Here is a 57,671-nt window from a genome sequence, read left to right on the forward strand (position 1 = left end):
CCATCTACGACGCCCTGCGGTTGTGCAAGGATTTCTAACGGCTTGCACATGATCCTGTGGGAGCGAGCTTGCTCGCGAAAGCGGTGGGTCAGTCAATGCAAATGTGACTGACAGAATGCAATCGCGAGCAAGCTCGCTCCCACAGGCACCGAGTAAGGCATCTCGACCTGCAAGACCCTGAGGTCTTTGGGAGCAACACTTATGTTGAACACCCTTCTTCCAATCCTGCTGTTCGCAGCCCTGGGCCTCGCTGCCCTCGCCTTGCGGCGGGTGAACATGTGGCGCCGGGGGCGGCCGGCCAAGGTCGATCTGATCGGCGGACTTTTTGCCATGCCCAAACGCTACATGGTGGATCTGCACCATGTGGTGGCGCGGGACAAATACATTGCCAACACCCACGTCGCCACGGCGGGTGGTGCGGTGGCGTCGATAGTGTTGGCGATCCTGGTCCATGGTTTTGGCCTGCACAACCGCATCCTCGGCTACGCCTTGCTGCTGATGTCGGCGGTGATGTTCGTGGGCGCGATCTTCATGTACCTGCGTCGGCGCAACCCGCCGGCGCGTTTGTCGAAAGGCCCGTGGATGCGCCTGCCGAAAAGCCTGCTGGCCTTCTCGGCGTCGTTCTTCCTGGTGACCCTGCCGGTGGCGGGCATCCTGCCGGAAAACTTCGGTGGTTGGCTGGTGGCAGCGATTCTGGGTGTCGGCGTGTTGTGGGGCGTGTCGGAGTTGTTCTTCGGCATGACCTGGGGCGGGCCGATGAAACACGCCTTCGCCGGTGCCCTGCACCTGGCCTGGCACCGCCGCGCCGAGCGCTTCGGTGGAGGCCGTTCCACCGGTCTCAAACCGTTGGACCTGAACGATCCTGCCGCACCGCTGGGCGTGGAAAAACCCAAGGACTTCACTTGGAACCAACTGCTGGGTTTTGACGCATGCGTGCAGTGCGGCAAGTGCGAAGCGGCTTGCCCGGCGTTCGCCGCCGGCCAGCCGTTGAACCCGAAGAAACTCATCCAGGACATGGTCGTCGGCCTGGCCGGCGGCACCGATGCGAAATTCGCCGGCAGCCCTTATCCAGGCAAACCGGTGGGCGAGCACGGCGGCAATCCGCATCAACCGATCGTCAACGGCCTGGTGGACGCCGAGACCCTGTGGTCCTGCACTACCTGCCGGGCGTGCGTCGAGGAATGCCCGATGATGATCGAGCACGTCGATGCCATCGTCGACATGCGCCGTCACCTGACCCTGGAAAAAGGCGCGACGCCGAACAAGGGCGCCGAGGTATTGGAAAACCTCATCGCCACCGATAACCCCGGCGGCTTCGCCCCGGGCGGGCGAATGAATTGGGCGGCGGACCTGAACCTCGACCTGCTCAGCGAGAAGAAATCCACCGACGTTCTGTTCTGGGTCGGCGACGGTGCCTTCGACATGCGCAACCAGCGGACCCTGCGCGCCTTCGTCAAAGTGCTCAAGGCGGCGAAAATCGACTTCGCCGTGCTCGGTCTCGAGGAGCGCGACAGCGGCGACGTGGCCCGGCGCCTGGGTGACGAAGCGACGTTCCAGCTGTTGGCCAAGCGCAATATCCAGACCCTGGCCAAATACAGCTTCAACCGCATCGTCACGTGCGACCCCCACAGCTTCCACGTGTTGAAAAACGAATACGGTGCCTTTGATGGCAATTACCTGGTGCAGCACCACAGCACCTATATGGCCGAGATCATCGACGCCGGCGCGCTGAATCTTGGCCAGCACAAGGGCGACAGCGTGACCTATCACGACCCTTGCTACCTGGGCCGCTACAACGGCGAATATGAAGCGCCGCGCCAAGTGCTGCGTGCGCTCGGTATCGAGGTGAAGGAAATGCAGCGTTCCGGTTTCCGTTCGCGTTGTTGCGGCGGTGGTGGCGGGGCGCCGATCACCGACATCCCGGGCAAGCAGCGCATCCCGGACATGCGCATGGAAGACATCCGTGAAACCGGCGCCGAGCTGGTGGCGGTGGGTTGTCCACAATGCACCGCGATGCTCGAAGGCGTGGTCGAACCTCGGCCGATGATCAAGGACATTGCCGAACTGGTGGCCGACGCGCTGCTTGAAGAAGCCGCGCCGCGCAAGCCTGTGGCGCCGGCCAAACGTGAACCTGCGGAGGTGCATTAATGAGCGACATCATCCGCCGCGACCCTCGCGCCGAGTGGATTGCCCGCAACCGCCTGCACCCGTTGCACACGGCGATGCAACCGGTGCAGCACAGCTGGATGGGGCCCAACGGCGTCATTCGCAAGAACGTCCATGGCGTCGGTTTCATCGGCCCCAACGGCATCAAACGCATCGACCGTAGCGGTGCCCAGCAGGGCGGTGCAACCAAACGCACTGCCGCGACGCAAGTGCAATTGCCACTGCATCAAGTCGTGCAACCGGCGTTCTACATCAGCGTTGTGCCGGATATGGTCGGCGGCCGCCTCAGCAGCCACGACCGCGATTTGCTGGGCCTGGCCCATCAGCTGGCCGGCAGTGACGGGGCGGTGCTGGCCGTGGTCTTCGGCGAGCACAAGGAGAACACCTTCGCCACGGCGGGCGTGGACCGCTTGCTGGTGCTCGATGGGGAGGAATTCAGCGGTTATGCACCGGAGCAACGGGTACAAGGGTTACGGGCTGTGGATAACCAGTTCAACCCACGCCACTGGCTGCTGCCCGACAGCCGCAGCGGTGGTGGCGAACTGGGTCGGCGCTTTGCCGCGGCCTTGGGCGAACGCCCGGCCACGCGGGTCTGGCAGGTCCAGGGCGAGGCCTGCATCGGCCGCGCCGGTGCGGGGCTGCAAGACCTCGCACGGCCATTGGCGCGGTTGATCCTAGTCGCCGCCGAATGCGCCGAGCCGGTCAGCGAAACCCGTCACGAAGCCCTGCCGGTGGAGTTATCCACAAGCGTGGCTCGCAGCCTGTCGCGCATTGAAGACCTCGGCGCGGTGGCGGTTGACCCGGGTGCGATTCCGATGGCCGAGGCCGAGTTCATTTTCTCCGGCGGCAACGGCGTCAAGGACTGGGCGCTTTTCCACAGGACAGCGGCGGCCTTGGGCGCGACCGAGGGTGCCTCGCGGGTAGCGGTGGACGACGGTTTCATGGCCCGGGATCGCCAGGTCGGTGCGTCCGGCACCTGGGTCACGGCGAGGGTCTACGTGGCCGTCGGGATTTCTGGGGCGATCCAGCACCTGCAAGGCATCGGCGCCTGCGACAAGGTGGTGGCGATCAACCTCGATCCGGGCTGCGACATGATCAAACGGGCGGACCTGTCGGTGATCGGTGACAGCGCGGCGATTCTCCAGGCCCTGATCGCGGCGGTAGAGGCTTACCGCAACGAAGCCAGGCGCGATGCGGCTTAAGCTAAGGAAACGTTCATGAGTACCCAAGTGATCAGCCTTGTCTCCATCGGCGCCCACCCGACCTCCGGTCGGCCACGGCGCGCCGAGCAAGACGCCCGTGCCGTGGAACTGGGCCTGCAGCTGGCCGGCAACGACCTGCAAGTGCTGCATGCCGGGGATGTGGCGGAACCGGCGTTGCGCGCTTATCTGGGCATGGGGCTGGATGAACTTCACGTCCTGGAAAACCCCGTCGGAGCCGACGCGCTGCCGGCCCTCACCGACTATCTGCGTGACGCCGGCGCCCAGGTGGTGCTGACCGGCAGCCAGGCGGAAACCGGCGAAGGTTCGGGCATGCTTCCATTTTTGCTGGCGGAGAGCCTCGGTTGGCCGCTGGTGGTGGGGCTGGCCCAGGTCGAATCCATCGAAAACGGCGCGGCCCTGGTGTTGCAAGCCTTGCCCCGTGGTCAGCGGCGGCGGCTCAAGGTGCGCCTGCCATTTCTCGCCACTGTGGATAACGCCGCGCCAAAACCCCGGCAAAGCGCCTACGGCCCGGCGCGGCGTGGGGCGTTGCATGCTGAAGAGGTCGAGGTCATTGACGATACGTTGTTGGCCGTGGCGACCCTGCAACCGGCCAAGCCAAGGCCCAAGCGCCTGAAAGTGATCAAGGCCAAGAGCGGCGCCGATCGCATGAAAGCCGCCACGGCCAAGGCCAGCGGCGGGGGCGGGCAGGTGCTCAAGGGCGTGAGCCCGGAGGCAGGGGCAGAGGCAATTCTCAAATTGTTGGTAGAGGAAGGGGTGGTTCGTTAAACCCAATTCAAAACAAAACCCTGTCGGAGCAAGCCTGCTTGCGAAGACATTCCGTCAGCCGCTGAAGGTATCCACCTATGCGCCGTCTTCGCGAACAGGCTCGCTCCCATAGTTTGTTCGGCGTTACTCACAATCCCTGTGTGCGCCTCTGTGGATAACCTGTTCGCCCCTCGCTACGGCCCACGCCAATCAGGCGCTGTAGCCCTTCGATCAAAAAACAGCCAACCTAACTTACGGTTTTCATTGGCTTTTCTCCGTGAATAAAACCCCGCTTCGAGCAAAACTTGCCCCCAATCTCTGTTGGCGCTTCTGTGGATAAGATGTTCGCTATGCCCTGTAGCCCTTTAAATCAAAGGCTCTCAGGGCGCTGATCAAAAAACAGTCACACCGTCAGGAAACCTGTTGCCGTTTGATAAGTCACGGATTTTATTCACATTGGCCCTCAGCAAATTGCCGGCGCGTGCACATTTGTCCCCATTTGCTGTGGGTGGTCTTGTGGATAACTTGTTCGCGGAACTCTATAAGCCACGGCCGGCTTAGTGCTAATCGCGATAGATCAAATTTCATACAGTTCTAAGGAACTGCCTTGACGTAGGGGTGTCGCCTGTCTTCACTCATGGCACAAGGACAGCGAACATTATCCATATCTGGTTCAGGGAGAACGCACGATGGATAGCAAGGCCCCCCAACCGTTTCCCGCTTCAGCCCCGACATGCATCCCTACGCCTGCCGTCTCGCCGCTTCGACGCACCCATCGTCGCGGGGCCAATCAGCGTGCACGCCTATAACACCTGAGCTTTTCCCCAGTCACCGTTGACTGCCGCTTCAACCCATACGGGATAGTGGCCAGGCGTTCCTGCGCCTGTGAATTTACAGGCAACCGCAGAGTTGCCCCTTCTGCCTGAGAGGACTTGAACATGACACGGATCTCGACCCCCATCAGTGAAATCAAGGAGCACTACGACGTTATCGTCATTGGTTCCGGCTACGGCGGCGGTATCGCCGCGTCACGCTTGTCCCGGACCGGGCGCAAGGTCTGTCTGCTGGAGCGCGGCCGGGAGATCCAGCCCGGCGAGTATCCCAATACCTTGCTCGCCGCCACCGAAGAATTGCAGGTGCATGACCCGGACGGCCACATCGGTTCGCGCACCGGGTTGTTCGACCTGCACGTCAACGCCCAGCAGAACGTGGTGGTCGGGTGTGGCCTGGGCGGTACCTCGCTGATCAACGCCAACGTTGCGCTGGAAGCCGAGCCCGGTGTCTTCGAGGACCCGCGCTGGCCCCTGGCGATGCGCGAGCACAGCGATACGTTGCTCAAGGACGGCTACGCCCGGGCCCGTGAAATGCTCAAGCCCAACCCTTATCCGGCGTCCTCGCCGAACCTGCCCAAGCTCGACGCCCACAAGAAGTCGGCGGACTACCTCAAGCAAGGCGCCCACTTCTACAAACCGCCGATCAACGTCACCTTCGACAAGCTGCCCAACAATCTCAATCACGTCGGCGTTGAGCAACTGCCGTGCAATGGCTGTGGCGACTGCGTCTCGGGCTGTAACAACAAGGCCAAGAACACCACGCTGATGAACTACCTGCCGGATGCCTGGAACCATGGCGCGGAGATTTTCTGCCAGGCCGAGGTGCGTCACCTGGAGCGCGAGGGTGACGGCTGGATCGTGCATTTCCAATACCTGGACAGCGGTCGCGAAATGTTTTCGGCGCCGACGCTCTTTGTGCGCGCGGACATCGTGGTGGTGTCCGCCGGCACCCTGGGTTCCACCGAAATCATGCTGCGCTCGCGGGACAAGGGCCTGTCGATGTCCGCCCAGTTGGGCGAAAACATGAGCGGCAACGGTGACATCCTCGGTTTCGGCCATAACTGCGATCAAGTGATCAACGGCATCGGCTTTGGCGCCCATTCGGCCAAGGAACTCGAGCCGGTGGGGCCATGCATTACGTCGGTCATCGACATGCGCACCGAGGGCGACTGGCGCAGCCGCATGGTGATCGAGGAAGGCTCGATCCCCGGCGCCCTCGGCCGAGCCATGGTGCCAAGCATGGCGGCGTTCGCCGAAACGATCGGCGTGCCCACCGACACCGGCTTCGGTGCCAGCCTCAAGTACAAGGGCCGCGAGGCCGAGAGTTTCCTGCGTGGGCCGTATTACGGCGCGCTGCACAACATGCAGACCTATTTGATCATGAGCCATGACAACGGCAAGGGCCGCATGGTGCTCGATAACAAGGACCAACTGCGCATCGACTGGCCCGGTGTCGGCGAGCAGGAAAACGTCACCCTTGGCAACGAGCGCCTGCACCAGAGCACCAAGGCCCTGGGCGGGATCTGGGTCGAGAATCCGATCTGGACCAAGTTGCTCAAGCACAGCATCGTTTCGGTTCATCCACTGGGCGGTTGCGTGATGGGCGAGGACGCGGTCCAGGGCGTGGTCAACCACAAGGGCCAGGTGTTCAGCGGCGCCAGCGGCACCGACGTCTACCCGGGCCTGTATGTGACGGACGGCTCGGTGATTCCGACCTCACTGGCGGTCAATCCCTTGCTGACGATTTCAGCAGTGAGTGAGCGCAACATGGGGCTGCTGGCGGCTGATCGCGGCTGGCTGATCGATTACACGCTACCGTCGGCGCCGCGCAAACCGGTGGCGGCGCCAACCCTCGGCGTGCAGTTCACCGAAACCATGAAGGGCTTCTTCTCCACGGCGTTTACCCAGCCCCAAGGCACCGACCTCAGCCTTTACGAAGCAGCGGCCAAGCGCGGCCAGGCCGATAACTCACCCATTGAGTTCACCCTGACCATCACCGCCGCCGACCTCAATCGCCTGATCAAGGAGCCGGAGCACGCCGCGACGCTGGTGGGCACCCTCGATGCGCCGCTGCTGTCGCCCAAGCCCCTGGTTGCCAGCAATGGCGTATTCAACCTGTTCGAGCAATACCAGGAACAGGTCGGCGTGCGGCACATGAACTACGACATGAAGCTGACCGCCGAAGACGGCAGCGATTATTACTTCAGCGCCTTCAAGACCGTGCCCGAGGACAACGGCGTGCTGAACATCTGGCACGACACCAGCACGCTGTACGTCACGCTTTATCGCGGGCCGGACAAGACCGGCGCGGTGCTCGGCTCCGGCGTCATGCACATTCTGCCGGCCGACTTCGCCAAGCAGATGACCACCATGAAAGTGCTCAACGCCCGCAATGAGCGCGAGCGCGTGGAGGCGTTGGCGCGGTTCGGCAAGTTCTTCGCGGGTATCTTGTGGGAGAGCTACGGCGGCGTCTTCGCCGGTGACGTCTACTTCAACCCGGACGCGCCGCCACGCTTGAAACGCCCCTTGGATGCGCCGGCCCCGGTGGTGCATTTCTTCCAGACCGAAGATAACGTCGAGCTTCGCCTGACCCGCTACCAAGCTGGCAGCAAGGGCCCCGTGATGTTGGTGCATGGCCTGGGCGTGGGCTCGAATATCTTCTCCACCGACACCATCCACACCAACCTGCTGGAGTACCTGTGCAAGCACGAATATGACGTCTGGCTACTGGACCTGCGCGTCAGCATCCTGCTGCCGGCCAGCAAGCATGAATGGAATGGCGACCAGGTGGCCCAGTACGACTTCAAGGCGGCCATCGAGCAGATCCAGCAGGCAACCCTGGCCCGCGACGTGCAATGCGTGGTGCATTGCTATGGCGCGACGACCTTCTTCATGTCGATGCTCGCCGGGTTGCAGGGCGTGCGTTCGGTGGTTTGCTCGCAGATCGCGGCCGACACGGTGGTCGCCACCGCCACGGGGCTCAAGGCCGGTCTGCACCTGCCGGGAGTGCTCGATGCCATCGGCATCAAATCCATGACGGCCTACGCCGACACCAAGGAAAGCTGGTTCAACAAACTCTACGACAAGGCCCTCAATGGCTACGCCCGGATCGAGGCTCAGGGTTATTGCACCAACCCGGTCTGCCATCGCATCACGTTCATGTACGCCTCGCTGTACCGCCACGACACCCTCAACGAAACCCTGCACGACAACCTGCACGAGTTGTTCGGCGAGTCGAACATCCAGACCTTCGAGCATCTGGCGTTGATCGTGCGCAAGGGGCATCTGGTGGACTTCAAGGGCAACGACGTCTATATGCCGCATTTCGATCGGTTGAGTTTGCCGATCTGCTTCATCAGCGGTGCCGACAACCAGTGCTACCTGCCGCAAAGCACCCTCAAGACCTACGAGCGGCTGTGCGACATGCATGGCCCGCAACTGTTCAGCCGCCACGAGATACCCGGCTACGGTCACATCGACTGCATGTTCGGCAAGGATGCGGTGGTGGATGTGTATCCGATCATTCTTGAGCACCTGGAAAAAACGGCGCTGGGCTAGCTGGCTGCCCTCGGTGGCGAGGGAGCTTGCTCCCGCTCGGCTGCGAAGCAGTCGTCGCTTTTGAAGTCTTGGGGGCCGCTACGCGGCCCAGCGGGAGCAAGCTCCCTCGCCACATGGGTTTTGTGGTGAGTCAAGAATAAGGAAAAGGATGCCATGAACGCTCACATCCGCTGGTTCCAACGCATCATCTGGATCGGCATCGTCATGAACATGGTCTTCGCGATCCCGGCGCTGTTCGCGCCGGCGTTGCTGACGTCCATGCTTGGCCTGCCGCCCGTGCTGTCCGATCCCTGGTTGGAGAACACCGGCATGTTGCTGGTGGGGATCAGCCTGTTCTACATGCCTTCGGGCTTCAACGCGCCGCGTTTCGTGGTGCATTCGTGGTTGTGCGTGCTGTCGCGGCTGGTAGCGGTGGTGTTCTGGATCTACCTGATCAACACCAACAACCAGGGCTCGTTGTTCGTGCCGATGTTGATGGGCGACCTGAGCATGTTCCTGATCCTGGGCGTGCTGCTTTACCTGGGCAGCCCGGTGGCCAACCGTCCGCTGGCCTTGCTCCAGGCCGGTTGGCGCGAGTGGCGCGCCGGTTGGGCGCTGCGCTGGCAGAGCCACGCGTTCAGGGTCGGCACGTTGGTGGTGGTCTTGTTGTTGGGTTTCATCGGCTACCAGACCTGGTACCAGATGATCCGGGAGGTGCCGCAACCGGACTTTGCATCCGATGAAGATCACTACAAATACGCCGCCATCGGCCTGGGCATCGAGGCGCGGATTCCCTATTACCTGTTCGCCGTGCTGCCGCAGATGTGTCCGGAAAAAATGCCCAAGCCAGGCGGCTACGAGGTGTTCGGTTTTCTCTATGAAAATGGCAACGACCTGCCCATCGGCATGGCCAAGCGGCAGCTCGGCTACCCCACCGTGGAGCCGAACTGCGCCCTGTGCCATACCGGTTCGTATCGGGCCAATGCCTCCGACGTCGCGGTGCCCGTCGCCGCCGCGCCGGCCAATACCCTGCAACTGCAAGCCTTCCAATGGTTCGCCTACGAGTGTGCCAGCGACCCGAAATTCACCCCCGACGCCGTCATGGCGGCGATCAACGGCAAGTTCCAGCTGGGCTTTTTCGAAAAGCTCTACAACCGCTACCTGATCATCCCAATGGCAAAAAGCGCGTTGCTCAAGCAGAAGCAGGCCTATGCCTGGCAGAAGCTGCGTCCGGCCCAGGGGCCAGGGCGGACCGACACCTTCAACCCGACCAAGATGGTGGTCTTTGGCTTCCCGGATGACTCCACCATCGGCACCGTGGACTTGCCCCAGGTGTGGAACCAGAAACCTCGCGAGTCCATGTACCTGCACTGGGACGGCAATAACAACAAGATCCACGAACGCAACTACGCCGCCGCCATGGCCGTGGGAGCGACGCCGGGATCGGTACTGCCGCCTAGTTTCAACCGCGTGACCAACTGGCTGCTTGGCCACAAGGCGCCGGCGTGGCCGTTCGCCCTGGACCAAGGAAAAGTTGCCCAGGGCAAGCCGATCTGGGATCAAAACTGCGCCGGTTGCCACGATTTCGGGCGCAGCGATACCGGGCAAGTCACCACCAATATCGACCAGTTGGGCACCGATCCCCATCGCCTGAACTCCTTTACCACCGGCCTGGTGAGCGCGTTCCACGGCTTCAAGAAACCACCGTTCGACTTTGGCGCCTACCGCAAGACCCAGAGCTACAGCAACACGCCCACCGACGGCATCTGGTTGCGTGCGCCGTACCTGCACAACGGTTCGGTGCCGACCTTGTGGGATTTGCTGCAAGCGCCGGAGCAGCGTCCGCAGGTCTTTTACACCGGCTCCGATATCTACGATCCGCAGAAGGTCGGCTTCATCACCAGCGGCGCGCAGATGAAGGCGTCGGCTGACTTCAAATACGACACCCGCCTGGAAGGCAATCACAACGGCGGTCACCTATATGGCACGCAACTGTCGGACGTCGACAAGCGGGCCCTGATCGAATTCATGAAGACCCTGTAGTCCAGGGCACAACGAAGGAGCGTCCACATGTCATTACTGCATCATTGGGAACATGAGTTCGACAAGGTCAAGGTCCGCCTGCATGGGTTGGTCACGCGGCTGGAAATGTCCTGGAAAAAACTCGTCAACGACCTGGAACCGGAGGAATTCCAGGCCATCGTCAAGCTGCTGCAGCGAGGCCATGACCAGGCCCGGCACGTCATCGATCACGGCGATCTGCCGGACGATGAGCCGGCCGTGCCCTGGGAGCTCGCTCATGGCTTGTCGATCCTGAAGATCGGCAACGCCAGCGCCTTGCCGCAAAGCGAAGACGAACTGCGCACCCGAGTACTCAAGGACGGCACCTTGCTGGGGTGCCGAAAATGGGAATTGCTGGACCTGCTGTGGAGCGAGGCGCTGCTCAAATGGATTGAAAACCTGCGCCACCACGCGACGTTCGCCACCACCCCGGCGCTGGTGAAAATGGACAACGACGTGGTGCTCGCCATCGCAGGCGACTGGGGCACCGGGCCGTTCGACAGTCACGCACCCGCGGTGGCCGTCGCCAACCAGATGCAACTGGCCCAGGCTGACTTCACCATCCACCTGGGCGATGTCTACTACGCCGGCACGCATTCCCAGGAAGATGTCGACATGGCCGGGTGGCCGCAGGGCAAGCATGGGTCGTTCACCCTCAACTCCAACCATGAGATGTACAGCGGCGCCCATGGCTACTTCAAGGAGCTGGCGTCGCGTTTTCCGGTGCAACAGGGCACCAGTTATTTCGCCTTGTACAACGACGACTGGCTGGTGGTCGGGCTCGACAGTGCCTACGCTTCGGACGCAATGAACCTGTACATGGACGGCACCCTCAACACCCAGCAGATCGAGTGGATGAAAACCCTGCCCAAGCGCAAGAAGCTCATGGTGCTCAGTCATCACCAAGGCTTCGACATTTCAGGGCACAACAAGACCGCGCTTTATCAACCGGTCTGCGACGCCCTGGGGCGCGAGCCGGATTATTGGTATTGGGGCCATTTGCACAATGGCATCTGTTACGCACCCCAAGGTGGGCTGCATGCGCGCTGCGCCGGGCACGGGGCGATTCCCTATGGCACCACCAGCGAGTTGAACGGGCATGCCCGGGTGCTATGGTCGGAAACTGAACTGGCGGGGGACGAGACGTATCCGGAGCGGGTGTTGAATGGGTATGTGAAGGTTCAGCTGAGGGGGGAGGAGATTGTCGAGACGTTTTATGGGGAGGATGGCAGTGTGCGGTGGTCGTCCAGGTAGTCGGTGAATGTCAGGCCGCTATCGCGAGCAGGCTCTCTCCCACAAGGGTTCTGTGTCGGTCACAGAACCTGTGGGAGCGAGCTTGCTCCGGGCGGCGATCCAACGATGCTTCTGACTTAGCCCTGGACCGGAACGCCCTTGAGGTACGGCGCAGGTTCGGCCCCCAGGTTGTTGAGCAGGCGCTCGCTGTACCAATCCACGAAATTCACCACGCCGAACTCGTAGGTCTTGGAGTACGGGCCCGGCTGGTAGGCGGTGGAGTTGATGCCGCGCTGGTTTTCCTCGGCCAGGCGACGGTCCTGGTCGTTGGTGGCGTCCCAGACCTGGCGCATGCGCTCTACGTCGTAGTCGACGCCTTCGACCGCGTCCTTGTGCACCAGCCACTTGGTGGTGACCATGGTTTCCTGGGCGCTGATCGGCCACACGGTGAACACGATGATGTGGTCGCCCATGCAGTGGTTCCACGAGTGCGGCAGGTGCAGGATGCGCATCGAGCCCAGGTCCGGGTTCTTGATGCGGCCCATCAGCTTGGCGCAGCCTTGCTTGCCGTCCATGGTCATCGACACGGTGCCCTTGAGCAGCGGCATGCGCACGATTCGGTTGCGCAGGCCGAAGCTGGCGTGGGCGTAAGGGATCTTCTCGGCTTCCCAGGCGGCGGCGGAAGCGGCCACGTGGTCCTTGAACGCCTGGTCGGCGCGTGGGTCGGTGACGTCGTCCCATTCCAGCAAGGTTTTTAGCAGTTCAGGGTGCGAGGCGTTGCAGTGGTAGCACTCGCGGTTGTTCTCCAGCACCAGTTTCCAGTTGGCCTTTTCCATCAAGGTGGTTTGCACCGCCACCTTGGTGTTCTCCATGTCGTAGGGTTCCATGTAGTGGTTCAGGGTCGACAGGAAATCATCGATGGCCGGTGGGTTCTCGGCCAGGCTGATGAAGATGTAGCCGCCGGCGGTCTTCACGTTCACCGGCTTGAGGCCGTACTGCTTCATGTCGAAGTCGGCACCCATCTCGGTGCCGGCGAACAGCAGGCGACCGTCCAGTTCGTAGGTCCACTGGTGGTAATGGCAGACCAGTTTGGCGACCTTGCCCTTGTCGCTGGTGCACAGCCGCGAACCACGGTGGCGGCAGACGTTATGGAAGGCATGCACCACGCCCTCGGCGCCGCGAATCACAATGATCGGGTTCTTGCCGATCTGCAGCGTCAGGTAGTTGCCCTTCGCCGGGATTTCGCAGGTCATGCCGGCGATCAACCATTCCTTCTGGAAAATTTCCTGCATGTCGATATCGAACAGGCGCTCATCGGAGTAGAACGGCTGCGGCAGCGAAAAGGTGCGCTCGCGCTCTTGCAGCATCTGCGCGGTGGCCTTGCGTGCGGGTTCCAGCGGATCGCCCAGGCTCAGGGTGGTGGTGACGTCCATCGTTTTGTCCTCATGGTCCTCTACGAGACCATCAAAAAAGTGGCTGATCGGTTGTGCTACGCAAGGCAGAAATTTGTGATTGTCTGTTGGGGCGAGTGTGGGGCCGCGCAGGGGCGCAACCTTATCCATGGGCGACATGGCCCAATCTGTTCCCGACGCGCAAGCCCCGGTAGTTGGGGGCTGGTCGCGATAAGTATGTGAATGTCGCAGATAGGTAAATGGCGGTACAGGCGCCTAAGCACAATCGCCATCATTAAGGCCGACAGTCGGCCGTGGAGATCAGCATGTCCAATAATTTCCTGAACCCGGTCACCACCCAGACCTGGGCCAATGGCCGACATATCGTTCGTTGCGTCAAAGTCATCCAGGAAACCTGGGATGTGCGCACATTCTGTTTCATGGCCGACCAGCCGATCATGTTCTTTTTCAAGCCCGGGCAATTTGTCACCCTGGAGCTGGAAATCGAAGGCCAGCCGATCATGCGTTCCTACACCATTTCCAGTTCGCCGTCGGTGCCCTACAGCTTCTCGGTGACCATCAAGCGCGTGCCGGGGGGCAAGGTTTCCAACTGGCTGCACGATACGCTGCACGAGGGCCAGGAACTGGCGGTGCACGGGCCGGTGGGGCTGTTCAACGCCATCGATTTCCCGAGTCCGAAAGTGCTTTACCTCAGCGGTGGCGTGGGAATTACGCCGTGCATGTCCATGGCGCGTTGGTTCTACGATACCAACGCTAACGTCGACATGACCTTCGTCCACAGCGCTCGCTCGCCCAAGGACATCATCTACCACCGCGAGCTGGAGCACATGGCGTCGCGGATCGACAACTTCAGCTTGCACCTGATCTGCGAAAAACATGGCCTGGGCGAGCCGTGGGCCGGGTACCGCGGATACTTGAATCACAAGATGCTGGAATTGATGGTGCCCGATTTCCTCGAGCGCGAAGTGTTCTGCTGCGGCCCGACGCCGTACATGAGTGCGGTCAAGCGCCTGCTGGAAGCCGCCGGCTATGACATGAAGCGTTATCACGAGGAATCCTTTGGCGCCACGCCACCGGAAGCCCGCGCCGATGCGGTGGAACAGGCCGAACAGGCCGCTGACGCACCGGAAGTTGACCAGGCGGACCTGCACCAGGTGGAATTCGTCGCCTCCGGCAAGAGCATCGGCGTAGCACCGGGCGAAACCGTCCACGCGGCCGCCGCCAAGCTCGGCCTGATGATCCCCAAGGCTTGTGGCATGGGCATCTGCGGCACTTGCAAGGTGTTGAAGCTAGGCGGGGAAGTGGACATGGAGCACAACGGCGGGATCACCGAGGACGACGAGGCCGAGGGTTATATCCTGTCGTGCTGCAGCGTGCCGAAGGGGGATGTGCGGATCGAGTTTTGATCCGTTCTTTCAGGCGCGCGATGAGCTCTTGTGGCGAGGGGATTTATCCCCGTTGGGCTGCGAAGCAGCCCTAAAGCAATCAACTCGATCAATCTGATACATCGCGTCCGCAGATTTCAGGGCCGCTTCGCGGCCCAGCGGGGATAAATCCCCTCGCCACAGGTGAACCTGCAATATTTCCTAGCCCGCCATCACTTCCCGAATATCCGCCGCCAATTCCCGCACCCGCGCCTCTTCTGTATCCCACGAGCACATGAAGCGTGCGCCGCCCTTGCCGATGAAGGTGTAGAAGCGCCAGCCCTTGGCCGTCAGCGCGGCGATAGCCGGCTCCGAGAGTTGCAGGAACACCCCGTTGGCCTGGACCGGGAACATCAGTTCCACGCCCTCGATGTCGCTGACCAGCTCCGCCAGCAATTGCGCGCAGCGGTTGGCGTGGCGGGCGTGCTTGAGCCAGGCGTCGTTTTGCAGCAGGCCGACCCAGGGCGCGGACAGGAAGCGCATTTTCGATGCCAGTTGCCCGGCCTGTTTGCAGCGGTAGTCGAAGTCTTCGGCCAGGTCGTGGTTGAAGAACAGAATTGCTTCGCCCACCGCCATGCCGTTTTTCGTCCCGCCGAAGCACAACACGTCCACGCCGGCCTTCCAGGTCAGGTCGGCCGGGGTGCAGCCGAGGAAGGCGCAGGCGTTGGAGAATCGCGCGCCGTCCATGTGCAGGTTCAGGCCCAGCTCCTTGCAGGTGACGCTGATGGCGCGGATTTCCTCCGGCGTGTAGACGCTGCCCACTTCCGTGGCCTGGGTCAGGGTCACGACGCGCGGCTTGGGGTAATGGATATCCTGGCGCTTTAGGGCGACCTCGCGGATCGAGTCGGGCGTCAGCTTGCCGTTCTCGGTGCGTGCCACCAGCAGCTTGGAGCCGTTGGAGAAGAATTCCGGCGCGCCACATTCGTCGGTCTCGACGTGGGCGGTTTCCGAGCAGATCACGCTGTGATAACTCTGGCACAGTGAGGACAGCGCCAAGGAGTTGGCCGCCGTGCCGTTGAACGCGAAGAACACTTCGCAGTCGGTTTCGAACAAGGCACGGAAATCATCCGCCGCGCGATGGGTCCACTCGTCGTCGCCGTAGGCGCGCTGGTGGCCCTGGTTGGCTTCTTCCATGGCCGCCCAGGCTTCAGGGCAGATGCCGGAATAGTTGTCGCTGGCAAATTGTTGACTCTTGTCGGTCATGGCCGTGCTCCTTGATTAGAGAGTCCTGGGTAAGAGATCCCTGGCGGAATTCCCGGATGGGGGTTCCTTGGTCCGGCGTGCTTGAGTGCGCAACGCCGTGGTCTATGTTGGTGCGCACTTTACCCAAGATTAGAGGGGGAACATACGGGATGTTTCTGTCAGAAAATCACAAAGCCCCAGGGCCGCGACGCACATGAGTCGACGCGACGGCGCCCTGGACCTGCTCAAGTGGCTGGCACTGTTGTCGATGGTCCTCGATCATCTGCGATATGTCGGTTTTTCCGTCGATTGGCTGTATGTGCCGGGGCGGTTGGCGTTTCCGTGGTTCTGCCTGGCGATGGCGGCAAACCTGGCGCGCAGCGGCGGCGCCGCCGGCACCGATGCGTGGCGCTACCTGGGCTGGCTGTTGCTGTTCAGCGCCGTCAGCGAAATTCCCTATCGCTTGTTCATTCCCGCCCCCGCCACCTTGAATGTCATGCCTACGTTGGTGCTTGGGTTATTGGTAGCGCGTTGTTGGCAGACGCCCACCTTGGAAGCGCGATGCCTGGCCGCGATGGCGTTGCTGCTGGCGGCGCTGTTTTCGTCGCGGTTGATGTTTGGCTTCTATGGGGTGCTGCTGCCACTGGCGACATTGCTGGCGTTCAAGCGCTCGCTGTTTCTGGCCTTGCTGCCGGGACTGGTGTGCGTGGCGGCCAATCAATGGCGGGTGCTGTATGGCGCCGCGTGGCTGGGGGATGCGGTGGCGTTGTGGGGGTTGGTGGCTTGCCTGATCGCGCCAGGGCTGGGCCTGGTGCTTTTGCGACACGCGAGTCGTTTTCATCCGGTGCCGATGCGACGTTGGGCCTATCTGCTCTATCCCGCGCACTTTCTGCTGTTGCTCGCGGTTCGCCAAGCCTTTGCATAACCCTTGTTCTCTCACCACAAGGGAAGGTGTTCGATTCCATTTGATCCCATGTCGTAAACGCACCTTTGCGTGGCGTCCATAGGCATTTGACCTGCCTGCGCCGGCCATACCATCGCATCCAAAGGGCACGACCGAAACGGTCCGTGCCTCACCGAGACGAAAGGCGCACCGCCGCCGCTGGGAGAGACGCGATGTTCAGCAAGCAAGACCAAATCCAAGGCTACGATGATGCACTGCTGGCGGCGATGAATGCCGAGGAGCAACGCCAGGAAGACCACATCGAACTGATCGCGTCCGAGAACTACACCAGCAAGCGTGTGATGCAGGCCCAGGGCAGCGGCTTGACCAACAAATACGCCGAAGGCTATCCGGGCAAGCGCTACTACGGTGGCTGCGAGCACGTCGACAAGGTCGAGGCCCTGGCCATCGAGCGCGCCAAGCAGTTGTTCGGCGCCGATTACGCCAACGTCCAGCCCCACTCCGGTTCGTCGGCCAACAGCGCCGTCTACCTGGCCCTGCTGCAAGCCGGTGACACCATCCTGGGCATGAGCCTGGCCCACGGCGGTCACCTGACTCACGGTGCGAAAGTGTCGTCCTCAGGCAAACTCTACAACGCGGTGCAATACGGTATCGATACCACCACCGGCCTGATCGACTACGACGAAGTCGAGCGCCTGGCGGTCGAGTGCAAGCCGAAGATGATCGTTGCCGGTTTCTCTGCCTACTCCAAGACCCTGGATTTTCCACGCTTCCGCCAGATCGCCGACAAGGTCGGTGCGCTGCTGTTCGTCGACATGGCCCACGTCGCTGGCCTGGTTGCCGCCGGCCTGTACCCAAACCCACTGCCGTACGCCGACGTGGTCACCACCACCACCCACAAGACCCTGCGCGGTCCCCGTGGCGGTCTGATCCTGGCCAAGTCCAACGAAGAAATCGAGAAGAAGCTCAACGCCGCGGTATTCCCCGGCGCCCAGGGCGGCCCGCTGATGCACGTGATCGCCGGCAAGGCCGTGTGCTTCAAGGAGGCCCTGGAACCAGGTTTCAAGGCCTATCAACAGCAAGTGATCGAAAACGCCCAGGCCATGGCTGGCGTGTTCATCAAGCGTGGCTACGATGTGGTATCCGGCGGCACCGATAATCACCTGTTCCTGGTCAGCCTGATTCGCCAGGGCCTGACGGGCAAGGACGCCGACGCCGCCCTGGGCCGCGCCCACATCACCGTCAACAAGAACGCCGTGCCGAACGACCCGCAATCGCCGTTCGTGACCTCGGGCCTGCGTATCGGTACCCCGGCGGTGACCACGCGCGGTTTCAAGGTCAGCCAGTGCGTCACGCTGGCCGGTTGGATCTGCGACATCCTCGACAACCTCGGCGATGCCGATGTCGAGGCCAATGTCGCGCAGCAAGTGGCGGCCCTGTGCGCGGACTTCCCGGTTTATCGCTGAGTCGGTTTTGGAGTAAATGACTATGCAACGCTATTCGGGCTTCGGCCTCTTCAAACACTCACTCAGCCACCATGAAAACTGGCAGCGGATGTGGCGCACGCCGACGCCGAAAAAGGTTTATGACGTGGTCATCGTCGGCGGTGGCGGGCATGGCCTGGCGACCGCCTATTACCTGGCCAAGGAACACGGCATCACCAACGTGGCCGTGGTCGAGAAGGGCTGGCTGGGCGGCGGTAACACCGCGCGCAACACCACCATCGTGCGCTCCAACTACCTGTGGGACGAGTCGGCCCACCTGTATGAACACGCGATGAAACTCTGGGAAGGCCTGTCCCAGGACCTGAACTACAACGTGATGTTTTCCCAGCGTGGCGTCTACAACCTGTGCCATACCCTGCAGGACATCCGTGATTCCGAGCGTCGCGTCAGCGCCAACCGCCTCAACGGCGTGGACGGCGAGCTGCTCAATGCCAAGCAAGTGGCCGACGAAATCCCATACCTGGATTGCTCGAAAAACACCCGCTACCCGGTGATGGGCGCCACCGTCCAGCGTCGCGGCGGCGTGGCCCGTCACGATGCCGTGGCCTGGGGCTTTGCCCGGGCGGCGGACGCGTTGGGCGTGGACCTGATCCAGCAGACCGAAGTGATCGGTTTCCGCAAGGAAAACGGCGTGTGCATCGGCGTTGAAACCAACAAGGGCTTCATCGGCGCCAAGCGTGTCGGCGTGGTGACCGCCGGTAACTCCGGGCACATGGCCAAGCTCGCGGGCTTCCGCCTGCCGGTTGAGTCCCATCCATTGCAAGCGTTGGTATCGGAGCCGATCAAGCCGATCATCGACAGCGTGATCATGTCCAACGCCGTACACGGCTACATCAGCCAGTCCGACAAGGGCGACCTGGTGATCGGCGCCGGTATCGACGGCTACAACGGCTACGGCCAGCGTGGTTCGTACCCGGTGATCGAGCACACCATCCAGGCCATCGTCGAAATGTTCCCGGTGCTCTCGCGGGTGCGCATGAACCGCCAGTGGGGCGGCATCGTCGACACCACCCCGGACGCCTGCCCGATCATCTCCAAGACCCCGGTGCCGAACATGTTCTTCAACTGCGGTTGGGGCACCGGTGGTTTCAAGGCCACACCTGGCTCGGGCAACGTGTTTGCCGCAAGCCTGGCCAAGGGTGAAATGCACCCGCTGGCCGCGCCGTTTTCCATCGACCGTTTCCACAACGGCGCACTCATTGACGAACACGGCGCTGCTGCCGTCGCCCACTAACAGGAGAAATCCCCATGTTGCACATCTTCTGTCCTCACTGCGGCGAACTGCGCTCCGAAGAGGAATTCCATGCATCCGGCCAGGCGCATATCCCGCGTCCACTGGACCCGAACGCCTGCACCGACGAGGAGTGGGGCGACTACATGTTCTTCCGCGACAACCCTCGCGGTCTGCATCACGAGTTGTGGATCCATGCCGCCGGTTGCCGCCAGTACTTCAACGCGACCCGTGACACCGTGACCTACGAAATTCTCGAAACCTACAAGATCGGTCAAAAGCCGCAATTCACCGACAAGGCTGACAGTCCGAAAGCGGCCGCGCAGGCTCTGGGAGAGAAGGTATGAGCCAGATCAATCGCCTGTCCAACGGCGGACGGATCGACCGTAACAAAGTGCTGAGCTTCACCTTCAACGGCCAGACCTACAAAGGCTTCGAGGGCGACTCCCTGGCCGCCGCGCTGCTGGCCAACGGTGTCGACATCATCGGTCGCAGCTTCAAGTATTCCCGTCCGCGCGGCATTTTCGCCGCCGGCGCCGAAGAGCCGAACGCGGTGCTGCAGATCGGTGCCACCGAAGCCACCCAGATTCCGAACGTACGGGCCACGCAACAAGCGCTGTACCAAGGCCTGGTCGCCACCAGCACCAACGGCTGGCCGAACGTGAACAACGACATGATGGGGATCCTCGGCAAGGTCGGCGGCAAGCTGATGCCGCCGGGCTTCTACTACAAAACCTTCATGTACCCGCAATCGTTCTGGATGACCTACGAAAAGTACATCCGCAAGGCCGCAGGGTTGGGTCGCTCGCCGACCGAGAACGATCCGGACACCTACGACTACATGAACCGTCACTGCGACGTGTTGATCGTCGGCGCCGGTCCTGCTGGTCTGGCCGCCGCACTGGCCGCGGCCCGCAGCGGTGCGCGCGTGATCCTGGCTGACGAGCAGGAAGAGTTCGGTGGCAGCCTGCTCGATTCCCGCGAGAGTCTGGACGGCAAGCCGGCGACCGAGTGGGTCGCTGCCGCGGTGGCTGAACTGCGCTCGATGCCGGAAGTGGTGTTGCTGCCTCGCGCCACGGTGAACGGCTACCACGACCATAACTTCCTGACCATCCATGAGCGCCTCACCGATCACCTGGGTGATCGCGCTCCGATCGGCCAGGTCCGCCAGCGCATCAACCGGGTCCGCGCCAAGCGCGTGGTGCTGGCGACCGGCGCCTGCGAGCGGCCATTGGTCTACGGCAACAACGACGTGCCGGGCAACATGCTGGCTGGCGCGGTTTCTACTTACATCCGCCGCTACGGCGTGGCGCCGGGCAAGAAACTGGTCCTGAGCACCAACAATGACCACGCCTATCGCGTGGCCCTGGACTGGTTCGACGCCGGCCTGCAAGTGGTAGCCGTCGCCGATGCCCGCAGCAACCCACGTGGCGCACTGGTGGAAGAAGCCCGTGCCAAGGGCATCCGCATCCTTACCGGCAGCGCCGTGATCGAAGCCCGTGGCAGCAAGCGCGTCACCGGGGCACGGGTTGCCGCGATCGATGTGCGCGCCCATACAGTCACCAGCCCCGGCGAATGGCTGGACTGCGACCTGGTGGCGAGCTCCGGCGGCTACAGCCCGGTGGTCCACCTGGCTTCGCACCTGGGCGGCAAGCCGATCTGGCGTGAAGACATCCTCGGTTTCGTACCGGGCGAAGCTCCGCAGAAACGGGTGTGCGTCGGCGGTGTAAATGGTGTGTACAGCCTCGGCGATAGCTTGGCCGACGGTTTCGAAGGCGGCGTGCGCGCGGCCAGCGAAGCGGGTTTCAAGGCAGTGGAGGGCGTGTTGCCCAAAGCCCTGAGCCGTCACGAAGAACCGACCCTGGCGCTGTTCCAGGTGCCCCACGAAAAAACCACCGCTCGGGCGCCGAAGCAATTCGTCGACCTGCAAAACGACGTCACCGCCGCCGCCATCGAACTCGCCACCCGTGAAGGCTTCGAGTCGGTGGAACACGTCAAGCGTTACACCGCCCTGGGCTTCGGCACTGACCAAGGCAAGCTGGGCAACGTCAACGGCCTGGCCATCGCGGCCCGTTCGCTGAACGTGAGCATCCCGCAGATGGGCACCACCATGTTCCGTCCGAACTACACGCCGGTGACTTTCGGCGCGGTGGCCGGCCGTCACTGCGGGCACATTTTCGAGCCGGTGCGCTTCACCGCGCTGCATGCCTGGCATGTAAAAAACGGTGCCGAGTTCGAAGACGTCGGCCAATGGAAGCGCCCTTGGTACTTCCCGAAGAACGGCGAAGACATGCACGCCGCAGTCAAGCGCGAATGCAAGGCGGTGCGCGACAGCGTCGGCCTGCTGGACGCCTCGACCCTGGGCAAGATCGATATCCAGGGCCCGGATGCCCGTGAGTTCCTCAACCGCATCTACACCAATGCCTGGACCAAGCTCGACGTGGGCAAGGCCCGCTACGGCCTGATGTGCAAGGAAGACGGCATGGTCTTCGACGACGGCGTGACAGCCTGTCTGGCGGACAACCATTTCCTGATGACCACCACCACTGGCGGCGCGGCTCGTGTGCTGCAATGGCTGGAGATCTACCAGCAGACCGAATGGCCGGACTTGAAGGTGTACTTCACCTCGGTCACCGACCACTGGGCAACCATGACCCTGTCGGGGCCCAACAGCCGCAAGCTGCTGAGCGAAGTCACCGACATCGACCTGGACAAGGACGGCTTCCCGTTCATGACCTGGAAGGAAGGCCTGGTGGGCGGCGTGCCGGCGCGGGTGTTCCGTATCTCGTTCACCGGTGAGCTGTCATACGAGATCAACGTGCAGGCCGACTACGCCATGGGTGTGCTCGAGCAGATCGTCGAGGCCGGCAAGAAATACAACCTGACCCCGTACGGCACCGAGACCATGCACGTCTTGCGGGCTGAGAAAGGCTTCATCATCGTCGGTCAGGACACCGACGGTTCGATGACCCCGGACGACCTGAACATGGGCTGGTGCGTCGGCCGCACCAAGCCGTTCTCTTGGATCGGCTGGCGCGGGATGAATCGCGAAGATTGCGTGCGCGAAAATCGCAAGCAACTGGTGGGGCTCAAGCCGATCGACCCGAATGTCTGGCTGCCGGAAGGCGCCCAGCTGGTGTTCAACCCCAAGCAGGCGATCCCGATGTCGATGGTCGGCCACGTCACCTCCAGCTATGCGCATAACTCTCTGGGTTATTCGTTTGCGATGGGTGTGGTCAAGGGTGGCTTGAAGCGCCTGGGCGAGCGGGTGTTCGCGCCATTGGCCGACGGCCGGGTGATCGAGGCAGAGATCGTTTCTTCGGTGTTCTTCGATCCGAAGGGGGATCGGCAGAACATCTGATTGGCTTGAGATCCTGTGGGGCGCAATCGCGAGCAAGCTCGCTCCCACAGTTGATCGCGTAACCCTTGTGGGAGCGAGCTTGCTCGCGATGACGGCCTGAAGGTCGCCACAAGGTTGGCTCAATAGTATTCAGACAGGTGCTCCATATGACCGCAGTCAACGTGTACCAACAACGCCCAACCACCGGGGCCAAGGCCGAGTCGTCGCTGCACCATGCCGACCTCGCAAGCCAGGTGGGCAAGGGTCGCAAGAACGCCGGCGTGACCGTGCGCGAGAAAAAACTCCTGGGCCACCTGACCATTCGTGGCGACGGCCATGACCCAGCGTTCGCCGCTGGCGTGCACAAGGCCCTGGGCCTGGAATTGCCGGCCGCGCTGACCGTCGTCATCAAGGGCGAAACCAGCCTGCAATGGCTCGGCCCGGATGAATGGCTGCTGGTGGTGCCCACCGGCGAGGAGTTCGCCGCCGAGCAAAAGCTGCGTGAAGCCCTCGGCGACCTGCACATCCAGATCGTCAATGTCAGTGGCGGCCAGCAGATCCTCGAACTGTCCGGCCCGAACGTGCGCGACGTGCTGATGAAATCCACCAGCTACGATGTACACCCAAGCAATTTCCCGGTGGGCAAAGCCGTGGGCACGGTGTTCGCCAAGTCGCAACTGGTGATCCGCCATACGGCTGAAGACACCTGGGAACTGGTGATCCGCCGCAGCTTCTCCGACTACTGGTGGCTGTGGTTGCAGGATGCCGCGGCGGAGTATGGGTTGAGCGTGCAGGCCTGATACACAGAGGCTAAAGCTGAACACTGTTGTGGCGAGGGGATTTATCCCCGCTGGGCTGCGAAGCAGCCCTAAAAGCTTGATGTGATCAACCTGACACTCTGAAGTAGCAGGTCTAGGGGCTGCTCCGCAGCCCAGCGGGGATAAATCCCCTCGCCACAGGGGTTCTGTGCTTAGCGGGGGATTTGTCCATAACAAACAGGAGTCACCGCAATGAGCCGCGCCCCAGACACATGGATCCTGACTGCCGATTGCCCCAGCGTGCTCGGCACGGTGGACGCGGTGACCCGCTTTCTGTTCGAGCAGGGCTGCTACGTCACCGAACACCACTCGTTCGACGACCGACTCTCGGCGCGCTTCTTCATTCGCGTGGAGTTTCGCCAACCTGACGGTTTCGATGAGCAGAGTTTCCGCGCCGGCCTGGCCGAGCGTGCCGAAGCCTTTGGCATGGTCTTCGAACTGACCCCGCCCAACTATCGACCCAAAGTGGTGATCATGGTCTCCAAAGCCGATCACTGCCTCAACGACTTGCTCTACCGCCAGCGCATCGGCCAGTTGTCGATGGACGTAGTGGCCGTGGTGTCCAACCACCCAGACCTCAAGCCGTTGGCCGACTGGCACCAGATTCCCTACTACCATTTCCCCCTTGACCCGAACGACAAACCGGCCCAGGAGCGGCAGGTGTGGCAGGTGATCGAAGACACCGGCGCCGAACTGGTGATCCTCGCCCGCTACATGCAAGTGCTGTCGCCAGAGTTGTGCCGCAAGCTTGATGGCAAGGCGATCAACATCCATCACTCGTTGCTGCCGGGGTTCAAGGGTGCCAAGCCGTATCACCAGGCCTACAACAAAGGCGTGAAGCTGGTGGGCGCCACGGCGCATTACATCAACAACGATCTGGACGAAGGGCCGATCATTGCCCAAGGCGTGGAAGTGGTGGACCACAGCCACTACCCCGAAGATTTGATTGCCAAGGGCAGGGATATCGAAGGGCTCACCTTGGCCCGGGCGGTGGGGTATCACATTGAGCGGCGGGTGTTCTTGAACGCCAATCGCACGGTTGTTCTTTAGACCGTCATCGCGAGCAAGCTCGCTCCCACAGGATCTGTGTAGGCCTGCAGATTCTGGACGCACCAACAGTCCATTGTGGGAGCGAGCTTGCTCGCGATAGGGCCTTTACTGACAACACCAAAACAAGCACCGAACACAGAAACAAGCCACAAGCACCAACCCGAGCAATCAACGCGCTGCCTGCCTGGGCAGCGCAGTTTCATAAAAACAACAGCGAGGTGAAAGCATGTCCGGTAATCGTGGTGTCGTGTATCTCGGCAACGGCAAGGTCGAAGTACAGAAAATCGACTATCCCAAAATGCAGGACCCGCGCGGCAGGAAGATCGAGCACGGCGTCATCCTGCGCGTAGTCTCCACCAACATCTGCGGCTCCGACCAACATATGGTGCGCGGTCGTACCACCGCCCAGACCGGGCTGGTCCTGGGCCATGAGATCACCGGTGAGGTGATCGAGAAGGGCAGCGACGTCGAGAACCTGAAAATCGGCGACCTGGTATCGGTACCGTTCAACGTGGCTTGCGGGCGCTGCCGTTCCTGCAAGGAAATGCACACCGGCGTCTGCCTGACCGTCAACCCGGCCCGTGCCGGCGGTGCCTACGGTTACGTCGACATGGGCGACTGGACCGGCGGCCAAGCCGAATACGTGCTGGTGCCGTACGCCGATTTCAACCTGCTGAAACTGCCGGATCGTGACAAGGCCATGGAGAAAATCCGTGACCTGACCTGCCTGTCCGACATCCTGCCCACCGGCTACCACGGCGCCGTCACCGCCGGCGTTGGCCCGGGCAGCACCGTCTACATCGCCGGTGCCGGTCCGGTTGGCCTGGCGGCCGCTGCGTCCGCTCGCCTGTTGGGCGCGGCCGTGGTCATCATCGGCGACGTGAATCCGGTCCGCCTGGCCCACGCCAAGGCCCAGGGCTTCGAAATTGCCGACCTGTCCCAGGACACTCCGCTGCATGAGCAGATCGCCGCGCTGCTGGGCGAGCCTGAAGTCGACTGCGCGGTCGACGCTGTAGGCTTCGAAGCTCGCGGCCATGGCCATGACGGCGTCAAGCACGAAGCCCCGGCCACCGTGCTCAACTCATTGATGGGCGTGGTCCGCGTCGCTGGCAAGATCGGCATCCCCGGCCTGTACGTCACCGAAGACCCTGGCGCGGTCGATGCCGCAGCGAAAATGGGCAGCCTGAGCATCCGCTTCGGCTTGGGCTGGGCTAAATCCCACAGCTTCCACACCGGCCAGACCCCGGTGATGAAATACAATCGCCAGCTGATGCAGGCGATCATGTGGGACCGTATCAACATTGCCGAAATCGTGGGTGTGCAGGTCATCAGCCTGGACGACGCGCCGAAGGGGTATGGCGAGTTCGATGCGGGCGTGCCGAAGAAGTTCGTGATCGATCCGCACAAGTTGTTCAGCGCGGCGTAAGGTTGTAGGCAAGACGGAAAAAGGGCGACAGTGATGTCGCCCTTTTTATCGATATAACTTGCCCTCAAGGCTGTTTAGAGAGTTTCAGCTCTGCATTCCTCCAGGCCTGCTGAGGGGGGTAGTTAGTGTCGTCTTTATAACTCTCCCGATAACTATATAAGCAGGTGTTTGCAATAGGGTTGGGCGTTTTTAACTTCATTTGGTAATCAGGTTCTAAAAAGTTAGGGCCTGCGGCTTCGCCTTGCCAGATAATTTTTCCAGAGGAATCCTCCACCAAATATTGCTCATAAATCGTTCGGCCAGGTATGGTCTCCGGCCCCCAACGAAACTTTATTTCTTTTACGGCGGGACAGTTTGCTGCATTCGCAACATGGGTAACGCTCAGGAGGCCAGCGACGCAAAGCAAGCCAATTATTAAAGTGCGCATTTCAGGTACTCCCTTTGTCGATCGGAGTAATTATGGTTGCTGAGCGTCGTGCTTAAGCCTACTGTCAGAAATGACAGTAGGCTAGACCAAAAGGAAATAGCCTGCTGGCTGCTTCAGCCCAGCGGGAGCAAGCCCTATCGCCACGGTTACTCTTGGGCCGTTGCGTTCCCGACCCGTTCGCAGAATTGAGGGTAGAGACCTTTGGCGCTGGGGCCTTGGCAATAGTCCTGCGCTTGGGCCAGGGCGTCGCGGCTGAAAGTCAGGCTACGGGGCATGCTGGCAAAGGTCACGTAGCCGCCCTGTTGCGTCTTGATTGCGTCAAAACCCGGCATGTCGTAAACCAGTTCCACATCATCATCGACAAGCATCCGCGCCTTGATCGTGACGTGTGTGTATTGCTTGGCGCCGGGCGCGCTGTTGAGTGCGGCCAGGCCATGCCCAACCACGCGCAACATGTGCTCCACCCACGGTTCTGACGCCTGCGTGGCAGCGTCTGGACGGTAGAAGACGGTCAAGGATTGCTGGTTGCGGATGACTTCGGTAAGAGCCGGGTCCGAGCGTTTGATGCGATGTTCAACCGTCAGCCATGCCTTCTGCTCGTCACTGAGGTTGTCGGCAAGATCCGGATTCAAAGGGCCACGCTGGCATTCATTGACGCCCAGGACAATCAGCATGCCGGTCAGGATGACGGCGAGGGTGGCGCCGCCGATTTGTACATTCATGAGCAAGCTCTGGTAAGAAGATGCCGCACTTTACGGTAACCCCAGCGGGAATGGCAGAGCAGGTTTGGAGTAGCGAAACTCCGACTACGTACCTGACCTTAATCAAAGCTGACTTGAAAATAATCGGCATTGATGAGTTGGCACTCGTTAACATCCTGGCTTTTACAGCTGTTGTTTATCCACGGCGAAAAGGTGGGTTCTTGGACGTGCGGATATTGCATGACCAGATTCATATCGCCATATCGGCATGTGATGGTGGTACGAATGGCAAGTTCTTCTTCGTCCTCGCTTTCTTCGTGCTGTACATACTCCGCGCCTTCAAATAACAGTTTTCTCGGGTTGACCAAATCCACGAGGTTTTCGCTCCGCCATTCGAACTCATCGTGCCCTTCGACAAAATAAACATCTTCTACCGCCTCGATGTTTCTGTGTATGTCCGTGGCCGCGGGGCAGGTTATTTCGCCGGCGTTAACCTGGCCAATAACCCCTAGCAATACCCCCACGCCGCCGGCTCGTATCTTAAACATGTCGCGCCTCCTGGCTCGGCCCATGGCTATTCTTACGGCTGTTTCCAGGTCGGGCTACTGTCAGAGTTGACAGTCCTTTATGTCAATCCGCAATTATGTATAGATATATATCGGCTCACCGCTCTAGCGTGAGATAAATACAAAAGAAATTGGAAGTTTCGGAGTTTGCTGTAGGAAGTTTCTCTGTTATGTAGAAACTTGTGAGCGATAGAAAAGCTATTCTTCAGCGGCGGCCAGCCTGGCTTTCCCGCAGTGCGGCTGGCGCAGGTGTTTGATGAAGGTGGCGACCTCGAAAATCCGCCACGGACTCATCAAAATCTGAGACTGAAATAATCGCTGCTGTTCCGAAATTGGCAAGCACGGGTGCCGAGGCTTGTGCAATGACCGTTCAATCCCGGTGTAAGGTAGTCAAGGGTAAGTTTCGTCTCGCAGTGCTGGTAGATCACGCTGACCTGTTGATATTCGTCTGGTTCCTGGATCGCGAATTCCGCTTCGTCAAATTGTAGTGACGCAGGGTTGAGCTCTTGCACGATGGTTTGGCTCTGCCAGTCAGGAGCATCCTGGATATTGACGGTTGCAGTGTCGTCCTGGAGTTGTGTCAAGGCCGGACAAGAAGCTTCTCCAGCCTGAACATGGCCGATTATCAGCAGCATCATTCCCGCGCCGCCTCCAATGAAATATCGCATGTGCATGTCTCCAATTTAATTCTCGGCGACATCGTTACGGCTGTGTCCGGTGAGGGCTACTGTCAACCCTGACAGTTTTTTATCTCGATTTGGAACTACCCATGGCGTGATCTGATTTTTTTGCGATAAACCTCAATTCTCAGCTTAGAAGGTGTTACTCAAGCCGGCCTTCGCTGCGCAGCGCAGCAATACGCCGATCTTTTTCGGCCCACAGCAAGTTGACCCAGTCCTGGACGTGCTGGCGAAACACGGGGTCGTTCTCGTAATCGCCCTGCCACAGCGTCGGGTCCAGTTCACGGGTCTGGATGTCGATGATGACCTTGGGCACCGCCCCGCTGATCAAGTCCCAAAAACCTGGAATCCGCTCTTGCGGGTAGACCACTGTTACGTCCAGCACCGCGTCCAGTTGCTCGCCCATCGCCGCCAGCACGAATGCCACCCCGCCGGCCTTGGGCTTGAGCAGGTGAGCGAAGGGCGATTGCTGCGCCTGGCTTTTGGCCGTTGTGTAACGCGTGCCTTCAAGGTAGTTCACCACAGTGACCGGTTGGCGCTTGAACAGCTCACAGGCGGCCTTGGTGATTTCCAGATCGCGACCAGCCAGTTCCGGGTTCTTCGCCAGGAAGGCCTTGGTGTAGCGTTTCATGAAGGGGTAATCCAGCGCCCACCAGGCCAAGCCAAGGAAGGGCACCCAGATCAGTTCCTTCTTGAGGAAAAACTTGAAAAAAGGCGTGCGCCGGTTGAGGGCCTGGACCAGGGCGGGGATGTCCACCCAGGATTGGTGGTTGCTGATCACCAGGTAGGAGGTGTCGCCGCGCAGGCCTTCGCCACCGCGAATGTCCCAGCGAGTGGGGATGCACAGGGCAAAGATCAGTTTGTCGATTTCAGCCCAGGTCTCGGCGATCCACATGACCGCCAACGAGGCGTAGTCGCGAAAACGCCCGGGCAGGACCAGTTTCAAGAGCGCAAACACCATGAGCGGTCCGAACAGCACCAAGGTGTTGAGCATCAGCAACAGGGTGACGAGACAGCCGGTGAGCAGGCGGCGCATAGATGACTCTTGCAAACGGGTGGGCGGGCCATGATAAGCAGCTTCGAGCGACAGGCCAAATCGCGATGGACGAATGTTTCACCTTTTGATCGATAGGCTGGATGTCCCGTAGCCATCCCTGTCGAAGTCAACCGAACGAATTCACCGACCACGGTCTAAAATCCCACTCCCACAATGGAAGCCTCCTACATGAAATCCGTTCTAGCCCTGCTTTCCCTGGTGGCCCTTCCAGTACTTGCCGCCGAACCCACCTTGTACGGGCGCTATGAATACATAGCGCTGCCGGAAATGGGCGGCGAAGTGCTCAAGGCGAAAATGGACACCGGTGCGCTGACCGCTTCGCTGTCGGCCAAGGACATCGAGACGTTCACCCGTGACGGCGATGATTGGGTACGGTTTCGCCTGGCAACCAAAGACGCGAGCAACAAGATCTATGAGCATAAGATTGCCCGCATCAGCAAGATCAAGACCCGTTCAGAAGAGGACGAGGACGACGATGAAAAGATCGCCCCGAGTAAACGTCCGGTGGTGGAACTGGAAATGTGCCTGGGTAACGTCAAGCGCACCGTCGAGGTCAACCTGACCGACCGCAGCAGCTTCAACTACCCGCTACTGATCGGCGCCAAGGCCTTGCGCGAATTCAAGGCGGCGGTCAACCCGGCACGGCGGTTTACAGCGGATAAACCGGACTGTTGATTTGCGCGATTGACGTGCCCCGAGGCTTGGGGCACCGTTCCGGCAACTTTCCTGTCGGGCTCGGACGCCATGCCTCATATTCTGATTGTCGAAGACGAAGCCGCCATTGCCGATACGCTGGTGTTTGCCCTGCAGGGCGAAGGCTTTGACACCACTTGGCTGAGCCTTGGCGCAGCTGCCCTCGAGCACCAGAAAAACACGCCGGCGGACCTGATCATTCTCGATGTAGGCCTCCCAGATATCAGTGGTTTTGAGACGTGTAAGAATCTCAGACGTTTCAGCGACGTCCCGGTCATCTTTCTTACAGCTCGGGACGGCGAGATTGATCGGGTGGTGGGCTTGGAGATTGGTGCCGACGACTACGTGGTCAAACCCTTCAGCCCTCGGGAAGTGGCCGCCAGGGTCCGCGCCATCCTCAAGCGAGTGGCGCCGCGACCGATCGCCGAAACGGGGACCGCGTTGTTCCAGGTCGACCCTGATCGCGTGCAGATCAACTATCGCGGCAAACCGCTGAACCTCACGCGCCACGAGTTTCGCTTGTTGCACTGTTTGCTGGACCAGCCCGAACGGGTCTTCAGCCGCGAACAGTTGCTCGATGCCCTGGGCGTGGCCAGCGACGCCGGTTACGAGCGCACGATCGACAGTCATATCAAGAGCCTACGTGCCAAACTGCGCCTGGTCCGGGCCGAGGCCGAGCCGATCCAGACTCATCGGGGGCTCGGCTACAGCTACAGCCCGGGGCACAGCTGATGTCACTGGGCATTCGTATCTTCCTTGCCTATGTGTTGTTTATTGGCTTGGCCGGGTATTTCGTGCTCAACACGGTCATGGAGGAAATCCGCCCCGGTGTGCGCCAGTCCACCGAGGAAACCCTGGTGGACACGGCCAACCTGATGGCTGAGATCCTGCGGGACGATTTCAAGGCCGGAACGCTTAGCCAGAACCGCTGGCCGCAACTGCTCAAATCCTATGGTGAGCGCCAGCCGGCCGCGACAATCTGGGGGCTGCCGAAAAACCAGGTCAGCCACCGCATCTACGTCACCGACGCCAACGGCATCGTGGTGCTCGATTCCAGCGGCGCGGCAGTGGGGCAGGACTATTCGCGCTGGAACGACGTCTACCTGACGCTGCGCGGTCACTATGGCGCCCGTTCGACCCGCAGCGATCCGGATGACCCGGCGTCTTCGGTGATGCATGTCGGGGCGCCGATCCGTGACAACGGCCGGATCATCGGCGTGGTGACGGTGGCCAAGCCCAATAGCTCCTTGCAGCCTTACGTTGACCGCACGGAGCGGCGTTTGCTCGCCTACGGCGCCGGTCTGATCGGCCTTGGCCTGTTGCTGGGCGCCTTGCTGTCGTGGTGGCTCAGCGCGGCATTGCGGCGCTTGACGGCTTATGCCCAGGCGGTCAGCCAGGGCCGTCGGGTGGAGGTGCCGCACTATCGCGGCGGCGAGTTCGAACAATTGGCGGGGGCGGTGGAGCATATGCGCACCCAGCTTGAAGGCAAGGCGTATGTCGAGCGATACGTACATACCCTGACCCATGAGCTCAAGAGTCCGCTGGCGGCGATTCGCGGCGCCGCCGAGCTGCTGCAGAGCGACATGCCGGCCGCCCAGCACCAGCGTTTCGTCAGCAACATCGACAGCGAAAGCGTGCGGATGCAGCAGTTGATCGAGCGTTTGCTCAACCTGGCCCAGGTCGAGCAGCGGCAAGGCCTGGAAGACGTGGTGGCGGTGCCGGTCGCGGCGTTGATGGATGAGTTGTTGCAAGCGCGTGGCGGCTGGATCGAAAGTCGCCAGTTAAAGATCGAGCAGCACATCGCTGCCGACCTGGCGCTGACCGGGGAGCCTTTTCTGTTGCGCCAGGCGTTGGGCAATCTGCTGGAAAATGCCCTGGACTTCACGCCTGTCGCGGGCCTGCTACGGCTCAGCGCCGAGCGTATCGGCAATGCGGTCGAGATCCGCCTGTTCAACCAGGCCGAGCCAATTCCCGACTATGCGCTGCCCCGTTTGAGTGAACGTTTCTACTCCTTGCCTCGCCCGGACAGCGGCCGCAAGAGCACCGGCCTGGGGCTGAACTTCGTTGAGGAGGTGGTGCAGTTGCATGGCGGGGCGTTCAGCATAGGCAATGTCGAGGGAGGGGTGGAAGTGCTGCTGCGGTTGCCCTGAACCACTGTTGCTGATTTTCCACAGGTTCCCGGTCGCGATTCTCCACACAATCTCCACATTCGCCCCATAAACCCCCCACACGGCCACGCCAGACTCTCCCTCATTCGAACAGGGAGAGCCTCACATGAACCGCAGTCTCGCTATAAAACTGGGCATGATTGCCCTCTTGATCCTCTTACTGATGATTCCGTTGTTGATGATCAGCGGCCTTATCGATGAGCGCCAAGAGCTGCGCGACGGGGTGCTGCAGGACATCGCCCGCAGTTCCAGCCACAGCCAGCAACTGATCGGCCCGATGATCGTCGTCCCGTTTCGCAAGGACGTGAAAGTCTGGAATACCAACGAAAAGACGGGCGTGCGTTTCCTGGAGACCGTCGAACGAAGTGGTGAGTTGTACTTTTTGCCGGAGCAATTCGAACTCGACGGCCAGGTGCGTACCGAAACCCGCGCCCGGGGTATCTACGAGGCGCGCTTGTTTCACGCTGACAATCGGATCGATGGGCGCTTCAAGGTGCCGGAGCGTTATGGCGTCGCCGCGAAGGATTTCGCCGACTATCGCTTTGACGAGCCGTACCTGAGCGTCGGTATCAGCGACATTCGCGGCATCGAGAATGCCTTGACCCTGACGCTGAACCAGCAGACCGTCGACTTCCTTCCCGGCTCGCGGCTTGGCTGGCTTGGGCAAGGCGTGCACGTACCGCTGCCCATGATCACCGCCCAAGGCAGCCCCGAGCTGACCTTCGGTTTCGACCTGCGCCTGCAAGGTACCGGTGAATTGCAGATCCTGCCGGTGGGCAAGTCCACCAAGGTGCACCTCTCCGCCGACTGGCCGCACCCCAGCTTTATCGGCAACTACCTGCCGGTCGATCGCGAGGTCAACGAGCAGGGCTTCAGTGCCGATTGGCAGACCTCGTTTTTCTCCACCAACCTCTTGGAAACATTGCAGGCATGCGAGCCCAGCGATGGCTGCGAAGCATTCCGCAGCCGTGCATTCGGCGTGAGTTTCGTCGATCCGGTGGACCAATACCTGAAGAGCGATCGGGCGATCAAATACGCGCTGCTGCTCATTGCGCTGACGTTCGCCGGGTTCTTCCTCTTCGAAGTGCTCAAGAGCCTGGCGGTGCACCCGGTCCAATACGCACTGGTGGGCGTGGCCCTGGCCTTCTTCTATCTATTGCTGTTGTCGCTTTCGGAACACATAGGCTTCACCCTGGCGTACCTTGTTTCGGCCAGTGCCTGCGTGGTGTTGATCGGCTTTTATGTCTGCCATGTGCTGCGCAGCGTCAGCCACGGCCTGGGTTTTTCAGCCGGGTTGGCGGGGTTGTACGGTTTGCTCTATGGGTTGCTAAGCGCTGAAGACTATGCGCTGTTGATGGGCTCGCTGCTGCTGTTCGGCCTGCTCGGTGTGTTCATGGTGTTGACCCGCAAGTTGGACTGGTACGGCGTGGGCGCGAAGCCTGTTGCGGCGATGAGCTTCGATCTGGGAGAGGTGAAATGAGTCGGTCGCTGGGGTTGCGGGAGGATCAGTGGTTGGGAGAGCTGCTGGTGAAGCGAATTGCTGGGTTGTTTCCGATGGATCCGGTGCGCGGCCTTCGCGAGCAGGCTCGCTCCCACAGGGACCACACGATCAATGGGGGGCGAGCCTGCTGGCGAAAAAGTCGTGATATCCAGTAAAAATTAAACCCTGGGCACCGTCTCGAGCATCGAAGGCCGCAAGCTCACCTCGGCAAACCACGCCGCTAGCTGGGGATTGGACTTGCGCCATTCCAGGTCCGGATGGCGCAGGTCCAGGTAACCCAGGGCGCAGGCGACGCTGATGGAGGCGATGTCGAAATGACAGGCCAGTTCGGCAATCGCCTCGGCTTCGAGCAGGGCCACGGCACGGCGAATCTTGTCCCGTTGCGCATCGAGCCATTCGGCCCAGTGTTTTTCCGTGGGGCGCAGCGCGGTCTCGTAGCGGATCATCACCGCCGCGTCCATGATCCCGTCGGCCAGGGAGGCCAAGGTCAAGCGCCGCCAGCGGGCCGCGCCCTCGCGGGGGATCAGCGGGTTGCCGACATGCTGGTGATCGAGGTAATCAAGGATGACGCGGCTGTCGTGGATCACCGTCCCGTTGGCCAAGCGCAAGGCCGGGATCTTGCTCAACGGGTTTTCTTCGATCAGCGCCCGGTCGGGCTTGACCGGCGTGAGTTGACTCAACTGCAACGCCACACGGTCCTGCTGGCCGGTTTCGTGCAGCAGCACCAGCACCTTGCGGACGAAGGGGGACGCGGGGTTGTGGAACAGGGTCATGCTGGGGCTGGACATGCAGAGATCCTCGATGGGGCGGGCTGGGGCTTAGCCTAGACAGTTGCACGGCGGCTGGCGAGTATCGAATGCTCCCATAGGTTCATTGCCGCGCTGGAATTATCGGCGCTTGAACAAACCCCAGGTCCCCAGCACCGTCGGTACGCCCAAGCCCACCCAACTCACCGCATCCCACGCGCCATCGCCCAACAATGCCGAAAACAGCCCCGCCGCGCTCAAAGCGCCGATGACCACGGGGATACCAAACACCTTCCAGAAATTCGACTGCCGAGGCCTCACGCTTCGACCTCCGCGCCGACGATTGCGCGCTTGGCGGTCTTGCGCCGAACCACCCACAGATAAACACCACTGCCCAGGACGATGATGGTCAGGATGTCCAGGGTCGCCCAGAAGATCTGCATTGGCCGGCCACCGTAGTCGCCGAAATGCAAGGGCAGGGACAGGCTCATCATGTCCATGTACCACGGCCGTTCGGCCACGGCGGTGATATCCAGGGTGCTGGCGTCGATCAGTACAGGCGTCAGCAGATGGGAGGTCAGGTGAGTGCTGCCTTTCATGAACACGCTGTAATGGTGCTCGCTGGAAAACAGCGTGCCGGGGAAGGCGATGAAGCTCGGCTCCATGCCGGGAGCGACATCCTTGGCAATGTCCAGCAAGCGGGTTGCCGGGGCCAGCTCGGTCAATGGCGGCGCGTTGCGATAGGGCTCGACCATGGCGCTGAGGCTATCGTTGCGCCATGCGGCAATGATCAGGTCGGCGCAGGCGGCGATCACGCCGGTCACGCCGACGGTCAGCGCCCAGACCAGGGTGACCACGCCGATCAGGTTGTGCAGGTCGAGCCAGCGCAGGCGCGTGGATTTGTCCTGGCGAACCGTGGCGAACTTCAAGCGGCGCATGAATGGCAAATACAGCACCACGCCGGAGACGATGGCGATCACGAACAGCAAACCCATGAACGCCAGCAGCAACTTGCCCGGCAAACCGGCGAACATGTCCACGTGCAGGCGCAGCATGACCATCATGAAACCGCCGTTGGCCGAGGGCATTTCCAAGGCTTCGCCCGTGCGTGCATCAAGCATGAACGTGTGGGAGGAGTTGGGTTCGGTGCCCGGTGTCGGCGCCATGATGGTGATGATGCCGTTGGGGTCGTCCTCGTCCCAGCCAAAATACTGGACCACCTCGCCCGGGCGATGGGCCTTGGCTTTTTCCACCAGTTGTTGCAGGTCGAGCGGCGGCGTGCCGGCCGGCATCTCCCGCAGCTCTGGCGCATCGCCCAACAGGTGCTCGATCTCATGATGGAAAATCAACGGCAACCCGGTGATTGCCAACATCAGCAGGAACACCGTGCAGATCAGGCTGGTCCAGGTGTGGACGAAGGACCAGCGGCGGATGGTTTTGCTTTTCATGATCGATCCGAATGCTGAAGGGCGACGATGCTTGAGGTCGTTCAGCCAACCGTGAAACCTACGAGAGCCAGCTTGTGTGGGAGCGAGCTTGCTCGCGAAAGCGAAGTGTCAGTCAAGATCAACGCAGCTGACTCACCGCCATCGCGAGCAAGCTCGCTCCCACAAAGACTCGTCCCACAGGCATTTCATCTGACTGATTGAGCTCAGTTGCAGGTGCCCTCAAAGAGGTTTGCGCAAATGCTAACCGTTTACCATTTGTAATTCACGCTGGCGACGACGTTGCGTTGGTCGCCGTAGTAGCAATAGAAACCATCGCAGGTGGACAGGTAGTCCTTGTTGAAGATGTTTTTCGCGTCCACTGCCACCGTGACGCCCTTGAGCGTCTTGTTCAAACGGCCCAGGTCGTAGTGGGCCGAGGCGTCGTACACCGTGTAGGAGCCGACGTGACCCCAATCGGTGTTGGTGGTGTTGCCATAGGTGTCGCCGACATAACGCACGCCAGCCCCCACGCCGAACCCGTCGAGAGGGCCGTTATGCCAGGTGTAGTCGGCCCATGCGGTGGCCTGGTTACGCGGTACCTGGGCCATGCGCTTGCCTTCTTCGGCCGCGGCGCCCTTGGTGATTTCGCTGTCGTTGTAGGTGTAGGAACCGACCAGTTTCAGGTTGTCGGTGACGTCGCCGGACGCTTCCAGTTCCAGGCCACGCACGCGGACCTCGCCCACTTGCCGGGTGATGTTGTTCTCCGTGACGGAGTTGTTTTGCTGAGTCAGGTCGAACACCGCGGCGGTCAACAGGGTTTTGGTACCCGGTGGCTGATATTTGATGCCGACTTCGTACTGCTCGCCTTCAGTTGGTTTGAACGAGTCAGTGCTGTTGACGGCTGAGCCCGCCACGGCCTGGAACGACTGGGCGAAGGAAACGTACGGTGTCACGCCGTTATCGAACACATAGCTCAATGCGGCGTTGCCGCTGAATTTCTTGTCGCGCTGGGTGTTGGTCGCGTCGTTCTGGTTGTGGAAAACGGTGCCGGTGTGAATCCAGTCCTCACGGCCGCCAAGGGTCAGGCGCCAGTTGTCCAGAGCGATCTGGTCTTGGATGTACAGGCCAGTCTGGTGGGTTTTCTGGTTGTAGTGGTACATGTCGAAATACTGGACGTTGGAGAAGTCCTGTCCGTAAGTCGGGTTGTTGACGTTGCTGGTGGGCACACCACCAGAACCCCAGCGCCAGCGAGCGTTGCTATTGGAGCGCTGGTGGTCCAAGCCCAGCAGCAGCGTGTGGCTCAAGGCTGCGGTCTGGAAATCGGCCTGGAAATTGTTATCCACGGCGTATTGGCTGATGTCTTCATCAACAATACTGGCGCTGCGCCTGACGGTGCCATCGGCGCTCACGGATTCGTCCGGGCCATCTGGGAAAAAAGCCCCACCGGCGGAGATGCCCTGAAATTCCAGATCGCTCTTGGTATAGCGCAGATTCTGGCGGAACTGCCAGGTGTCGTTCAGGCGATGCTCGAAGTTGTAGCCCAGCGCATAGTAGGTACGATCGTAGAACTCCCAGTCCGGATCACCCAGGTTCTTGTGATGGGAAATCTTGCCCGCCGGCGAGGCCAGCTTTGTGCCTTGCAGCGGCAGGAATTGCCCAGTGATTCCGGTGTCATCGCGGGTGTATTGCGACAGGAAGGTCAGGCGAGTGTCGTCGTTGATATTCCACGTCAGGCTTGGAGCAATGTTGTAGCGTTTGTCCGGGATGTGGTCGACCTGGGAGTTGCTGTCGCGCACCGTGCCGCTGAGTCGGTACAGGAACTGGCCTTCGTCATCGACTTTGCCAGTGCTGTCGAAGTTGATCTGCTTGTGCTCGTAGCTGCCGGCCTGCAATTGGACTTCATTGCCGCTTTCAGCCTGTGGGCGGCGGCTGACCATGTCGAGCATGCCGCCGGGGGGCGTCTGGCCGTAGACCGAGGAAGCAGGGCCGCGAAGCACCGCGATGCGCTCAAGGTTCCAAGGTTCGATTTTCGTCGTGATGTAGTTGCCCTTGGGCAGCGGCAGGCCATCGAGGAATTGCGTTGGCACGAAACCGCGCACCAATAGCCAATCGTTACGCGAGTCCGAACCGTAGCCGCTGCTCTGCACGCCGGCGGTGTAGCGCAGCGCGTCATTGAGGTTGAGGACGGAGCGGTCTTCCATCTGCTGGCGCGTGACCACCGAGACCGAGCGTGGCAGCTCGACTATCGGGGTATCGGTCTTGGTGCCGGCGGCGGTGCGGGTCACAGCGTAGCCCTCGCTAGGCCCCCACGCCGTTTCGCTGATTCCCGCGCCGATCACGCTGGTTTCCGGCAGCACCATGACGCCTTCGGGCACGGCCACCAGGCTGTAAGTGCCGGCGCTGCTTTGTTCCAGTTGCAGGCCGGTACCGCGCAAGGCCTCGCGCAAGGCGCCGGTGGCGTCGAATTGGCCCTGGACCGGGGCCGACGTCTTGCCCGACGCCAATGACGGGTTCAGGCTCAAGGCGAGACCGGCCTGGCTGGCGATCTGATTCAGGGTGCTGGCCAATGGCGCCGCGGGCAGATTGTAGGCACGAACGCCAGATGCCTGTTCGGCGGCGAGCAACGGTCCGCAGGCCAACGGGGTGCTCAAGGCAATGGCAACGGCCAACAGACTGGGGCGCAACAGGGTCTCAAACGGACGGGACATACGGCGGCTCCTGAATGGAAATATTTCTCAATTGCCTGTGTGCCGGATGAAAGTCGAAAAGTGATAGGGCTGGATGAAAATAATTTAGATTCAGATTGCGGCCGGTGGCTTTGGGGTGGGGCCAATGGCCTCATCGCGAGCAAGCTCGCTCCCACACGGGACTGAAGTGCAAACCCCTGTGGGAGCGAGCTTGCTCGCGATGAGGCCATCACTGGCAACAATACGCTTCAGCGCTTGGCTTCAGCCCTAGGCCCCACCACCACCCACCAACGCGTGTGATGCTCGACCTGCACCGGCAAGGTCGGCAGCAGGGCGGTCAGGGCCAGGTCGGTGTCGTGCAGCGGAAAGCTGCCGGTGATGCGCAAGTCCGCCACCTGGGGCTCGACGCCGAGATATCCACGCCGGTAACGCCCCAGCTCCCGGATCAAATCTTCAAGGCGCGCGTTGTCCACCACCAGCATCCCGCGGGTCCAGGCATCGGCCCCCGCGTTCAAGGCCACGGCCGGCCCGAGGCCATCCCGGTGCATCAGCACTTGCTGGCCTTCGCGCAGGATCTGTTCTCCTTCGCTGCGCTGCGGGTGCGCCGCCACCGCCGATTTCAACACACTCAACCGTGTGCCCTGGTCTTCGAGCTTGACCAGAAAACGCGTGCCCAAGGCGCGCATGCTGCCTTCGCGAGTCTCGACGATGAACGGCCGCGGATCGTTGTGGCCGGTCTCCACGAGAATCTCGCCTTCCTGCAAAACGATAAGCCGCTGCTTGTCGTCGAAACGTACATCCAGCGCACTGTGGGTATTGAGGTTGACCACCGTGCCGTCCGCTAGGCGCAACGTGCGCTGTTCGCCCGTGGCGGTGCGCTGGTCGGCCAGCCAATAATCCAGCGGCAGGTAACGGTCGCCGGCGAACAGCGTCAGGCCGATGACCGCGACGACACTGGCCAGGCCACTGCCAACCTTGCGCACCCGTCGCCGGATGCTGGCCTTCGATTGCAGCAACGCGGCCCGGGCAGGTCCGCTGGCGATGCTGAAGCGTTGGTCAAGCATGCCGAGCTGTTGCCAGGCGCGGGCGTGCTCTTCATCGGCGGCGTGCCATTGAGCGAATGCTTCCCGCTCCTGGGGACTGCCGCAGCCAGAATCCAGGGACAGCTGCCAGGCAATGGCCGCATCGAGAACGCGCGCCGAGACCGGTTTGCCAAGGGCTGCGGTCATGTCGGCTCACCATAAAGCGCGATGTAGCATTGCCGCATGCCTTGGGCCAGGTATTGCCGTACCCGCGGGACCGAAACGCCAAGGCGCTCGGCGATCTCAGCGTGGCCGAGGCCGTCGAGGCGGTTGTAGAGGAATGCCGCCCGGGCCTTGCTGGATAATTTTCCAAGCAGGCGATCGATATTCTTCAGGTCTTCGAGAATCAGTTGTTGCTCTTCCACCGACGGCTGCTCGCCTTTCGGGACCAGCATCAGTTCGGTCAGATAGGCCTGTTCGAGCGCAGCCCTACGGAAGTAGTCGAACAACAGTCCCTTGGCGATCGCCAGCAGGAACGCGCGCGGCTCGCGGGGCGCCTTCAACTCCTCGCGACCCAGCAAGCGCACAAAGGTGTCCTGGCTCAGGTCCTCGGCCCGTTGCGCACAGGCCACGTTGCGTCGCAGCCACGCCAATAGCCAAGCGCGATGGTCGCGGTATAACGCACCAACCAGATCACTATGAGGACTGGGGACTGACGACACAGAGCATCACCGACGTTTTAAGTAACGAGAATTGTTCGCGATTGTGGCAGAGGCGGGGGAGGGAAAGCAATTGGCGCTGGTCGGAGCCCATAACTCAATACTTTTGTGGGAGCGAGCCTGCTCGCGATAGCGGTGGGGCAGTGGCATTGAGGTTCACTGACACTGCGCCATCGCGAGCAAGCTTGCTCCCACAAAAGCTCCCGAGCGCTCGGGTCTTGGATTAAAGCGAAGGCGCCTGCTGTCGTCGTTTCCATTGTCCCAGGCGTTGCTGCAGGTCGAGCGGGCTGTGGATATCCTTCTGGCGGGCGCGGCTGCACAGGATCAGCGCCAGCTCCGCGGTGGCCAGGGCGTCGGCGCTAGCGTTGTGGCGATCGAAGACTTGCAACTTGAACCAGTCGATCCAGTCGTCCAGGCCTCCTTGGCGGATATGAGCCTGTGGGCAAAGCATCGGGGCCAGGTCCGCCACGTCGATGAAGGGATGCTGTAAGCGATAGCCCAGGTATTCCTTTAACGCTCGTCCGAGCATGTGGCTGTCGAAAGGCGCATGAAACGCCAGCAGTGGGCTGTCGCCGACGAACTCCATGAACGCCAGCAGCGCGTCGGCCGGGTCGCTGCCGGCGGCGATGGCGCTTGGCGCCAACCCGTGTATCAACACGCTTGGCCCGAGTTTTTGTTTGTCGCATTGCAAGGTCCGCTCGAACTGCTGGCTGAAGTCGATGGCGCCGTCTTCTATCACCACCGCACCGATGGACAACACGTGGTCTTTGTTCAGGTTCAGGCCGGTGGTTTCCAGATCGACCACGACCCAACGCTGTTCCCGCAGGCTGCATTCAATCAGTTGTGCTGCCGCGGGCAGGGCTTCCAGGCGCTGTTGCAAATCCTGCGACAACGTCGGCTGGACCGGACGCAGCCAGGAAAACAGGCTCACAGCTGATACCTCAACGTCAGGCTGCTTTGCAGACGTTGGGCCTGGCGCAGGGATTCGCGCAGGATCCGCCGGTCCAGGTGGTTGAGGCTGTCTGGATCGACGCGGTTGGAGTAGGGAAGGTTCTCCCGGGTTTGCAATTGGTGTTGTTGCATCCGGGTCTGCTGGATGAAGTGATAGGCCTCTTCATAAGCGGCGCCATCAAGCGGCTCGATGACTTCCTTGACCACCAGTTGCCGCAAGCGCTCCAGGGTATTGTTGGCTTCGATGCCATTGGCCAGGGCCAGCAGTCGCGCGCCGTCGACGAAAGGCGTCAGCCCTTGTACCTTCAAGTCGAGGGTGGCTTTTTCGCCGTTCTTGCGCGTCAGCACAAAGTCCCTGAAGCGTCCAACAGGCGGCCGGTGGCGAAGAGCGTTTTCGGCCATCATGCGCTGGAACAATCGGTTGTCGGCCACTTGATCGAGAATCTGCTGGCGCAGTTGCTCGCAGCTTTGTTCATCTCCCCAGACCACTCGCAGGTCGAAATAGATGCTTGAGCCCAGCAGGTTCTCCGGCGTCGCTTCGCGGATGAAGGCCGCGAAGCGACGCGCCCATTCCGCGCGGGACAGGCACAGCTCGGGGTTGCCCGCCATGATGTTGCCTTTGCACAAGGTAAAACCGCACAGCGCCAGGCTCTGGTTGACCTGTTGGGCGATGGGCAACAGCAGGCCACGGATCTGCGCGGCGTGGGCGGCGTCCCGGGCTTCGAACAGGATGCCGTTGTCCTGGTCGGTATGAAGGGTCTGCTCGCGGCGGCCTTCGCTGCCGAAACACAGCCAACTGAAGGGCACGCCTGGGTCGCCTTTATCGGCCAGGGTCAGTTCGATGACCCGGCACACGGTGTGGTCGTTGAGCAAGGTGATGATATGGGTAATCTGGGTCGATGACGCGCCGTGGGCCAGCATGCGCTCCACCAGTTGGCCGATCTCTCCGCGCAGGGTGACCAGGTTTTCCACACGAGGGGCATTCCGAATCGTGCGCGCCAGATGCACCAGGTCGACGCGTTGCAAGGAAAACAGATCCCGTTCCGACACCACGCCACACAGGCGATGCTCCTTGACCAGGCAGACATGGGCAATATGACGCTCGGTCATGGCAATCGCGGCATCGAAGGCGCTGTGCTCCGGTGACAGGAAAAACGGCGCCTGAGTCATGTGCATCGCAATCGACTCGGAAAAATCCCCGGTACCGTCGGCCACGACCTGACGCAGGTCGCGCAGGGTGAAAATGCCTACCGGCGCTTTTTGTTCGTTCACCACGACGATGCTGCCGACTTGTTGCTCATGCATGAGTTTGACGGCTTCGCGCAACGGTGTTTCAGGTGAACAACTGACCGGATGACGCATCGCCAGCTCGCCCAGGCGGGTGTTCAGCGAATATTGCGTGCCCAGCGTCTGGGCAGATTTTTGCTGCACTTGCTGGTTGACCAGGTCGAGCAGGCTGCTGACGCCGCGCAAGGCAAAGTCGCGAAACGGGCCGGACAAGGCAAACAGCTTGATGAACGCCAACTTGTTCAGTTGCAGACAGAACGTATCTTCACCGGCCCGATGCTCGGTGCGGGTAGCGCGCTCACCCAACAGGGCGGCGAGGGGGAAGCATTCGCCCGTGGTGATTTCAAAGGTGGTCTCGGTGCCGCCCTTCGCCGAATGGGGACGTTCGCCCACCACCCGGCCCTGCTTGACGATATAGAAGTGTTCCACCGGGCCGTCGGCCGGCTTGATGATCGTTTCGCCCGGCGCGTAGAAGCGCAGCAGGCATTGCTCCACCAGATACGCCAGGTGGGCGTTTTCCATCTGGTTGAACGGGGGGAAGCGCTGGAGGAATTGCAATGTCCCCTGAATGTTCTGCAACACGGCGGTTTTCCCTGCCTGGATGAAGGCGTCCGCTTTTTTCATAACCATTGCGCAATCTTTTTCGAATTGTTGTGGTCGGATCTGTTCGCCATGGTCGGCCTCTGGACGTGGAGTGCCCATTGGACGTAAGTCTAGGTCGCCACGATAGAGCCGGAACTACGGAAATATCCCACGCCTCGCCTCGGAAAATTCTTCAGGGAAGACTCTTGGAAAAAAATCCGACGAAGTGCACATTGAAGCGCCGCAGAACGATGTCTGACCACTGTGCCAAGGGATCGATTCAAGGAACGTAGAGAGCACCATGTCCGACCACGATATTTTGAGTGACGCCGAGCGCGAGGCGCTGAGTGCCGTCATGCTGGAACCCGACCTGCCGCCGCAGCGTGTGTTGATCGTCGACGACGACAAGGACGCCCGCGAGCTGTTGTCGGAAATCCTGGCATTGGACGGCATCCACTGCATGACCGCCGCGAGTGGCGAAACCGCACTCAAGATGCTGGAGACCAAGCCGTCCATCGGCCTTCTGATCACGGACCTTCGCATGGGCAATGTCGATGGCCTTGAACTGGTGCGCCTGGTGCGCGAGTCGGAGCGTGCGGCGCTGCCGATCATCATTGTGTCCGGCGACGCCGACGTGAAGGATGCCATCGAGGCGATGCACTTGAGCGTGGTGGATTTCCTGCTCAAGCCGATCGATACCGACAAGCTGCTGGGGCTGGTCAAGCATGAGTTGGGGATGGATCTCTAGACCGCTGTACTGGCTGGTTTTTTGTGGCGAGGGAGCTTGCTCCCGCTCGACTGCGCAGCAGTCGCAAGTCCGCAGATAAGGTTTCAAAATAGCTGTAAAGAAGGGCTGCTGCGCACCCCAGCGGGAGCAAGCGCCCTCGGCACAAAAGCAGTTAGGGATCGCAAATGAAAAAGCCCTGGTCTTTCGGCCAGGGCTTTTTCATTGCTATCTACCGCTCAATCACAGCCCATTGGCGGCCTTGAACTCGCGTCGGCGACGGTGCAGCACCGGCTCGGTGTAGCCGTTTGGTTGCCGGGTGCCTTCGATCACCAGCTCGACCGCCGCCTGGAAGGCGATGTTGCTGTCGAAGTCCGGCGCCAGGGGGCGGTACAGCGGGTCGTTGGCGTTCTGGCGGTCCACGACCGGTGCCATGCGCTTGAGGCTTTCCATCACCTGCTCTTGCGTGACGATGCCGTGGCGCAACCAGTTGGCGATGTGCTGGCTGGAAATGCGCAGCGTCGCGCGGTCTTCCATCAGGCCGATGTCATTGATGTCCGGCACCTTGGAGCAGCCGACACCCTGGTCGATCCAGCGCACCACGTAGCCAAGGATGCCCTGGGCGTTGTTGTCCAGTTCGTGTTTGATCTGCTCTGCCGTCCAGTTCGGGTTGACGGCCAGGGGGATGGTCAGGATGTCGTCCACCGAGGCGCGCGCACGCTTGGCCAGTTCGGCCTGGCGGGCGAACACGTCGACCTTGTGGTAGTGCAGCGCATGCAGCGCGGCGGCGGTCGGCGACGGAACCCAGGCGGTGTTGGCGCCGGCCATCGGGTGAGCGATCTTTTGTTCGAGCATCGCTGCCATCAGGTCCGGCATCGCCCACATGCCCTTGCCGATTTGCGCGCGGCCTTGCAAGCCGGTGCTCAAGCCGATGTCGACGTTCCAGTTTTCATAGGCGCCGATCCACTTCTCGGCCTTCATGTCGGCCTTGCGCACCATCGGGCCGGCTTCCATGGAGGTGTGGATTTCGTCGCCGGTGCGGTCCAGGAAGCCGGTGTTGATGAACACCACGCGCTCGCTGGCAGCCTTGATGCAGGCCTTGAGGTTGACCGTGGTACGGCGCTCCTCGTCCATGATGCCGACCTTGAGCGTGTTGCGCGGCAGGTTCAACACGTCTTCGACGCGGCCGAACAGTTCGTTGGTGAACGCCACTTCTTCCGGGCCGTGCATCTTCGGCTTGACGATGTACACCGAACCGGTGCGGCTGTTGCGGCGCGAGGTGTTGCCGTTGAGGCTGTGGATCGCCGCCAGGCTGGTGACCAGCCCGTCGAGGATGCCTTCCGGCACTTCGTTGCCGTCCTTGTCCAGGATCGCGTCGATGGTCATCAGGTGACCGACGTTGCGCACGAACAGCAGCGAGCGACCGTGCAGCGTCAAGCCCGAACCGTCGACGGCGGTGTAGGCGCGGTCGGGGTTCATGGTGCGGGTGAAGGTCTGGCCGCCCTTGGCGACTTGCTCGGACAGGTCGCCTTTCATCAAGCCGAGCCAGTTGCGGTAGATCACCACTTTGTCATCGGCATCGACCGCGGCAACCGAGTCTTCGCAGTCCATGATGGTGGTCAGCGCGGCTTCCATCAGGATGTCTTTGACACCGGCGGCGTCGGTTTGGCCGACGGGGGAGCTGGCGTCGATCTGTATCTCGAAGTGCAGGCCGTTGTGTTTCAGCAGCACCGCGCTCGGCGCCGACATATCGCCTTGGAAACCGATCAGTTGGGCGTCGTCGCGCAGGCCGCTGTTGGCGCCGCCCTTGAGGGCCACCACCAGCTTGCCGTCGACGATCTTGTAGGCAGTGGAATCAACATGGGAGCCGGCCGCCAGGGGGGCCGCTTCGTCGAGGAATGCGCGGGCGAAGGCGATGACCTTGTCGCCGCGCACCTTGTTGTAGCCTTTGCCTTTTTCCGCGCCATCGGCTTCGCTGATGGCGTCGGTGCCGTACAACGCGTCGTACAACGAACCCCAGCGGGCGTTCGAGGCGTTGAGGGCGAAGCGGGCGTTCATCACCGGCACTACCAGTTGTGGGCCGGCCATGCGGGCGATTTCGTCATCGACGTTTTGAGTCGTGGCTTGGAAATCCGCCGCTTCTGGCAGCAGGTATCCAATGTCTTGCAGGAAGGCTTTGTAAGCCACGGCGTCGTGGGCCTGGCCGGCACGGGCCTGGTGCCAGGCGTCGATCCGTGCCTGGAAGTCGTCGCGTTTGGCGAGTAGGGCTTTGTTCTTCGGAGCCAGGTCATGGATGACCTTGTCGGCGCCGGCCCAGAATGCGTCGGCGGTGAGGCCGGTTCCGGGAATGGCTTCGTTATTAACGAAGTCGAACAGGACTTTGGCGACCTGCAGGCCACCGACTTGAACGTGTTCAGTCATTGCTTGCCTCACTCTGCTCAGCTATTTCGCTTTTCAGCTCTTCGATTTTGACAATGAAGCCTCGGGACATTTAAACCACAAACCCCTGAACCAGTACATGCCATCGCTGGCGGCTGGGTTGTTAAGCCTTGCTGGACGGGGCTTTCAGGGGTGCGACTGGCCTTAAGCAGACATCGGTACAACAGGATTTCCGCGATTATGTAGTGCTCGCTGCGGAATACTACATGATCATTTGCGCTTGTGAAAATTAGACTAATTGCGTCGTTCTGCGACCGACTAAAGCAGTACAGTCATTGCGCGGCATGGGATGTTCTCAAAAAACAGATAGATTGTTCCAGATAAATCTCAATAACTGTACACATTAACGAAAAATGCCCCGACCGCGCTGTGGGCAGGCCTTGCCTATACTGTCTTCTCCATCCATAACAGGGCTGCGCCATGGACCATCTCGTCATTACTGTTTTCGCCCCGGACAAACCAGGGCAGGTCGAGCGAATCGCCCAATGCATCGCCGAACATGGCGGAAACTGGCTGGACAGCCGCATGTCCCACCTCGCCGGGCAGTTTGCCGGAATCCTGCGTCTCAGTGCCCCGGCCGAGTCCCATGAAGAATTGATCGAAGCCTTGCAAGGCCTGTCGGCCCATGGCATTCGCGTGCTGATCGCCGAGAACGCGATCGAAGAATCCTGCACCTGGAAACCTATCGCGATGGAATTGGTGGGCAATGACCGTCCGGGTATCGTGCGCGACATCACTCGTCTGCTGAGCGAGCAGGGCGTGAACGTCGAGCGCTTGATCACCCAGGTGCGACCGGCACCGATGAGCAGCGAGTTGCTGTTCCATGCCGAGGCGATCCTTGGGGTGCCGTTGACCTTGTCGCTGGACACGCTGCAGGCATGCCTGGAAACCCTGGCCGATGAATTGATGGTTGAGTTGAAATTCAGCGACGAAACCTGACAGGTGTTATCCAAGGAAAAACTGCGCCTGCCTGTGGATAACCTGTAGAGACCTGGCGCCAGCCCAGGCCCGTCGGGCCTCAGCCAGCGATGATCAAAAAATCACCAGTTTTCAAGGGGTTGTGCACAAACGGCGGGGATCACGTTGTGGATAACCTTTGGAAGGAAAAGCGCAGGCCACGCAAAACGTGGCCTGTAGAGGTGTGTGCGTTTTTTGATCAGTTGCGACGGCGCATGCCGATCACGGCATCGATGCTGTACACGGCCAAACCGGCCCAGATGAACAGGAACGCCATCAGCGTGCTGGAGGACAGGTGCTCGTCGAACAGCAGCACTGCGAGCAGCAGCACGAGGGTTGGGGCGATGTATTGCAGGAAACCCAGCGTGGTATAGGGCAGGTGTCGCGCCGCCGCGTTGAAGCACACCAATGGCACGAGCGTCACGGGGCCGGCCGCCACCAGCCACCACGCTTCGGACGTGGTCCAGAACGCGGCCTGGGCACTGATGGCAGTCGGGTTGAACAGCAGCCACGCGATGGCGATCGGCACCAGCATCCATGTTTCCACTACCAGCCCGGGCAAAGCCTTCACTGGTGCTTGCTTACGGATCAAGCCGTAGAAGCCAAAAGTCAGCGCCAGCACCAGCGATACCCACGGCAGGCTGCCCACCTGCCAAACCTGCTGGGCCACGCCAACCGCCGCCAGCCCTACGGCCACCCACTGCATGCGCCGCAGCCGCTCACCCAGGATCAACATGCCCAGCAATACATTGACCAGCGGATTGATGTAGTAGCCCAGGCTGGCTTCGAGCATTCGACCATTATTCACAGCCCAGACATAGGTCAGCCAATTGGCCGCGATGAGCGTGCCGCTCAGGGCCAGAATAGCCAGGCGACGCGGATTGTCCCGCAACTCGCGCCACCAGCCAGGGTGTTTCCAGACCATCAGCAACGCCCCGCCGAACAAGGCCGACCAGAGTACTCGGTGGATGATGATTTCCACCGATGGGACGCTGGCGATGGCTTTGAAATAAATCGGGAACAGACCCCAGATGATGTAGGCGCTCAGGCCCAGGATGTACCCGCGACGCGGGTTGGCGGCTTGCATGCAGAATCCTTGCTTAGGCAGCTAACAAAAAATTGATTGTAAGGAGATTTGTCTGTTTGTGCAGCGAACCTTTCATTGCCGATCCCACAGGGATTTTCAGTGGCTTTGGAACCCAGCCCAATCAGAACAACTTCAGCGGCTCTTCATTGAGCGCCGCCAATTGCTCGCGCAATGCCAACACCTGGTCGCCCCAATAACGCTCACTGCCAAACCACGGGAAGCTTCGCGGAAACGCCGGATCATCCCAGCGGCGGGCCAGCCAGGCGCTGTAGTGCATCAGGCGCAGGGCACGCAGGGGTTCGATCAGTGCCAGTTCGCGCGGGTCGAAGTCATGGAATTCCTGATAGCCGTCCATTAATTCCGATAGCTGGCCCAGGCACTCCTGGCGATCCCCGGCGAGCATCATCCATAGATCCTGCACGGCCGGGCCCATGCGACAGTCGTCCAGGTCGACGATGTGGAACACCTCGTCGCGGCACATCATGTTGCCGGGATGGCAATCGCCATGCATGCGGATGTTCTGATGGGGCGTGGCGGCGTAGACCTCTTCGACACGCTTGAGCAGATCCCTGGCCACCGACTCGTAGGCGGGTAGCAGGCTCGTGGGGACGAAACCACTTTGCAGTACCGTCTCCAGCGAGTCATGGCCGAAGTTCTTCACGCCCAGCGCTTCACGGTGCTCGAACGGGCGGGTGGCTCCGATCGCATGCAAGCGCCCGAGCAGTTGGCCCAGGCGATAGAGCTGATCGAGATTGCCCGGCTCCGGCGCTCGTCCACCTCGACGGGGAAACAGGGTGAAACGAAACCCTGCGTGCTCATGCAGGCTGGCGCCGTTGTGAATCAGCGGTGCCACCACCGGCACTTCGTGATCAGCCAGTTCGAAGGTGAAGCGGTGCTCTTCCAGGATGGCTTCGTTGGTCCAGCGCTGCGGACGATAAAACTTGGCGATCAGCGGTTCTGCATCTTCGATGCCCACTTGATAAACGCGGTTTTCGTAGCTGTTGAGGGCCAGCACCCGGGCATCACTGAGAAAGCCGATGCTTTCGACGGCATCCAGGACCAGGTCGGGCGTGAGGGTTTCGAACGGATGGGACATGCTGACTCCTGCGCAGCGGCAGGGCTGCCGCGTCCGGCCCAGCATGGTAGCGCAAAGCGGTCATGATGGGTCGGTAGGCATTGGGTCGCTCTTCGTGGCGAGGAAGCAAGCTCCCCCGCCACGAAAGTGTCAGGCGCCGATGACGCCGCCGTCTTCGCGGGTAATCACCATCACCGAAGAGCGTGGCTTGCCGTTGGGCAGATGCTCGGGGAACGTCGAGCCACCGTTTTCGCCTGGATGCTGGATGCCGACGAATATGGCCTTGTAGTCCGGGGCGAAACTAATCCCGGTGACTTCACAGCCCACCGGTCCGACCATGAAGCGGCGAATCTCACCGCTGTTGGGGTCGGCGCACAGCATCTGGTTGTTGCCCATTCCCGCAAAGTCCCCCGTGTTGCTGGAGTCGCCGTCGGTCTGGATCCACAGCCGCCCGCTCTTGTCGAAACCCAGGCCGTCAGGGCTGTTGAACATGTTTTGCGCGTTGACGTTGGACGAGCCGGCCTTGGGCGTGCCGGCGTGTACCGTCGGGTTGCCGGCGACCACGAACAGGTCCCAGTCGAAGGTGTTGGCGGCGTGATCGTCGCGGTCGGTGCGCCAGCGCAGGATCTGCCCGTAGACGTTTTTCGCCCGGGGGTTGGGCCCGTCCACCGGCTGGCCGTCTTCGCCGCGCTTGGCGTTGTTGGTCAAGGTGCAATAGACCTGGCCGTCCTTGGGGCTTACCACGATCCACTCTGGGCGGTCCATGCGAGTGGCGCCAACGACGCTGGCGGCCAGTCGCGCATGGATCAGGACTTCGGCCTGGTCATTGAAGCCTTTTGCCGCGTCGAGGCCATTTTTGCCATGGGTCAGCTCGATCCACTGGCCTTTGCCTTTGGGATGGTCCGGATTGCCGTCGCCTGCGTCGAAGCGCGCCACGTACAAGGTGCCGTGGTCGAGCAGGTCGCGGTTGGCCTTGGCATTGCGGTGATCTATACGATCACGGCTAACGAATTTGTAGATGAATTCGCCACGCTCGTCGTCGCCCATGTACACCACCGCGCGACCGTCATCGGTCTGCGCCAGGGCGGCGTTTTCGTGTTTGAAGCGACCCAGGGCGGTGCGTTTCACCGGGGTGGATTTTGGATCGAACGGATCGATTTCCACCACCCAGCCGTGGCGATTGAGTTCGTTGGGGTTCTTCGCCAGATCGAAGCGAGGGTCGTGCAGGTGCCAGTTGATTTCGCGGCTGGTGACGGTAGCGCCGTAGCGCTTTTGACCGTCATCGAATTTCAGGTCGGGCTGGCTGCTGCCGAAGCAGTCGGTGAAGTTTTCTTCGCAGGTCAGGTAAGTGCCCCATGGCGTCATGCCGTTGGCGCAGTTCTGGAAGGTCCCCAGCACATTCTTGCCGCTCTTGTCGGCGAGGGTTTTCACCCAGTCGTGACCGGCAGCCGGGCCGCTCAGGCGAATCGGCGTGTTGCCATGAATCCTGCGGTTGTAGCGCGAGTCCTGGACGAACTGCCATTGGCCTTGACGACGCTCGATCTCGATCACCGACACGCCTTCGCTGGCCTGGGCCTTGTGCACTTCTTCGGCCGACTGCGGTTGGCCGCCGTGGGGGAAGAGGTAGCGGTAGTTGGTGTACTCATTGTTGATCGCCATCAGCGCCCGGTTTTCGTCGCCAGGGAACGGGAACAGGCTCATGCCGTCGTTGTTGTCGCCAAACTGCACTTCCTGGGCGCGGGCGGTGCCGTTGCCGCTGGGGTCGAAAGCCGGGGCGTTTTTCTGTAGCGGCTGGCCCCAACTGATCAACACCGAGGCCTTGTAGCCTGGTGGGAGGGTAATGGTGTCGGTCGTCGCGGCGGCAATGCTGTCGAAGCCCAGCATGCTTTTGTTGCCTTCGCTCACGGCGGCGGCCATGACGCTGCGGCTCAGCAGGTTGCCGCCCAGGAACATCGCCGCGCCGCACAGGGCACCCGCGCCGATGAAACGTCGACGGCTCAGGCCGACGATCTTTTCCAGATCGGTGGATTGGTTTTCTTCTAATAGGCTCATCGTCGGGCTCCCTGCTGGTTTTGGCAGCCACCTTAAAGCGGGTCGATGACGATTTTGTTGCAGCGCTTTATAGGGGCGTGCCCAGCAGTACATTTGTCGAAGAAAACCGCACCTGCACCGGCGAATCGCAGGTCAGGTTGCGTTCGCCCAATTGAGACGGGGCGGCGAGGGCGCAAAGGGTCTGGCCGTTGGGCAGACCGATACGCACTTCGCTGGGGCCGTCTTCGGCGATGGCGATGTGTTCGATGATGCCGTGGAGCGTATTGGTCGACGGATCCTCCGGCTGATCGGAGGGGTACAGTTCCAGCCAGCCGGCCTTGATCAGCGCGACGACTTCGGTGCCGGTCTCCAGCTCCAACCGCTGCGTACTGTCATGAGTGATCTGCGCTTCGATGACCAGCCCGCGGGCCAGTTCAAGGCGAACACGATCGTTGTGGCCCTGGGCGGTGATATCGAGGACCTTGCCATGCAATTGGTTTCGGGCGCTGGTGCGCAGCATCAGGCGACCGAGCAAGCCCAGGTCGCCTGCGTCCTCGCTCGCTTCCAGAAGCTGGGCCTGCAAGGTTTGCAGGCGCTGGTAAAGACGCAGCACGCGCTGGCCTTCCTCCGACAGCTTTGCACCGCCTCCGCCCTTGCCACCTACGCTGCGCTCGACCAGTGGCCGGTCGGCCAGGTTATTCAACTCATCGATCGCGTCCCATGCCGCTTTGTAGCTCAGCCCGGCGCTCTTGGCCGCTCGAGTGATCGAGCCCTGCTCGGCGATGTGCTGCAACAGCGCGATGCGTTGTGGTCGGCGGACGATGTGTTGGGTCAGGAGCGTAGGCAATGACATGACGGAAACTGCGCGGGAATCGAAGCAAGGACGTTGGCGCCTCGGCGCCCGCGCGTCAAGCCGGGTCGCCGGGTTTCGGCGTGCGAGCCAGGCAATACACATCGACCCGGGCGGCGCCGGCTTCGAGTAGCAGATGCGCAAGCGTCTGGGCCGTCGCGCCTGTGGTGAGCACATCGTCCACCAGCGCCAGGTGACGGTTTGCCAAAGTGGCGTCGGGCGTCAGGGCGAAGGCATGGCGCAGGTTTCGACGTCTTGCCGGGGCGTCGAGGGCTTGTTGTGCAGGCGTGTCCTGGATGCGCTGCAACAGGTTTTCTTCGCAAGGGATGTGCAGCGGCCCGCTGAGCCAGCGGGCCAGCAATGTCGCCTGGTTGAACCCGCGTTGGCGCAGTCGACGAGCCGCCAGCGGTACCGGCACCAGCGCATCGGGTCGCTCCAGCCCTTCATCGAAATGATGTTGGACCGACTGCGCCAACAGTTCGCCCAGCAAACGGCCAAGCGGCCACTGGGCCTGATGCTTGAAGCGGGTGACCAGCGTGTCCACGGGAAAGTCATAGACCCATGGCGCCACGACCCGTTCGAAGGCCGGCGGTCGCGTGGCGCATTGTCCACAGCGGAGCCCGGCCATCGGCAGCGGAAGCGCACAGACGCTGCATTGATCGCCGAGCCAGGGCAACTCGCTTTCGCACGGCGTGCAGATGGGTTGCGGTGTGTCGGTGGATTCGCCGCACAGCAGACAGGTCTGTTTGTTTTTTAACCAGATGTAAACCGGTGTTGTGTGTCGTGGTTGACAGCGCATGACTCTTCCTTAAATATGCCGAACATCCGTGTCGCGCCTGTGGGTATTCGATTTCCCCGGGCGCCAGCCAAGCATAATCAAGGAAATGCCCATGAGCGCCAGCACCACTGCCAACCTGCGTCATGACTGGTCTTTGGCCGAAGTCAAAGCACTCTTTGTCCAGCCATTCAATGATCTGTTGTTCCAGGCGCAGACCGTGCACCGCGCGCACTTCGACGCCAACCGCGTCCAGGTTTCCACGCTGCTGTCGATCAAAACCGGCGCTTGCCCGGAAGATTGCAAATATTGTCCGCAGTCCGGCCACTACAACACCGGGCTGGAAAAAGAGAAATTGCTCGAAGTGCAGAAGGTCCTCGAAGAGGCGGCGCGCGCCAAGGCCATCGGTTCGACCCGATTCTGCATGGGCGCGGCGTGGAAGCATCCGTCGGCCAAGGACATGCCTTACGTGCTGGAGATGGTCAAGGGCGTGAAGGCCATGGGGCTGGAAACCTGCATGACCCTCGGACGGCTCGACCAGGAGCAGACCGAAGCGCTGGCCCAGGCTGGCCTGGATTACTACAACCACAACCTGGACACCTCGCCTGAGTTCTACGGCAGCATCATCACCACCCGCACCTACAGCGAGCGCCTGCAGACCCTGGCCTATGTACGGGATTCGGGGATGAAAATCTGCTCCGGCGGCATCCTGGGCATGGGCGAATCCCTGGACGACCGTGCCAACCTGCTGATCCAACTGGCAAACCTGCCGGAGCACCCGGAATCGGTGCCGATCAACATGCTGGTCAAGGTTGCCGGTACGCCGCTGGAGAATGCCGAAGACATCGATCCGTTCGATTTCATCCGCATGCTCGCCGTGGCGCGGATCATGATGCCCCAATCCCATGTACGTCTTTCCGCCGGCCGTGAAGCGATGAACGAGCAAATGCAGGCCCTGGCATTTTTTGCCGGCGCCAACTCGATTTTCTATGGCGACAAGCTGTTGACGACCGCCAACCCGCAAGCCGATAAGGATATGCAGTTGTTCGCACGCCTGGGCATCCAACCCGAAGCCCGCGAAGAACACGCTGACGAAGTGCACCAGGCGGCCATTGAACAGGCATTGGTGGAGCAGAAGAGCAGCGAGCAGTTTTATAACGCCGCTGTTTGATCGCTCGGCAATTCCCCTGATTGGAAGCAGGACACTGTGGGAGCGAGCCTGCTCGCGATAGCGATGCAACATTCAACATTCATGTCGACTGGTACACCGCAATCGCGAGCAGGCTCGCTACCAAAAAGGTCCTGGGCCAATCCATAGACAGTTGAGGCCTGCATGCCCTTCGATCTCGCCGCACGCCTGGCTGCCCGTCGTGCCGAAAATCTATATCGCCAGCGACCGCTGCTCGAGAGCCCCCAGGGTCCGGAAGTCGTAGTGGACGGCCAGCCGTTGTTGGCGTTCTGCAACAACGACTACCTGGGCCTGGCCAATCACCCGCAAGTGATCGAGGCCTGGCGCGACGGCGCGGCGCGCTGGGGCGTCGGCGGTGGAGCGTCCCACCTGGTGGTCGGCCACAGCGCGCCTCACCACGCCTTGGAAGAAGCCCTGGCCGAGCTGACCGGCCGGCCGCGGGCGTTGCTGTTCACCACCGGCTACATGGCCAACCTTGGCGCGGTCACTGCCTTGGTGGGGCAGGGCGATACCGTGCTGGAGGATCGCCTCAACCACGCCTCGTTGCTTGATGCCGGGCTGTTATCCGGCGCGCGCTTCAATCGTTATCTGCACAACGATGCCCGAAGCCTGGCCCAGCGTTTGGAGAAAGCCATTGGCAACACGCTGGTGGTGACCGATGGTGTTTTCAGCATGGACGGGGATGTCGCGGATTTGCCGGCGCTCGCCCGCGAAGCCAAGGCCAAGGGCGCCTGGCTGATGGTCGATGACGCCCACGGCTTCGGCACGCTGGGCGTTACCGGCGGCGGTGTCGTCGAACATTTCGGCATGTGCCAGGAAGACGTGCCCGTGCTGGTCGGCACGCTGGGCAAGGCGTTTGGCACCGCCGGCGCCTTTGTGGCGGGCAGTGAGGAACTGATCGAAAGCCTGGTCCAGTTCGCCCGGCCCTACATCTACACCACCAGCCAGCCACCCGCTTTGGCCTGCGCCACGCTCCGGAGTCTTGAACTGCTGCGCAGTGAGCATTGGCGGCGAGAACATCTGAGGCAGTTGATCAGCCAGTTCCGCCAGGGGGCCGAGCAGATCGGCTTGCGCTTGATGGACAGTTTCACCCCGATCCAACCCATCCTGATCGGTGATGCGGGGCGGGCGATGGAGCTGTCCCGGATGCTGCGCGAGCGCGGGCTGATGGTCACGGCGATCCGGCCGCCCACCGTGCCGGCCGGTAGCGCCCGCCTGCGGGTCACCTTGACCGCCGCCCACAGCGAGGCCCAGGTCCAGCTATTGTTGGATGCATTGGCCGATTGTTATGCAAGGCTGGGACCGGAGCCAAACCATGCGTGATCGATTGATCTTGTTGCCAGGATGGGGCCTGGGTACTTCGCCCCTCGAACCGTTGGCCGCTGCGCTGCGAGGGCTCGATGAGCACTTGCAGGTGGAAATCGAACCCTTGCCCGCTTTGGCGTCGAGTGCGCTCGATGATTGGCTCGATGAGTTGGATGCTACGTTGCCCCAGGATGCCTGGCTGGGAGGCTGGTCCCTGGGCGGCATGTTGGCCGCGGAACTGGCCGCGCGCCGGGGCGAGCGCTGCTGCGGCTTGCTGACCTTGGCCAGTAATGTGTCTTTCGTGGCCCATGAACAATGGCCGGGGGCGATGGCCCCAGAAATATTCGATGGGTTTCTTGCCGGGTGTGTTGCCGATCCGCGCCAGACGCTCAAGCGCTTCAGTTTGCTGTGCGCCCAAGGGTGCGACGACCCACGCGGATTGTCGCGATTGCTGCTCGGCGGTGCACCGAACACCGCGCCTGACGTGTTGATGGCCGGGCTCGAATTATTGGCGCAACTCGATACCCGGGCTGCGTTGCAGGGCTTTCGCGGTCCTCAGCTGCATTTGTTTGCCGGGCTCGATGCCTTGGTGCCGGCCGAAGCGGCGGGCGAGTTGCTGGCGTTGCTGCCGGATGTCGAAATCGGCCTGATTGAACAGGCCGGCCACGGATTTCTGCTGGAGGATCCCCACGGCGTGGCGGGGGCGATCCAGGCTTTCTTGCATGAGTCCGGTGATGACTGACTTATCCGTTGTGAAGCTACCGGGTGCTTTGCCTGATAAACGTCAGGTAGCGGCCTCGTTTTCCCGGGCGGCGGCCAGTTATGACAGTGTTGCCGAGCTACAGCGCGATGTAGGCGGGCAATTGCTCGGGCGCTTGCCTTCGTCGCTCGATCCACAGCGCTGGTTGGACCTGGGCTGCGGCACGGGCTATTTCACCCGAGCGCTGGGCGCGCGGTTCGGCGAGGACGCGGGCCTGGCGCTGGATATCGCCGAGGGGATGCTCATCCATGCCCGCCCGCAGGGCGGTGCTGCGCATTTTATCGCTGGGGATGCGGAGCGTTTGCCTTTGCACTCGGCGAGCTGCGACTTGGTTTTTTCCAGCCTCGCGGTGCAGTGGTGCGATGATTTCGCCTCGGTGTTGCGCGAGGCCCATCGTGTTTTAAGGCCGGGTGGACTGTTTGCCTTTACTAGTCTGTGTGTCGGCACGTTGTACGAACTGCGCGACAGTTGGCGTCAGGTGGATGGCTTGGTACACGTCAACCGTTTCCGTGATTTCGAGACTTATCGACAGTTATGCGCAAGCAGTGGTTTGAACGTCCTAAGTCTGGAAAATCAGCCCCACGTCTTGCATTACCCGGATGTACGTAGCCTGACCCACGAATTGAAAGCATTGGGCGCCCATAATCTGAATCCCGGCCGTCCCGGTGGGTTGACGGGCAGGGCACGGATCCTGGCGCTGGTTGAAGCCTATGAACAGTTTCGCCAGGTCCAGGGCCTGCCCGCGACTTACCAGGCGGTCTACGCCGTGTTGGAGAAACCGCTATGAGCCAGGCTTATTTCATCACCGGCACCGATACCGATGTGGGCAAGACCACCGTGGCGGCGGGTCTGCTGCACGCGGCGCGCCAGGCCGGCATGAGCACGGCCGCCGGAAAACCGGTGGCTTCCGGTTGCGACGTGACGCCCAAAGGGCTGCGCAACGCCGATGCCTTGGCCTTGTTGGCTGAATGTTCGATGCCGTTGAGTTATGCACAGGTCAATCCGGTGGCGTTCGAACCGGCCATTGCGCCGCACCTCGCCGCCCGGGAGGCGGGCGTCGCGCTCACGGTGCAGTCGCTGCTGGGGCCGATGCGTGAAGTGCTGGCGCTGGGCGCCGATTTCACCCTGATCGAGGGCGCGGGCGGTTGGCGCGTGCCGCTGGCCGGCCAGGACAAT

General features: G+C 61.3%; 48 protein-coding genes (2 of these 48 running past the window's edge). 27 read left to right on the plus strand and 21 right to left on the minus strand.

The window, feature by feature from the left end:
• The 7 genes from dgcA to M1D68_RS02110 all read left to right on the plus strand — a co-directional run.
• On the plus strand, positions 1–38 hold the 3' portion of the coding sequence (gene dgcA, locus M1D68_RS02080; protein ID WP_420764948.1) for a dimethylglycine demethylation protein DgcA. It extends 2,023 nt beyond the left edge of the window; 38 of the gene's 2,061 nt are visible here — the last part of the coding sequence; its start codon lies beyond the left edge, outside the window; it ends in the stop codon at positions 36–38.
• A gap of 163 nt (positions 39–201) precedes the next feature.
• Positions 202–2,148 (plus strand): dimethylglycine demethylation protein DgcB, encoded by a 1,947-nt coding sequence (dgcB, locus tag M1D68_RS02085; RefSeq protein WP_457969132.1) that lies wholly within the window; start codon positions 202–204, stop codon positions 2,146–2,148.
• A complete protein-coding gene (gene etfA / locus M1D68_RS02090) occupies positions 2,148–3,368 on the plus strand; it encodes an electron transfer flavoprotein subunit alpha (protein ID WP_457969133.1) in 1,221 nt (406 codons plus the stop codon). Before dgcB ends, etfA begins: the two co-directional genes overlap by 1 nt.
• A 15-nt stretch (positions 3,369–3,383) precedes the next feature.
• Positions 3,384–4,154, plus strand: coding sequence for an electron transfer flavoprotein subunit beta (gene etfB / locus M1D68_RS02095; protein ID WP_420764945.1), 771 nt, complete (start codon positions 3,384–3,386; stop codon positions 4,152–4,154).
• A gap of 917 nt (positions 4,155–5,071) precedes the next feature.
• Positions 5,072–8,524 carry a GMC oxidoreductase gene (locus M1D68_RS02100; RefSeq protein WP_457969135.1) on the plus strand — a complete coding sequence of 1,151 codons (3,453 nt, stop codon included), beginning with the start codon at positions 5,072–5,074 and terminating at the stop codon, positions 8,522–8,524.
• A 153-nt stretch (positions 8,525–8,677) separates the two neighbouring features.
• Positions 8,678–10,546 (plus strand): c-type cytochrome, encoded by a 1,869-nt coding sequence (locus tag M1D68_RS02105; protein ID WP_420764943.1) that lies wholly within the window; start codon positions 8,678–8,680, stop codon positions 10,544–10,546.
• Positions 10,547–10,573: 27 nt separating this feature from the next.
• Positions 10,574–11,818 (plus strand): metallophosphoesterase, encoded by a 1,245-nt coding sequence (locus M1D68_RS02110; RefSeq protein WP_420764942.1) that lies wholly within the window; start codon positions 10,574–10,576, stop codon positions 11,816–11,818.
• Between the two features lie 116 nt (positions 11,819–11,934).
• Here the strand turns inward: M1D68_RS02110 and gbcA are convergent, their stop codons facing one another.
• Complete coding sequence (gene gbcA, locus M1D68_RS02115) at positions 11,935–13,230, minus strand: glycine-betaine demethylase subunit GbcA (protein ID WP_434561915.1); 1,296 nt, start codon at positions 13,228–13,230, stop codon at positions 11,935–11,937.
• 284 nt (positions 13,231–13,514) lie between these two features.
• Between gbcA and gbcB the strand changes: the two genes are divergently transcribed.
• Positions 13,515–14,615 (plus strand): glycine-betaine demethylase subunit GbcB, encoded by a 1,101-nt coding sequence (gene gbcB, locus M1D68_RS02120; protein WP_420764940.1) that lies wholly within the window; start codon positions 13,515–13,517, stop codon positions 14,613–14,615.
• A gap of 180 nt (positions 14,616–14,795) precedes the next feature.
• Here the strand turns inward: gbcB and M1D68_RS02125 are convergent, their stop codons facing one another.
• Complete coding sequence (locus M1D68_RS02125; protein ID WP_420764939.1) at positions 14,796–15,836, minus strand: threonine aldolase family protein; 1,041 nt, start codon at positions 15,834–15,836, stop codon at positions 14,796–14,798.
• Positions 15,837–16,029: 193 nt separating this feature from the next.
• Between M1D68_RS02125 and M1D68_RS02130 the strand changes: the two genes are divergently transcribed.
• The 8 genes from M1D68_RS02130 (at position 16,030) to fdhA (ending at position 26,089) form a co-directional block, all read left to right on the plus strand.
• Complete coding sequence (locus M1D68_RS02130) at positions 16,030–16,740, plus strand: TraX family protein (protein ID WP_457969138.1); 711 nt, start codon at positions 16,030–16,032, stop codon at positions 16,738–16,740.
• Between the two features lie 191 nt (positions 16,741–16,931).
• Positions 16,932–18,185, plus strand: coding sequence for a serine hydroxymethyltransferase (gene glyA, locus M1D68_RS02135; protein ID WP_420764937.1), 1,254 nt, complete (start codon positions 16,932–16,934; stop codon positions 18,183–18,185).
• Positions 18,186–18,207: 22 nt separating this feature from the next.
• Positions 18,208–19,458, plus strand: a complete 1,251-nt coding sequence (locus M1D68_RS02140; RefSeq protein WP_030139293.1) for a sarcosine oxidase subunit beta — start codon at positions 18,208–18,210, stop codon at positions 19,456–19,458.
• 14 nt (positions 19,459–19,472) lie between these two features.
• Positions 19,473–19,802, plus strand: a complete 330-nt coding sequence (locus tag M1D68_RS02145; RefSeq protein ID WP_434561923.1) for a sarcosine oxidase subunit delta — start codon at positions 19,473–19,475, stop codon at positions 19,800–19,802.
• On the plus strand, positions 19,799–22,816 hold the full coding sequence (locus M1D68_RS02150; RefSeq protein ID WP_420764935.1) for a sarcosine oxidase subunit alpha: 3,018 nt from the start codon (positions 19,799–19,801) through the stop codon (positions 22,814–22,816). The genes M1D68_RS02145 and M1D68_RS02150 overlap by 4 nt, the downstream gene beginning before the upstream one ends.
• 146 nt (positions 22,817–22,962) lie before the next feature.
• On the plus strand, positions 22,963–23,595 hold the full coding sequence (locus tag M1D68_RS02155) for a sarcosine oxidase subunit gamma (protein ID WP_420764934.1): 633 nt from the start codon (positions 22,963–22,965) through the stop codon (positions 23,593–23,595).
• 210 nt (positions 23,596–23,805) lie between these two features.
• The gene (gene purU, locus M1D68_RS02160; protein WP_420764933.1) at positions 23,806–24,663 is read left to right on the plus strand and encodes a formyltetrahydrofolate deformylase; all 858 of its coding nucleotides are present in this window, start codon (positions 23,806–23,808) and stop codon (positions 24,661–24,663) included.
• A gap of 226 nt (positions 24,664–24,889) precedes the next feature.
• On the plus strand, positions 24,890–26,089 hold the full coding sequence (gene fdhA / locus M1D68_RS02165) for a formaldehyde dehydrogenase, glutathione-independent (protein ID WP_039590652.1): 1,200 nt from the start codon (positions 24,890–24,892) through the stop codon (positions 26,087–26,089).
• A gap of 64 nt (positions 26,090–26,153) precedes the next feature.
• Here fdhA and M1D68_RS02170 read toward each other — a convergent pair whose 3' ends face one another.
• From M1D68_RS02170 to M1D68_RS02190, 5 genes are all read right to left on the minus strand, one after another.
• Positions 26,154–26,516, minus strand: coding sequence for a hypothetical protein (locus M1D68_RS02170; protein ID WP_457969141.1), 363 nt, complete (start codon positions 26,514–26,516; stop codon positions 26,154–26,156).
• 146 nt (positions 26,517–26,662) lie between these two features.
• Complete coding sequence (locus tag M1D68_RS02175) at positions 26,663–27,238, minus strand: hypothetical protein (RefSeq protein WP_457969143.1); 576 nt, start codon at positions 27,236–27,238, stop codon at positions 26,663–26,665.
• Between the two features lie 98 nt (positions 27,239–27,336).
• On the minus strand, positions 27,337–27,765 hold the full coding sequence (locus M1D68_RS02180) for a DUF3757 domain-containing protein (RefSeq protein WP_457969145.1): 429 nt from the start codon (positions 27,763–27,765) through the stop codon (positions 27,337–27,339).
• A gap of 311 nt (positions 27,766–28,076) precedes the next feature.
• Complete coding sequence (locus M1D68_RS02185) at positions 28,077–28,451, minus strand: hypothetical protein (protein ID WP_434609140.1); 375 nt, start codon at positions 28,449–28,451, stop codon at positions 28,077–28,079.
• 154 nt (positions 28,452–28,605) lie between these two features.
• Positions 28,606–29,499, minus strand: coding sequence for an acyltransferase (locus tag M1D68_RS02190; RefSeq protein ID WP_457969147.1), 894 nt, complete (start codon positions 29,497–29,499; stop codon positions 28,606–28,608).
• Between the two features lie 189 nt (positions 29,500–29,688).
• On the opposite strand from M1D68_RS02190, the gene rloA2 reads away from it, so the two are divergent.
• The 4 genes from rloA2 (at position 29,689) to creD (ending at position 33,861) form a co-directional block, all read left to right on the plus strand.
• Positions 29,689–30,195 carry a retropepsin-like aspartic peptidase RloA2 gene (gene rloA2 / locus M1D68_RS02195; RefSeq protein ID WP_420764927.1) on the plus strand — a complete coding sequence of 169 codons (507 nt, stop codon included), beginning with the start codon at positions 29,689–29,691 and terminating at the stop codon, positions 30,193–30,195.
• Positions 30,196–30,264: 69 nt separating this feature from the next.
• Positions 30,265–30,945 carry a two-component system response regulator CreB gene (creB, locus tag M1D68_RS02200; RefSeq protein ID WP_420764926.1) on the plus strand — a complete coding sequence of 227 codons (681 nt, stop codon included), beginning with the start codon at positions 30,265–30,267 and terminating at the stop codon, positions 30,943–30,945.
• Positions 30,945–32,363 (plus strand): two-component system sensor histidine kinase CreC, encoded by a 1,419-nt coding sequence (gene creC, locus M1D68_RS02205; protein ID WP_457969149.1) that lies wholly within the window; start codon positions 30,945–30,947, stop codon positions 32,361–32,363. Before creB ends, creC begins: the two co-directional genes overlap by 1 nt.
• A 124-nt stretch (positions 32,364–32,487) precedes the next feature.
• Positions 32,488–33,861, plus strand: coding sequence for a cell envelope integrity protein CreD (gene creD, locus M1D68_RS02210; protein ID WP_457969151.1), 1,374 nt, complete (start codon positions 32,488–32,490; stop codon positions 33,859–33,861).
• Between the two features lie 179 nt (positions 33,862–34,040).
• Here creD and M1D68_RS02215 read toward each other — a convergent pair whose 3' ends face one another.
• From M1D68_RS02215 to M1D68_RS02250, 8 genes are all read right to left on the minus strand, one after another.
• Positions 34,041–34,670, minus strand: a complete 630-nt coding sequence (locus tag M1D68_RS02215; RefSeq protein WP_434561937.1) for a glutathione S-transferase — start codon at positions 34,668–34,670, stop codon at positions 34,041–34,043.
• A gap of 99 nt (positions 34,671–34,769) precedes the next feature.
• On the minus strand, positions 34,770–34,949 hold the full coding sequence (locus tag M1D68_RS02220; protein WP_420764922.1) for a hypothetical protein: 180 nt from the start codon (positions 34,947–34,949) through the stop codon (positions 34,770–34,772).
• Positions 34,946–36,076, minus strand: a complete 1,131-nt coding sequence (locus M1D68_RS02225) for a PepSY-associated TM helix domain-containing protein (protein ID WP_457969153.1) — start codon at positions 36,074–36,076, stop codon at positions 34,946–34,948. Before M1D68_RS02225 ends, M1D68_RS02220 begins: the two co-directional genes overlap by 4 nt.
• A gap of 248 nt (positions 36,077–36,324) precedes the next feature.
• Positions 36,325–38,763, minus strand: coding sequence for a TonB-dependent siderophore receptor (locus M1D68_RS02230; RefSeq protein WP_457969154.1), 2,439 nt, complete (start codon positions 38,761–38,763; stop codon positions 36,325–36,327).
• Between the two features lie 227 nt (positions 38,764–38,990).
• Entirely contained in the window at positions 38,991–39,971 is a 981-nt protein-coding gene (locus M1D68_RS02235) for a FecR domain-containing protein (RefSeq protein ID WP_457969156.1), read from the minus strand.
• Complete coding sequence (locus tag M1D68_RS02240; protein ID WP_420764918.1) at positions 39,968–40,486, minus strand: RNA polymerase sigma factor; 519 nt, start codon at positions 40,484–40,486, stop codon at positions 39,968–39,970. The genes M1D68_RS02235 and M1D68_RS02240 overlap by 4 nt, the downstream gene beginning before the upstream one ends.
• A gap of 220 nt (positions 40,487–40,706) precedes the next feature.
• On the minus strand, positions 40,707–41,414 hold the full coding sequence (locus tag M1D68_RS02245; protein ID WP_457969157.1) for a 3'-5' exonuclease: 708 nt from the start codon (positions 41,412–41,414) through the stop codon (positions 40,707–40,709).
• Positions 41,411–43,345 carry a putative nucleotidyltransferase substrate binding domain-containing protein gene (locus tag M1D68_RS02250; RefSeq protein WP_434611501.1) on the minus strand — a complete coding sequence of 645 codons (1,935 nt, stop codon included), beginning with the start codon at positions 43,343–43,345 and terminating at the stop codon, positions 41,411–41,413. The genes M1D68_RS02245 and M1D68_RS02250 overlap by 4 nt, the downstream gene beginning before the upstream one ends.
• A 259-nt stretch (positions 43,346–43,604) precedes the next feature.
• Here M1D68_RS02250 and M1D68_RS02255 point away from each other — a divergent pair, with 259 nt between their 5' ends.
• Complete coding sequence (locus M1D68_RS02255; protein WP_060740319.1) at positions 43,605–44,051, plus strand: response regulator; 447 nt, start codon at positions 43,605–43,607, stop codon at positions 44,049–44,051.
• A 219-nt stretch (positions 44,052–44,270) separates the two neighbouring features.
• On the opposite strand, the gene M1D68_RS02260 is transcribed toward M1D68_RS02255, so the two are convergent.
• Positions 44,271–46,448: a malate synthase G gene (locus M1D68_RS02260; protein WP_457969159.1), complete on the minus strand. Its 2,178-nt coding sequence runs from the start codon at positions 46,446–46,448 to the stop codon at positions 44,271–44,273.
• 438 nt (positions 46,449–46,886) lie between these two features.
• Between M1D68_RS02260 and M1D68_RS02265 the strand changes: the two genes are divergently transcribed.
• On the plus strand, positions 46,887–47,405 hold the full coding sequence (locus M1D68_RS02265; RefSeq protein WP_420764915.1) for a glycine cleavage system transcriptional repressor: 519 nt from the start codon (positions 46,887–46,889) through the stop codon (positions 47,403–47,405).
• 217 nt (positions 47,406–47,622) lie between these two features.
• Here M1D68_RS02265 and rarD read toward each other — a convergent pair whose 3' ends face one another.
• The 5 genes from rarD to M1D68_RS02290 all read right to left on the minus strand — a co-directional run bounded on the left by rarD (position 47,623) and on the right by M1D68_RS02290 (position 53,265).
• The gene (rarD, locus tag M1D68_RS02270; RefSeq protein ID WP_457969161.1) at positions 47,623–48,510 is read right to left on the minus strand and encodes an EamA family transporter RarD; all 888 of its coding nucleotides are present in this window, start codon (positions 48,508–48,510) and stop codon (positions 47,623–47,625) included.
• 121 nt (positions 48,511–48,631) lie between these two features.
• On the minus strand, positions 48,632–49,606 hold the full coding sequence (locus M1D68_RS02275) for a serine/threonine protein kinase (RefSeq protein ID WP_420764913.1): 975 nt from the start codon (positions 49,604–49,606) through the stop codon (positions 48,632–48,634).
• 129 nt (positions 49,607–49,735) lie between these two features.
• Positions 49,736–51,637 (minus strand): PhoX family protein, encoded by a 1,902-nt coding sequence (locus M1D68_RS02280; RefSeq protein ID WP_434561951.1) that lies wholly within the window; start codon positions 51,635–51,637, stop codon positions 49,736–49,738.
• Between the two features lie 67 nt (positions 51,638–51,704).
• Entirely contained in the window at positions 51,705–52,469 is a 765-nt protein-coding gene (locus tag M1D68_RS02285; RefSeq protein WP_434561953.1) for a TOBE domain-containing protein, read from the minus strand.
• 55 nt (positions 52,470–52,524) lie between these two features.
• Positions 52,525–53,265 carry a double zinc ribbon domain-containing protein gene (locus tag M1D68_RS02290; protein ID WP_457969163.1) on the minus strand — a complete coding sequence of 247 codons (741 nt, stop codon included), beginning with the start codon at positions 53,263–53,265 and terminating at the stop codon, positions 52,525–52,527.
• A gap of 91 nt (positions 53,266–53,356) precedes the next feature.
• On the opposite strand from M1D68_RS02290, the gene bioB reads away from it, so the two are divergent.
• From bioB to bioD, 5 genes are all read left to right on the plus strand, one after another.
• A complete protein-coding gene (gene bioB / locus M1D68_RS02295; protein WP_457969165.1) occupies positions 53,357–54,412 on the plus strand; it encodes a biotin synthase BioB in 1,056 nt (351 codons plus the stop codon).
• A gap of 162 nt (positions 54,413–54,574) precedes the next feature.
• Entirely contained in the window at positions 54,575–55,753 is a 1,179-nt protein-coding gene (bioF, locus tag M1D68_RS02300) for an 8-amino-7-oxononanoate synthase (RefSeq protein WP_445571228.1), read from the plus strand.
• A complete protein-coding gene (locus M1D68_RS02305; RefSeq protein ID WP_434561959.1) occupies positions 55,746–56,477 on the plus strand; it encodes an alpha/beta fold hydrolase in 732 nt (243 codons plus the stop codon). Before bioF ends, M1D68_RS02305 begins: the two co-directional genes overlap by 8 nt.
• Positions 56,470–57,282: a malonyl-ACP O-methyltransferase BioC gene (bioC, locus tag M1D68_RS02310; RefSeq protein WP_434609174.1), complete on the plus strand. Its 813-nt coding sequence runs from the start codon at positions 56,470–56,472 to the stop codon at positions 57,280–57,282. Before M1D68_RS02305 ends, bioC begins: the two co-directional genes overlap by 8 nt.
• Positions 57,279–57,671, plus strand: the 5' portion of a protein-coding gene (bioD, locus tag M1D68_RS02315; RefSeq protein WP_457969168.1) for a dethiobiotin synthase. Its footprint extends 288 nt past the window's final position; only the first 393 of its 681 coding nucleotides appear in the window; its start codon is at positions 57,279–57,281; its stop codon lies off the right edge, out of view. Before bioC ends, bioD begins: the two co-directional genes overlap by 4 nt.

Source organism: Pseudomonas sp. R4-84, assembly GCF_054130985.1.

Excerpts from the sequence above, each read along its gene's own strand:
- dgcB (WP_457969132.1), top strand. The coding sequence starts at position 202 with ATGTTGAACACCCTTCTTCCAATCCTGCTGTTCGCAGCCCTGGGCCTC.
- etfA (WP_457969133.1), top strand. The coding sequence starts at position 2,148 with ATGAGCGACATCATCCGCCGCGACCCTCGCGCCGAGTGGATTGCCCGC.
- etfB (WP_420764945.1), top strand. The coding sequence starts at position 3,384 with ATGAGTACCCAAGTGATCAGCCTTGTCTCCATCGGCGCCCACCCGACC.
- M1D68_RS02100 (WP_457969135.1), top strand. The coding sequence starts at position 5,072 with ATGACACGGATCTCGACCCCCATCAGTGAAATCAAGGAGCACTACGAC.
- M1D68_RS02105 (WP_420764943.1), top strand. The coding sequence starts at position 8,678 with ATGAACGCTCACATCCGCTGGTTCCAACGCATCATCTGGATCGGCATC.
- M1D68_RS02110 (WP_420764942.1), top strand. The coding sequence starts at position 10,574 with ATGTCATTACTGCATCATTGGGAACATGAGTTCGACAAGGTCAAGGTC.
- gbcA (WP_434561915.1), bottom strand. The coding sequence starts at position 13,230 with ATGGACGTCACCACCACCCTGAGCCTGGGCGATCCGCTGGAACCCGCA.
- gbcB (WP_420764940.1), top strand. The coding sequence starts at position 13,515 with ATGTCCAATAATTTCCTGAACCCGGTCACCACCCAGACCTGGGCCAAT.
- M1D68_RS02125 (WP_420764939.1), bottom strand. The coding sequence starts at position 15,836 with ATGACCGACAAGAGTCAACAATTTGCCAGCGACAACTATTCCGGCATC.
- M1D68_RS02130 (WP_457969138.1), top strand. The coding sequence starts at position 16,030 with ATGAGTCGACGCGACGGCGCCCTGGACCTGCTCAAGTGGCTGGCACTG.
- glyA (WP_420764937.1), top strand. The coding sequence starts at position 16,932 with ATGTTCAGCAAGCAAGACCAAATCCAAGGCTACGATGATGCACTGCTG.
- M1D68_RS02140 (WP_030139293.1), top strand. The coding sequence starts at position 18,208 with ATGCAACGCTATTCGGGCTTCGGCCTCTTCAAACACTCACTCAGCCAC.
- M1D68_RS02145 (WP_434561923.1), top strand. The coding sequence starts at position 19,473 with ATGTTGCACATCTTCTGTCCTCACTGCGGCGAACTGCGCTCCGAAGAG.
- M1D68_RS02150 (WP_420764935.1), top strand. The coding sequence starts at position 19,799 with ATGAGCCAGATCAATCGCCTGTCCAACGGCGGACGGATCGACCGTAAC.
- M1D68_RS02155 (WP_420764934.1), top strand. The coding sequence starts at position 22,963 with ATGACCGCAGTCAACGTGTACCAACAACGCCCAACCACCGGGGCCAAG.
- purU (WP_420764933.1), top strand. The coding sequence starts at position 23,806 with ATGAGCCGCGCCCCAGACACATGGATCCTGACTGCCGATTGCCCCAGC.
- fdhA (WP_039590652.1), top strand. The coding sequence starts at position 24,890 with ATGTCCGGTAATCGTGGTGTCGTGTATCTCGGCAACGGCAAGGTCGAA.
- M1D68_RS02170 (WP_457969141.1), bottom strand. The coding sequence starts at position 26,516 with ATGCGCACTTTAATAATTGGCTTGCTTTGCGTCGCTGGCCTCCTGAGC.
- M1D68_RS02175 (WP_457969143.1), bottom strand. The coding sequence starts at position 27,238 with ATGAATGTACAAATCGGCGGCGCCACCCTCGCCGTCATCCTGACCGGC.
- M1D68_RS02180 (WP_457969145.1), bottom strand. The coding sequence starts at position 27,765 with ATGTTTAAGATACGAGCCGGCGGCGTGGGGGTATTGCTAGGGGTTATT.
- M1D68_RS02185 (WP_434609140.1), bottom strand. The coding sequence starts at position 28,451 with ATGCGATATTTCATTGGAGGCGGCGCGGGAATGATGCTGCTGATAATC.
- M1D68_RS02190 (WP_457969147.1), bottom strand. The coding sequence starts at position 29,499 with ATGCGCCGCCTGCTCACCGGCTGTCTCGTCACCCTGTTGCTGATGCTC.
- rloA2 (WP_420764927.1), top strand. The coding sequence starts at position 29,689 with ATGAAATCCGTTCTAGCCCTGCTTTCCCTGGTGGCCCTTCCAGTACTT.
- creB (WP_420764926.1), top strand. The coding sequence starts at position 30,265 with ATGCCTCATATTCTGATTGTCGAAGACGAAGCCGCCATTGCCGATACG.
- creC (WP_457969149.1), top strand. The coding sequence starts at position 30,945 with ATGTCACTGGGCATTCGTATCTTCCTTGCCTATGTGTTGTTTATTGGC.
- creD (WP_457969151.1), top strand. The coding sequence starts at position 32,488 with ATGAACCGCAGTCTCGCTATAAAACTGGGCATGATTGCCCTCTTGATC.
- M1D68_RS02215 (WP_434561937.1), bottom strand. The coding sequence starts at position 34,670 with ATGTCCAGCCCCAGCATGACCCTGTTCCACAACCCCGCGTCCCCCTTC.
- M1D68_RS02225 (WP_457969153.1), bottom strand. The coding sequence starts at position 36,076 with ATGAAAAGCAAAACCATCCGCCGCTGGTCCTTCGTCCACACCTGGACC.
- M1D68_RS02230 (WP_457969154.1), bottom strand. The coding sequence starts at position 38,763 with ATGTCCCGTCCGTTTGAGACCCTGTTGCGCCCCAGTCTGTTGGCCGTT.
- M1D68_RS02235 (WP_457969156.1), bottom strand. The coding sequence starts at position 39,971 with ATGACCGCAGCCCTTGGCAAACCGGTCTCGGCGCGCGTTCTCGATGCG.
- M1D68_RS02250 (WP_434611501.1), bottom strand. The coding sequence starts at position 43,345 with ATGAAAAAAGCGGACGCCTTCATCCAGGCAGGGAAAACCGCCGTGTTG.
- M1D68_RS02255 (WP_060740319.1), top strand. The coding sequence starts at position 43,605 with ATGTCCGACCACGATATTTTGAGTGACGCCGAGCGCGAGGCGCTGAGT.
- M1D68_RS02260 (WP_457969159.1), bottom strand. The coding sequence starts at position 46,448 with ATGACTGAACACGTTCAAGTCGGTGGCCTGCAGGTCGCCAAAGTCCTG.
- M1D68_RS02265 (WP_420764915.1), top strand. The coding sequence starts at position 46,887 with ATGGACCATCTCGTCATTACTGTTTTCGCCCCGGACAAACCAGGGCAG.
- rarD (WP_457969161.1), bottom strand. The coding sequence starts at position 48,510 with ATGCAAGCCGCCAACCCGCGTCGCGGGTACATCCTGGGCCTGAGCGCC.
- M1D68_RS02275 (WP_420764913.1), bottom strand. The coding sequence starts at position 49,606 with ATGTCCCATCCGTTCGAAACCCTCACGCCCGACCTGGTCCTGGATGCC.
- M1D68_RS02280 (WP_434561951.1), bottom strand. The coding sequence starts at position 51,637 with ATGAGCCTATTAGAAGAAAACCAATCCACCGATCTGGAAAAGATCGTC.
- M1D68_RS02285 (WP_434561953.1), bottom strand. The coding sequence starts at position 52,469 with ATGTCATTGCCTACGCTCCTGACCCAACACATCGTCCGCCGACCACAA.
- M1D68_RS02290 (WP_457969163.1), bottom strand. The coding sequence starts at position 53,265 with ATGCGCTGTCAACCACGACACACAACACCGGTTTACATCTGGTTAAAA.
- bioB (WP_457969165.1), top strand. The coding sequence starts at position 53,357 with ATGAGCGCCAGCACCACTGCCAACCTGCGTCATGACTGGTCTTTGGCC.
- bioF (WP_445571228.1), top strand. The coding sequence starts at position 54,575 with ATGCCCTTCGATCTCGCCGCACGCCTGGCTGCCCGTCGTGCCGAAAAT.
- M1D68_RS02305 (WP_434561959.1), top strand. The coding sequence starts at position 55,746 with ATGCGTGATCGATTGATCTTGTTGCCAGGATGGGGCCTGGGTACTTCG.
- bioC (WP_434609174.1), top strand. The coding sequence starts at position 56,470 with ATGACTGACTTATCCGTTGTGAAGCTACCGGGTGCTTTGCCTGATAAA.